Genomic DNA, 57,671 nt, shown 5'->3' with positions numbered 1-57,671 from the left:
GGATTAGAGCTCGAAAATGATGGTAAAATTAATGGGCAACAAGAGGAAAACCCTGAGATTAAACATGAAGGGAGACTATCATTTATCCATGATTCAGATGACCGTCTTCCTTTTGAACTTATGGCAGCAGGTAAAAAATTAAATGATGTAGGCATTCGTGATAATGATAAACCCGAAGGTGTTGCTACATTTGTTATAGTTTCTGAGGGAAAAGACGATTTTAAACAGCCCCTTACTCTAGATGTAAATATAAATAGAATTGGAAAAGTAATTGGATCTTGGAAAGGTGAAATTCAAATTGATACTTCACATCTGAAAAATAATACTAATTAAAATGAAAAAAAGAATAGAACAATATGTATCTAATGCTCAGTTTATATGTTTTCTTGTTTTCGTTACATTTATTTCTTATATAGTTTTTACTCTATCTTTTATTTATGATTTAAGTTTATAACCTTAAATCAATCATTTAAGATCATTACGAGAAAAACCTCCCTAAAAAAGTAGGGAAATAAATAACCGGTCCCTTAACCTATAAGGAATCGGTTATTTTGTATCTAAAATGTGTCTAAACTTACAATTTTCTTTTTTGATATGGTGCCCCTATAGAGAAAGAATTTTTTCGTTTAGGGGGTACTTCAAAACCTTAACTTGATGGCGATGGGGTCCCGCCAACATAACGCGAATTTCGTACGCTAAGGAACTTTTTATTTAAAAAACTTGGATTTCCGTACATTAAGAGTGTTCCATAAACAGTATTTGATGTTTGATATAAAACTTTGTTTTTGGTAATGAGTTTTTGAACTGAATTTTAAACATATTTCAGTCAGTTTTGATAGATATAAATAAAGTTCCTTAAACGACCGTTTTAGGGACTATTTGGACTGGTTAGTCAACATGTGATACCGCCAGCATTTCGAAAAAAAACACGCTAAGCAAATTAAATAAGAAATAAGCAGGTTTTTATCACGTTAAGAGTAAACCTATTTATGAAAAATAAAATTCTTAAAAAATGGAGAGCCGATACCATAAACCTGCATTATTAATGTAGAATTTTGATGTTGGCTCTTTATTTACTAAAATAGCAAGTTAGTGAATAAATTGTTCATATTTTTTCGAGAGGAGGTTAAGCAATGAGAGCGCCGTATCAAGTATTGATATTTCCTTATATAAAAACTGATGATTCCATTCAATATGGCATTTTTAATCGAAGTGATTATGGTTATTGGCAAGGAATAGCTGGTGGTGGAGAAGATGGTGAGACTCCTATTGAATCAGCAAAACGGGAAGCGTTTGAAGAGGCTGGTATTATAAGAGAATGTCCATATATAAAACTAGATTTTGTGTCTTCACTACCAGTAGAGGATGTAGTTGGTGAATTTCTTTGGGGCGAAGATGTTTATGTAATAAAAGAATTTTCTTTTGGAGTTAAAGTTCCTACAAAAAATATTAAATTATCTAAAGAACACTTCAATTATAAATGGCTGTGCTTTGAGGAAGCCGTAACGCTTTTAAAATGGGATAGTAACAAAACAGCTTTGTGGGAATTAAACAAAAGGCTGTTAAAATAATTTAAGTGTTAGTTAACAAAGCCGATAATAGAAATCACACATTAAACATATATTTATACGCGTTGTTACTACACGCTAAGGAATAGTAATGAAAAGATGATGCCGATAAAACTATATAAAAACCAAAAGAATCCTAAGATGGGGAATGTTTTATGAAAATTAAGCATAGTAAACCTCCTTGGATATATAAAGTATTATAATACATCGTTGGTCTATTTAGAATACTAACCATGAATGAATTGGATGACATTAGGCATGGTTAAACTAATAGAAATGATACATTAAACGTATTTAATGAGTCTGCTAGGTATAAAGATAATTGATAATCATACAATGATATGGAAGGGCCTTTTCTAGCGTGTTAGTTACCTCAACGTATATGTATCTCTTGGCGCCTGGGCGAGGGTGCTTTTTTTATTGCACATTATAATATGGACAAGCATAATATTATGTAACAGGACGAGTTCTTCGTGTCCTATTCAATGCTCAGGATAAACCCCAATTCACATTGAGAGCACCAATAGCGAGGGTACTCTCTTTTTATTGAATCTACATTTATTTTTATGCCTAATGAATTCGCTAAGTGGATACTATTTCATGTAAAATGGTGATTTTATTTATATTCTGGGTAGATTTCTTGCGAAATATGTAACTAGAGCCGTATTTAAATTGAAATATGATACGATAGTTGTATATATGCATTTAGATGGTAAGAGGGGATAAAAGTTGATGAAAAACCATATAAAAGTAAATGGAAAACTCCTTCAAACAAATATATAAAATTTTAATTTTTTTGGAGGCGTTCTTCAATAAGTTTTGCTTTTTCATTCACTTTTGTTGTATATGTGAAATCACCGTAACAATATGGATATCTAAAATTTTGTTTATTTCCACCACAAGTGTATGTAGCTGGATTCTGATCAACTTTCAACTTAGAAAACTGTTTAGCTGTATCTTCCGAGTGTTGTTTAGCTTCTTGATTGGCAATAAAATCAATATAGCCTGGCCCCATATTATAGCTTTGAATAATTGTATCCATGCTAACACCTTTTTCTTCTCCATATCTATACATTTGAACAAAGTGCTTTACCCCTTGTTTAATGCTCAAGTTTATCTCTTGGATTTCATTTGGCTTTAATCCAAGTGATTCGGAAGATTGCATAGGGTCGTTGCCCTCACCCCTACTCTCGTGGTACATAATTCCTAGTAAAATTGCTGTTTTTTCTCCCAAATTATATTTTTCTAATTCTTTTTTCATGATGGGCTCATATTGCAATAAACGTTCCTCGGTAGCAAACGCTTTATTTTTTTGAGTATTGGTTTTGTCATTAAAATATAGTATCCCGATTATTGTTCCTAACCCTAAAATACTAATAAAGAATAATATAATAGTTTGTACTTTTCTCTTATTCTTCAAATATTACTCCTCCTTTTACAAGAAACCCTATTTTCAATGGTGGCTGGTTATTAAAAAAATTCAATAATTCTCTATTTCCCAGCTTTTTTAGACTCGAAAATTTTTTTCTAAATGCTAAGTTTAATAGAAAAATTTAAAGATAAGGTAAAGATAAAATAAAGTCCATTTTTTAGGGTATCTATTATGTGTTCTAAAGGCTCCAGATTCAAGAGATATATTATCTACATAACCCATAAGAGAGAAGGAGGTAAGCAAAATATCACTTGAAACAGATATAATTCTTTCTTTATTAGATATAAAACTGTGGATGGCCCATCATTCGGAAATTAGTCGCTTAAAAATAAAAAAAATTAAAATCAGAACCGTACCTCAATAAGTCTTCAAGTGTTAATAAAAGAAAGCTATATAAGGTGAGGGAATAAAGATTCAACACCAATGATTATCAATAATTGAAGTGCTAATGATTATAATAAAAAGAACCTTCAATAGGCTCTTTTTTATAGTTGGTAAATATGTTATCAACAATAGATGGTAATAAAGATAGAAATTTAGACACTTTTTATTAATGGGCTAAGTTTTCTTAGGAAGAAATCTATTTCTCATGACTGATCGCTAGATATAACAGGATATATCATTTATTAATTTGGGTGGGTGATTTAGCTTTTTGAGTTTACCACACTAAAATTTAAATTTTGTTTAGGGACAAAATGTTAAAGTGTTACATTCTGAATTAACAGAAAATTAAAGTGGTAAAAATCCTATTAAATCTTTTATCAGGTAACTCATATTTCTTTGGCCTTATTTTCATGGTATTACCGAACGTTTATATGTCTCTAAGGGAAAGAAATACTTTAAGTTTTATTACCATCTAATGTTTGATTAAGATGGTAACATGAAAATAAAACGTTTACAACTAGAAAATAAAGAAAAAATATAAAAATTCGACTTTTTTCGACATTACGACTATGAGAGGAAGAATCTAAATTAAGTAAATCTTATATTTAGAGGGGATATTTACCTTATACATAACGGTTAAAACATTTGCAAATGTTTCACGAGTAATTAAAAACGTCGAATATAAAATTATATTGTGACAATTTTAAACGAATATACTTTATAATTCATACTTAGACTAATAAATTAATTACTAATAAATTAAATACGCTATATTTAATAGAGTATAATACGGAATATTTAACTTTAACATTCCATATTATATATAATTATGAATCATTTAACATATTTGTTGCGGAAAATTTTGACATAAGATATTTTAAATATTAAGCACAGAAACATTTCAAAGAAAAAGAGCTATTTTAAAATGTACCCTAAAAACGTTTTTCCTAAAAGTAGTAAGATTTTGCAAAATGTTTCTGTGCCTAATTAGATGAAAATAATATGATAAATTGTTTAAAAGAGATAAAAATAAGTTGCTTTTATGGAGAAATATACATCCCACACTATTAGAATTATGTCAAATTGTAGTTTGCAAATTACATTTCAAAGTATAAAAGGGGCATTTATTGCAGCTCGAATATCTATTACTGATTTATTGCATAAAAAGGTAGCTGCACAAAAGTACAGCTACTTTTTTCTTGAAAACATTATTATGCAAATAGCATACTTAACGTAAACTTGCGCTTAACGGTACTTGTGAATAAATTGTGAAATTGCTACTCTATGTTTCTAACTAACATTTTTGCACCAGAACCATATAAAAAGAGGACGAATAGTTACGTCTTCTTTTTATATGGTTCTATTAGCTACAAAATAATATCATTTAAATAAATCTTCTATTATATTAGCAGGGGATAGTGATAGAAAAGTGTGTTCCTTTTCCTAGTTCACTTTCTATCTCTATATCTCCGTTTAATTCTTTAATAATACTGTAAGCAATCATAGTACCAAGCCCAGTGCCTTTTTCTGTTGTTGAATAAAATGGCAAGGCAATACGTTTTATTTGTTGGGAAGACATTCCTATTCCTGTATCAATAATATCAATTACAATATTACCTTTTATTTTTTGTATATTTATTTGTAATACGCCACCATTTTTCATAGCCTCAATTCCATTTTGTATGATGTTGGTTAGACATATTTTTAATTTTTCAGTATTAGCATTTATGTAAAGGGAATCTGTTGTAATATGCTGTTTTATTTCAACATTATATGAAAGAGCGAGTGGTGAAATATTATCTTTCACTTGATTTAATATGTAATTAATATCTAGTTCCTCTTTTATAATGTTTTGTGGTTTGGTTAAAGATAAATAGTTATTAATAGTAGATTGTATTTGCTGCATTTCAAGTAACATAATTTCTAAGTACTTATCTTGAGACATCTTAGCACTCTCATCTTCATTTAGTAATTGAGTGAATCCACGTACCGTGGTCAGTGGATTATGAATTTCATGCGCAATCGATGCAGCTAGTTCGCTAGCTATATAAAATTTTTCTGCTCTTTGCATTCTTTCTTTTATTTTATATTTCTCGATCATTCCTTCTATTAAATAAACTGATAATAATACTGTGAAAATATTTATGATTATATAATTGAATAAAAATTCAATGAGAGTAGAGTCAATTTTACCACCTGTATTTATTTGCGTTACAATACCGCAGATAGAAAGGGAAGTTGTACATATCAAAATAAGTAGAATACTTAATAATATCTTCTTTTCCTTGAAATAAGTAGGTGACAAGTAACGAAACATGATTGTAATAACAGAAATAACAGTAAAGATAATAAATGATGGGAAGACTCCGCTTCCACCTAAGTAAAATCTATAAGAAAGATATAAAACTCCAATACAAAAAATGCTCTTTGTATTTCCATATAGAAAAACTAATATAATGGGAATAAAACGTAAATCATAAATGAACCCAGCGTGTAAATGAAAAGGAAAAGTCATACAAAAAATAATTGCAATGGAGGAAAGTACAGAAATTAATATATTATTACATGCCATTTTTTCTTTATGTTCTAGCCAAAATACTTGGTAACTAAGGATACAAATAATAATAATAAATGTATTTAATAATAGTGTAGGAATTCCCATAGTTTATACCTCTCTGAGAGTTTGTAAGTAGGATTATGTATGTGTTTAATCTAGGTGTTTGATTTTATTAGATTTTCTATCTTTAAAAAAGAAAAGGAAGGGCACTTGAAAAAGTGCTTTTTTACCATTTATATTAAAATCGATGAGGAAGATAGAATAAAAAGTTACTTTTACTTATGAACAAAAAAATTGAAAGTAGCCCTTGTATAGGTAAAAGATGAAGCAAATTACTGAAATAGTTACATTTCTCTGGAGTGAATATTCCGAAAAAACATTGTGTATGGCGAAATCCATTTTATAACCTTCGCCATATTAACATGCAACTTATTAAATTACAAAGAAAAAATTAAAAATTATTATTTTTTTGTTATTTTAATTTATTTAAAAACGTAAAAGTATTCAAGAGGTTACCATTGAGATGCTAGGGTACTTAGACCAATATTCGAACTTTGTAATAACGTTGTTACTTTTTTACTAATATTCTTAATACTAATTTTAGTATAATTAATCGATTGAAAGTTCCGATAATTATCTGCGTACCCCTTTTTTTATATCATTTTATATTAAATACAATGATATTTATTGTCACATAATAATGCAAATTTCCAGTAAACTAATAGAAAAAATCCTATAAAAACATAATTTACTATCTTTTATATAAACATTGCAGGTGTAAATGCAATAAAATTTCATTATTAATACATATATTCAATTTGAAAATATCTTTGTAGTGGTCCTTCATGCGAAGAATCGTTTCCGTACTCCAACTACCGTTATTCTAGTATTTTACCAAGTTTCTTATTTTGTTAAGGTATCCTAATATTGTTACTTTTGTGAAATGGAATGTTTTAATATTATAATTTATAGTGGTTGTTGAGAAAATAAATAATTTGTAAAAATAATATAATATTTGTAACTTTATGTCTTATAATATGAAATATCTTCGTTGTGATTATTTTAAATATTTGAATAATACATCGGGTTCATTTTATCTAGGGAGGTTTTAAAATTGGGGAGAAGAGTTGTTAAAAGAGTTTTTGCATTATTATCAGTACTAGCATTATTCTTTAATGTGTTTCTACCGAAGGCAAATGCGGAGGTTATGACGCATGAAAAGTATTCAATGAACTGGAGTTATAGCGACAGTTTAGGTAAGTACATTCGAACTGAAATTATTAAAAATTCAAGCGGTCAAATTGCTTATTGTTTAACCCTTGGCTTAAAATCACCAAATGGTGAAGATCTTCCTGAAATGGGGAAAACAGATAATGTAGTATATAGGGTTCTATTAAATGGTTTCCCACAAAAAAGTATAGAACAACTGGGAGTAGCTAATAAGAATGAAGCACATTATGCAACTCAGCTTGCGGTTTGGAATGCATTAGGTCAACTTGATGTAAATGAATTAAAGCATGAAAATAAAAATGTTGAAAAAGCGGCTAAGACAATTATTAATGCTGCAAATACAAGTGAAGATACTCAAGATATTTTTATGAATGTGATCCCTGCTGAAAAGCAAAAGGCAGAATTAAAGGGTGAGTTTTTTGAAACAAACCTATACACAGTACAAACAAATGCTAAGAGTGGTTCTTATAAAGTAGTAGCGAAAAATGCACCTAATGGAGTTAAAATTGTTAGTGAAAATGGAGAAGTGAAAGATCAGCTTTCACTTGGGGAAAAATTCCGTATCCAAATTCCTAAAGATACAAAAACGGGTGAATTTAATCTAAGTGTTGCTGCAAATGTAACTAAAGTTCAAGCAATTGCTTATCGCGGTACTGATACTGTTCAGAATGCTACAGTGCTACTAGAAAGAAATGAGGAAAAGCTTAGTAGTGACCTTGCAGTAAATTGGGAAGCTGCTGGTTCTTTAAAAATTAAAAAGGTTGGGGAAAATGGAGAAATATTAGCTGGTGCAGTATTTGAAGTCTTTAATGCAAATAATGAATCAGTTGGAAAAATCACGACGGGTGCTGATGGTACTGCAGAATTAAATAACCTACCAATTGGTACCTACACAGTAAAAGAAATTAAAGCACCAACAGGTTATGTTTCAGGTGATAAACCACAAACTATTGAAGTTAAGACAGGGGAAATAGGAGCTGTTCAAGTAGTAAACAACAAAGTAAAAGGTAACATCGAAATAAAAAAACTTAGTGATTCAGGTAAGATGTTACCTAATGTTGAATTCACGGTCTTTACTGAAGATGGAAAAGAAGTGAAAAAAGTAGTAACAAAAGAAAATGGAATTGCAAATGTTGATGGTCTTACGTATGGTAAATATTATTTCTTAGAGACAAAAACACCTAATGGATATATTGGAAATAACACAAAGTATCCTTTTGAAATTAAAGAGCACAATAAAACACTTACTTTTACAGTGGAAAATACAGAAGTGAAAGGTAGTGTGAAATTACTAAAAATAGATAATGAAGATATCAGTAAAAAATTAGAAGGTGCAGTATTCGAGCTAAAAGATGCAAGCGGGAAAGTAATTGGGGAATATAAGACAGATAAAAATGGTGAAGTTAACGTCAAAGATTTAGCGTATGGTAAATATTCATTTGTAGAAAAGGCTTCTCCAAATGGTTACGTTCTTATTACAGAACCAATTGTGTTCGAAATAAAGGAACACGGAAAAATTATTGAGCTATTAGCAGTTAATCATCTTATCAAAGGTGATCTAGAAATTACAAAAGTTGATGTAGCTGATGGAAACAATAAGCTTCCGAATGCAGAGTTTACTATTTATAATGAAGCAGGAAAAGAAGTAGTTAAAGGGAAAACAGACGATAAAGGTATCGCGAAGTTTGAAAAGTTACCATTTGGAAAATACACATATAAAGAAACTGTTGCACCAAAAGGTTATGTATTGAATGAAGAAATATTCTCTTTTGAGATCAAAGAGAATGGTCAAATAATTAAACATATTGTCAAAGATGAAAAGATTCCATCAGTAAAAACAACAGCTACTGATAAAACCGATGGTACAAAAGAAATGCACACTTCTAAGTCTGTAACAATCCAAGATAAAGTGGAATACAAAGACCTACAAGTAGGTAAAGAGTACACTTTAAAAGGTAAATTAATGGATAAAGAGACTAATAAACTATTAGTTGTAAATGGTAAAGAAGTAACTGCTGAAACTAAGTTTACACCAAAAGAAGCAAATGGTTCTATTACACTAGATTTCACTTTTGATGCAAATGGTTTAGAAGAAAAAGAAGTAGTAGTATTCGAAGAGTTACTGAAAGACGGAAAAGTTGTTACTACACATGCTGATATCAATGATAAAGGTCAAACAGTTAAGTTCGTTAAGCCATCAGTAAAAACAACTGCTACAAACAAAGCTGATGATGGAAAAGAGATTCATTCAAAGGATTCTATCACTATTCAAGATAAAGTAGAGTATACTAACTTAGTTGTAGGTAAAGAGTACACTGTAAAAGGTAAATTAATGAACAAAGCTATTAACAAACCATTATTAATTGATGGTAAAGAAATAACAGCAGAGACTAAGTTCATTGCAAAAGAAAAGAATGGTTTTGTAACATTAGACTTTACTTTCGTTGGTGCTGAACAGCAAGGAAGAGAAGTAGTTGTGTTTGAAGACTTATTGCATGAAGGTCAAGTAATTGCAACTCACGCTGACATTAACGATGTAGGTCAAACAGTTCGATTTGTAGAGCCTTCCATTAAAACGACAGCTACAAACAAAGCTGATGGTTCTAAAGAGTTAGACGCTTCTAAATCTGTAACAATCCAAGATAAAGTGGAATACAAAGACTTAATCGTGGGTAAAGAGTACGTTGTAAAAGGCAAACTAATGGATAAAGCAACAAACAAACCATTATTAGTTGATGGTAAAGAAGTAACAGTAGAATCTAAGTTTACTGCTAAAGAGAAAAATGGTTCTATCACACTAGATTTCACATTTAATGCTTCTGCATTACAAGGTAAAGAAGTGGTAGTATTTGAAGAATTGTATCAAGATAATGTCTTGGTTGCTATTCATGTTGACATCGAAGATAAGGGTCAAACGGTGAAATTTAAAGAGGTAAAACCGGAACAACCAAAACCAGAACAGCCGAATCAAGATAAAAATACTCCAACATCAGAGCAACCTAAAGAGCAAGTAAAAGAGCAACCACAACCTAAGAAAGAAATTCAATCTAAAATTGGATGGTTACCGCAAACAGGCGCTGACCTTACAAGCTGGATCTCTATGGCTGCAGGTGCATTACTGTTAATTGTTGGTGGAGTGATTTTCCTAAAACGTAAAAATGCATAAAAATTAAAAAATAAGCACATCTGTTTTTTTACAAGATGTGCTTATTTTTATGTTAATAATTTAGTCCTAGTTACAGTATTTTAATCTATTTGCTTATTTTTGAGTTGTTGTAATAATTCCCTGTTTTCTTTTCCTTAGCTTCCAAAGTGTCAGCTTCTAAATTCACTGTGAGACAAAATCCCTTAGCTATTTCAAAAGGTCTCATAGAGAACTGGGGGATATAATGCTCTTTTTTTACAAACTGTGTTTTTTCTGCCGTGATAAAGCAACAAATCCTTTCCTGCTATCATTATAGAGATAATTTTATCAAAAAAAGAGAGCGTTATCTCTTCAATTTAGATAAATGGGACACAAAGTAGTATGGTGTGACAGAAGTGGCTTTGGCCTTACTGAAATGTTAAAGGGAATTTTCATTCATATAGATTGTTTTAAAAAAGGTGCGAAGTCAATTCTATGACTTTGCATTTTCATATTTCACTTGAACTTTGTTTAAGTGCGTTTATCTACTCATTGTTACGCGTGAATTGCGTTTAAAATAGATACTTTATTCGTAGTAAATAATACATAATTTTGTTTTACTGTTTTGATTAAAATGCGGTCCGTTGTCCCATATGCTGTTCCAATACGAATTGCACTAGGATCTTCAACACCCGCATAGGTAGCATCTTCGGTAACCTCGATTACATCACGTAATGGAATCGTGACCTCCGCAAATTGCCATGAAATAATTAACTCTTCTTTTGTTTTTTTGACATCAATACCTAGCATTATACCAAGACCTTTCTATAATAGAATGCTACACTTCTTATCTTATTATACAAATTTTTAGGTTGTTTTTCTACATGTATGAATAGAGCTGATATTTTAAGGGTTCCAAAAGAAAGGGAAGATATACTATCAATCTATTAAGGAATACGTTATGAAGAAAAGTTCACAGGGAATTAATATGGATTTGATATGGTTGAAGTATGATGAATGAGTAACAGTAGGAGTTGCAGGAAGGAAATGAATGATGAGACTTAAATTAGTAGGAACCTTAACTTGTATAGTAGTAATGCTAGGTATCTTTATCATTTACACCAATATATCTATTGGTAAAGAACCATATAAGACAAACCATGAAACTAGTGAAAACTCCATAAATAAAGAAAAAAATAGTAAGCAAAATGGGACTTCAAATAAGATAGCAAGTTCCTTTGCTAGTATACAGGCTGTAGTAAATAAGGAATATGGTTTACCCGAAGACTATATGCCAGAGGATTTAGTTGTACCAAATGTACCGTTCTCATTTAGTGGAACGGTAGAAAAGAGTCATCTTCGTAAAGAAGCAGCGGAAGCGTTAGAAAAACTATTCCTTTTAGCTAAGCAAGATGGGATCCAGTTGAATGCTGTTTCAGGATTTCGTTCCTATGAGTATCAAAAAGGTCTGTATGCCAACAATGTTAAAAAGAAAGGGCAAGAGCATACGGATCGCTTCTCTGCAAAGCCAGGGCATAGCGAACATCAAACAGGGTTAACGATGGATGTTTCTTCTAAAAGTGCGAACAATGAACTAGAGCTATCCTTTGCGAATACGAAGGAAGGAAAATGGCTGAAAGAAAACGCGCATCGTGCAGGGTTTATCATTCGTTATCCTAAGGGGAAGGAAAGTATTACGGGTTATGCATATGAACCTTGGCATATTCGCTATGTAGGAGATATTGCTGAAAATATATATAAGGAAAAACTGACTTTAGAAGAATATATGAATCTGTGAAAATAGAATTGAAGAGTTAAATTGTATTCATTGTTTATAAATGCTACTTTTTCTATTAAAAAGCCTAATTTCTCAATGTTTTGTAGAGAAATTAGGTTTTTTTCATCACTTCATTAGAGTTTTTTAGGCTTCGTTCGTTGGTATACTTCACACAATATTATAAAGGAAATAGAACTTACTGAAGATAACATATGAATGTTTTATAAATGTATCAAAAAAGTGAACAAAATCGTTATTTTGCACAACAAGATAGTCAGCGTAATGAAATAACTGCTTGTAAAAAAAGAAGCCCTATAGGAAATATTACAGGGCTTCACCAAGTTGAGTTATGTCGTATTCACAAGGGATTTTAACATGATATTTGTGTTGAATAAACTGGTAAATGTGTCCAAGTAATTTGGAGCTATTTTATAAAAAAAGAGAAGCGCTTAATCAGGACGCTCCTCTTAATGCCAATACACAATAACTATCCCATTATACTGTATAAGCGTAAAATATTTAACAATTACCTTCATGGTAAATATTTCATTTTGTCTTAGTACCTTTAAATCACGAAAAAAGGTTCCGCTGTTTCCAACAGAACCTTTCCTAAAATGGCAAAGAGTAACTCTTACCTTACTGTTTGTTTATATACTACAGGAGTTTTAATGAAAATCCAAGGCTCCTGATACTGAGAAATAAAGAAGAAACATTATAAAAAATTTTATCTTTTTCCATAAATAAAAGAGCAGCTAGCAAAAACTAACTGCTCAATACAAGGAGATACAGAGAAAACTAAATGGATTTTGGCATACAGCCTATCAACATTATGGACATAATATTGATTTTTATTCGAAGGAATTCATGTTTTACAAATCAGATTATGATAGTCGATATTCTCCATATTGACCAGAAAAGAACCAAGAATTCTAGTGAAATTCCAAGTGTTCTTTTCCTAGTTTTTTGAAATTCTTTTACTAAATAGCCAATAGCGCTAATTGCTAGAAGAATGAAAAGAATAAGTTCTAGTGTAACTGGCATTTGATCTACTCCTAATCCATTATTTTAATTTATTATATAACGATTATAAGATATTTTTTTGTGGTTAGTGGTGAGAAATTAAACAAAACCATCTCTTTACGAAAAAAGGTCCTGTTGTCTCCAACAGAACCTCTCCTAAAATGGCAAAGAGTAACTCTTACCTTACTCTTTGTTCATATACTACAGGAGTTTTAATGAAAATCCAAGGCTCCTTATATTGAGAAATAAAGAAGAATCATTCTAAAGAATCTTAGCTTTGTTATAAATATAAGAGCAGTTAGCAAAAACTAACTGCTCATCTCCAAGGGGGAACAAGGAGAAAAATCTAATGTCATCTATATTATTGACGGAATATTGAGTTTTACTCATAAAAAACTACGTTTAACTTAATGCATAACCCACAATCAAAGTTAGTGTTAAAAACACTGATAATAACAATGTTAGTAAGACTGTTGCTACACTCCTAAGCATCGCAATCCAATTATTCATCTTAGAAAATCCTATAATGCCAGCAAAAAAAGTTCCTATTGTTAAAACTAGTAATATAAATAAAGGGTGAATGTGTAATGAATCCGTGAAAAATTTGAATAATTCAAGTGGAATTTCAAAATATAAACGGAATAGTCCAACGCAAATCAAAGAGCATATAAAGGACCATAGATTGAGGTTATGTTTCATAGCTTTCTCCTATGTTATCAAAATAGTTTTACTCAATTTTAATGGGAAATAAAAGAAAAAGATAGAGGTTATAAATTAGAATCAAGTTTTTAACAAAATAATCCTTTGTGCGACACGTTTCCTCATAAGTGTGCAAACACGAAGTAGGAGGGTTATTAATTTGATAACAACAACTGTTTGACTGAAAGTAGGAATGAAAGCCGTCAGGTTGAGCTGAAACTACTTATCTAATACTCCTACATGCAAGGCGTGATAGTAGTCACAAATTGTATGAAGCTAGGTGAAGTCGGCTGAACAAAACCTAAGTGAGAAATCATATGGTAATGGATAGGTCGGGATGCTACAAAATATCTATGGTGAGAATGTCTAAAATAACGGACTGGCGAACTTGCGAATGTACGGGTCTAAATTATTAATACAATAGAAATTTGTATGTCGTCAACGATGACGTTATCTACCGAAAAGTAAGAGTAAAGGATACGAAATTCGGAACATCTAACGATGAGGGTGTAAAGATAACAGGCTTAAAGCAAGCACCTAAGGATATATGTATAGCTAAGTCAATCGGAACGTGGTAAGCAAGAAACTGTCACCAACGCCTACTAGCGGACAGATGCATATAAGGTTCTAACGAACCGAAATTGCTTCATTCTTGTGAAGGTGGGGACAAAGTACCGACGAAGCATGTAACGAATGTGGAGGGATAGTCCCTAGTCTTGTTCTTTGAAAACTAAATTAACTAGATGTAACTCACAGGATCGAGTAAGATGATGGGACTTTTCGTAAGAAAGGGGAAATAATACATCGGTGAGTACAACATTACGACATGCAGAATATTACGATATACAAAAAGTGTTCGATGATTTATACCAACGTAGTGAAAATAACGCTACTAAAGGTGTAAATCTATATAAATACATCATATCAAAAGAAAATATTCTATTGGCATATAGAAGTATAAAGGCTAACAGTGGTTCTAAAACTGAAGGAACAGATGGTATCACAATCGACCATTATAAAATGGAAGATGTAAATTCCTTCGTTGACGATATTAGAAAAACTCTCACAAATTACAAACCAAATACGGTACGTAGGGTAGAAATACCTAAACCTAATGGGAAGAAACGCCCATTAGGAATCCCTACAATGAGAGATAGATTGATTCAACAAATGTTCAAACAGGTTCTAGAACCAATATGCGAGGCAAAATTCCACAAGCATTCATATGGATTCAGACCTAACAGGTCAACACACCATGCAATGGCTAGGTGTCAATATCTGATAAACAGAGGAAGATTTAGTCACGTAGTAGACATTGATATACAAGGTTTCTTTGACAACGTGAACCATTCCAAGTTATTAAAACAACTATACAACATAGGCATAACTGATAAAAGGGTGCTGACAATTATCTCTAAAATGTTAAAAGCACCAATCAAAGGAAAAGGTATTCCTACAAAAGGAACTCCGCAAGGAGGAATCCTAAGCCCATTACTTAGTAATGTTGTATTAAACGATTTGGATTGGTGGATATCTAGGCAATGGGAGAATATTAAAACAAGAAGACCATACACAACAGCAACCAAAAATCCATTGCTGATAAAAACAAAATTGAAGAAAATGCATATCGTTAGATACGCAGATGATTTTAAAATATTTACTAACAATCATCAATCTGCAATCAAAATATTCCATGCAGTAGAAGGTTATCTTAAAAATCAATTAAACCTTAATATATCTAATGAAAAATCGACTATAACTAACCTAAAAAGAAAATCTTCCGATTTTCTGGGGTTCTCTATCAAATCTGTTAAAAAGCGCGAAAGATATGTGGCAAACACACATGTAAGCGAGAAAAAGAAAAAGGATATCCTTGAAAAAGCAAAGACAAGGATTAAAGCAATTCAAAAAAGCCCATCAGGGAAAACAGTACAGGACTATAACTCTTATGTGCTTGGTATAAAAAATTATTACAAAATTGCAACACATGTAACTATAGACTTTGCTGAAATAGCCTTTCGTCTCTCGAAAACTTTGTTTAATCGTCTAAAATCAATAGGGAAATATAAGATTCCTACCAATGCGAATGCATTATACAAAAGAACTCATAGGAACAATTATAGAACCTTTGAAATAGCAGGCAATCATGTATATCCACTAGCGGACATACAAACACGATTCCCTCAAAGTTTTAGTCAAGACATATGCAATTATACTAAGCAAGGAAGACAAAAACTCATCAAAATCCTAAAAGGTAACATTGCCAATGAAATGCAAAAGATGTTGCTATCCTCCAATAAAGGACAAAGCATGGAGTATACAGATAACAGAATATCCAGGTATTCCATGCAAAATGGTAAATGCGCTGTCATCGGAATCTTCTTAATAGCTGAAGATGTGCACTGTCACCATAAAATACCGAAAGGTATGGGAGGAACTGACGAGTTTAATAACCTGATTATTGTACATGAATTTGTCCACAGATTGATTCACGCTACAAATGACGAGACGATTAGAACATATATGAGAATTCTTCAATTGAACGATAAACAATTGAAGAAAATAAACAAACTCCGTAAAGCTTGTAATCTAGTTACTTTAGTATAAAAGGATAAGATGGGGCGCTGTATGCGATGAAAGTCGCACGTACAGTGCTAAGCGGGGGAAAAGATGGAGATAACTTCAAAGTCTTACCTATCGCAACTAATAGAAAGAGAGGAATAACAATGGGACTCGGAAACCGTGGGATGGCATTTGAAATGCTTATCAATCTAGCGAATGAAATGTATCATAGAAACAATTAAAGAAAAAGGCGCTTCTATTAAGTCGTTAAAAGACAATTGGCTTGATACTACAAGCGATAATCCATACAGCACTTTCCGACTCACTGTAATGGCTGGTGTTAATCAGTTAGAACGTGACCTAATTCGAATGCGGCAACGAGAAGGTATTGAACTAGCTAAAGAGCGTGGTGTTTATAAAGGGCGCCCTAAGAAGTACGATGATGATAATCCTAATATGGAACATGCTTTAGATCTGCTTGCAAACCGAAAGGAAAACAAGCTTACAGTAAAGAAGATATGTGAAGTTACAGGTGTAAGCCGCACGGTTCTTTATGAGAGAGCAAAAGAAAAGGGAGTTATGTAGATTTTAAAGCAGCGAATCCGCTGCTTTTTTATTTTATCAAATAAATTGTTTTTGAGTAGAAATGAAAATAGGGGTTTGCCTTAAACATTTATTATTAATCAAGAATATGAGTATAGAAACAGGTTTAAATTTTGTAATGGTGGAGGGGATTGTTGTGGACATAACTCAAAGTGTGGTAAGAATAGTGGTTAATGGGAAAGACCTTCCGTTCACTTCAGTTCAAACCTCTGCATGGAATCATGGACCTGTAAATGATTTAATCGTTTCGACGAATCAGAGAGTGAATGAGCTTTATCAATTCATGTGGTCACAAGTACCAGTTACGATCTCGGTGTATTTTCTTCAAGGGGCGGACTTAATGAGATTCGCTAGGATCGCTGGAATTAATGAACGTGTAACGGGAGAATATATATATCATTTCATTTGGGGATAAGAAGAATTCAAAGTAGCTTAACAGCTGCTTTTTTATTTTGCATAGAAAAAGGAACCATAATAGGCTCCTTAATTTGATTCAGAAGTTGTGTAGTTTTTCTTGATGATATCTTTTATGTTGATAATTAAGGATATAAGGAATCCAGCAGCTAGGATACCGTTTACCCAGTAATATGTATTCCCGGATGTGAATTTATTATAAAAGGAATCGATATTATAATACACTAAGCCTGCTGAAATGACGGTAGAGATTACTAATGTACCAAAACTTTTCATGACGCTGCCCTCCGATTCTGAAATTTTAGACTTTTAATACAATTATACATTTAAATAAAGAGGTTTACAAAGGAATTACCATAAGGAGGAGTTATAACGAGTTTCTTCCAATTGATGGTTTTTATTTTTGAAAAAATAACTATTTTATAAAAAATATTTTTTGACCCCCATAAAATTATTTGTTCCTTCGAATATATATAAGTAGAAGAAAACAGTAGAAGAAAAAGCTAAAATTACCAAAAATATAGCGAAGAGTTATTCAAAGATTGCAGCTAAAATAGAAAAGAGCAAGTGGTATTGCAAAAGAAAACAAGAAAGTAATACAAAATACAGACTTCACTTTAGTACAAGTGGAAAAAATAGTCATATAAAAAAATTGGCCTCGAAAAATATGAGCAATAGCAAGTAGACAAGCCCAAAGAAAAGTACTAAGAAAATGTGGTTAAATGGTCACTTGTTTAGTGGCCATTTTGCTATTTGAAGCAGAAGGAGGCAGGGAGATTACTAGTGTTGAGTTTAGTAATGAAAATCTTAAAAAAAACGAAAATAGAAGATATCGTATTTAACATACAAAACAACGGTGGAGATAAGGAAGCTTTTATCGTACAGTATCAGCCGTTTATTAGAAAATCAATATCGTCTGTCTGCCGCAGGTACATTACAGAGCAGGATGATGAATATAGCATTGGATTATTTGCATTTAACGAAGCAATTGAACAGTATTCATATAAAAAAGGAAAATCTTTTCTAGCGTTTGCTGATCTTCTTATAAAAAGAGATGTAATTGACTATATACGCAAGGAGTCTAAACATAATCTTGTCTTTTTAAAAGAAGATAAGCAAGAGGAAATGTTAGAAATGCAAGTGTCGCTTACGGAGTATATGAAAGAGATGGAAAATAGTAACCGTAAGGAGGAAATTCTTCATTTTCAAAGTGTACTAGCTGAGTTTAAAATCACATTTTCAGAGCTTACTAAGGAATCCCCTAAGCATCGTGATACGCGTGAGCACTTAATAGAAATTGTAAAGATTATTATAAAAGACGAGAAAATGATGGAAGAGCTGTTCCGAAAGAAAAAATTACCCCTTAAACATATTGAACCACGTGTTAGGGTAAGTCGTAAAACGTTGGAGCGACATCGAAAATACATTATTGCGATGTGTATTATCTTTGCAAACAAGTATACATATATTCTGGATTACATAAGAGGGGAAAAGCATGATGAATAAAGGAATTGTGATGGATATAAAAAAGCATAGCGTAGTTGTTTTAACTCCAAATGGAGAGTTTATTACATTTAAAAGAAAAGCGCACCCATACATGATAGGAGAGGAAATCTTGTTTAACAAACAAGAACAAAGAGCGCCTCGTTTTTCAATGCCACCTTTCTTAAAGCCGACAACAGTAATTGTTGCTGGTTTTCTATGCGTATTGCTGTTTTTCTACAATCAACCAGAAGAAAAAGTGTTTGCTTATGTCTCAGTTGATATAAATCCAAGTTTAGAGGCGAGCGTAACGGAAGATCTTCGTGTTATAGATTTGCGGGCTTGTAATGATGACGGAAGGCGTATTTTAAAAGAAATGAAAGGGTGGGAAAATAAGCATCTGCAAGATGTGATACGCACTATTATAAAGCAGAGTCAAGAGGATAAGTACTTAACGAATGATAAGCAAGTTATGCTAACAGCTGTTGCAAAGGACAAGTCGCTAGAACCACAGTTGGAAAAGGTTATGCAGGAATTAAAGAAAGAGTATGAGATAAAACATATTACAGTTGAATATCAAAGCAGTACGATGCAAATGCGAGAGGATGCCAAGAAAGCAGGGGTTGGAACGGGCGTTTATATAAAACAAGAGAATGAGAAGAAAAAATCGCTTACTCCACCTGCACCTCCGTCTAATCAAGAACAACAAAAGTCATCTTCTGATGCATCATCGGACGCATCTCCTGTAAATGAAGAAAGCAACGAGAAGAAAGAGCATATAGAACAAAAGCAATCTAATGAACAACAACCGAAGCAAATAAAAGAAAACAATGGGAATCAGCAAGAGAACAACGGAAGAGGATCACAAGGAAATAATGGAAATGGGCAAGGAAACAACGGAAGAGGGTCACAAGGAAATAATGGAAATGGGCAAGGAAACAACGGAAGAGAGTCACAAGGAAATAATGGAAATGGGCAAGGAAACAACGGAAGAGGGTCACAAGGGAATAATGGAAACCAGCAAGGGAACAACGGAAGAGAATCGCAAGGGAATAATGGAAATGGTCAAGGGAACAACGGAAGAGAATCGCAAGGGAATAATGGAAATGGTCAAGGGAACAAAGGAAGAGAATCGCAAGGGAATAATGGGAATGGTCAAGGGAACAAAGGAAGAGAATCGCAAGGGAATAATGGGAATCAGCAAGAGAACAACGGTAGAGGGTCTCAAGGGAATAATGGAAATCAGCAAGAGAACAACGGTAGAGGATCACAAGGGAATAATGGGAATTAGCAAGGGAACAATGGTAGAGGCTCTCAGTAAGGAAAGCTCCTACCACATAATATCGAGTGAAAGAAAAATCTATAGAATATTGAACAGAGGGATTCCTTCCATCTGAAGGGATTTCTTAATATTTTTTAAAATGACGGACATAAAATCGTATATCCTTTCGAATTATATATATGGATATCATTAATAGTTATATAAAAGGAGAGAAAAAATATGAAAGAAATGTATGAAGAAATCGCTGAAGTATTAAAGGTATTGGCACATCCTGTCCGTTTATCCTTAGTAAAAATAATGCTTGCAAAAGGTCCTATTAACGTAACGACAATGTATGAAACATTACAAATGCCTCAAAGTACAATTAGTCAACATTTATCTAAACTAAAAGCTACTAAAGTCGTTACAGGTACTCGGAAAGGATTAGAAATTTATTATGAAGTAACAGATAATCGTACAAAAGCGATATTATTAAGCTTGGCTTAAAGGGTAACTGTTTAGATTTCAAAATTAAGTAAGCAATTCAGCGACTATAATTTTCTTATTAACAGTAGTCGTATGTGTTGTTGTTTTTAATTTGTTTAATACATTTCTTTATTAGGGTCTTGCCGTATCACTATCAAGCTAAAGTTTAAATGGATTATAAAAATGAAAGTTTTCTTATTAGGGTCTTTTTGTTAGCTTGATAGTGATGTGCCATTCCCACTAGTATGTAAAGAATTTGGTAGTTTTTTTTAGTCATTTAATCTTTTGATCTGATGGTCTTTTCCCCATTCAAATAGTTCATCCATAATTTGCATTAAAGATTTTCCATGTTCGCTTATTGTGTACTCAACCTTTGGTGGTACTTCTTGATATACAGTACGATGGATAATCCCATCAGCCTCAAGTTGCCGAAGTTGCTGTGTGAGAACTTTTTGTGTAATGTTTGGAATTTCTCGTTTTATTTCATTTGTTCGCATTTTTCCATCCGCCAAAACACATAAAATATGAATTTTCCATTTTCCACCGATCACGTCGAGTGTCGTTGCGATTGGGCAATTATCATTTTGATTCATATAACACCTCCAAAGGTACTTTAAGGTTCCTATAGCACTTTAAAGTACGTACTTTTCAATTATATGTGACTCATTCATACTAATACTAAAGCGTTTGAATTATTTATAAGGGGGAAGAAAATATATGAAAACACTTGTAATTGTAGCACATCCTGATATTGAAAAGTCTCGAATTAATAAAAGATGGGTAGAAGAACTTGAGAAATATCCAGATGAAATAACGGTGCATGAATTATATAAAGTGGCACCAAATTGGGAATTTAATATTGAAGAAGAACAAAAGCTGTTAGTAGAGCACGACCGATATATATTCCAATTTCCACTCTACTGGTATAGCTCACCACCATTATTAAAAAAATGGTTCGATGATGTATTAACATATGGATTTGCCTACGGATCAAAAGGGGATAAAGTGAAGGGGAAAGAATTTGGTGTAGCTATTTCTATAGGTGGGTTAGAAAAAGACTATAAAAATAGCGGAATTACAATGGATGAATTAACGAAACCATTCCATGCTACGAGCTTATATACAGGAATGGAATTTATACCATCATTTTATTTATATGGTGCGGAATATGAAATCAGTGATGAAGAGATTGACAAAAGTGCACCTGAGTATGTGAAATATGTGATGAATAAGGAGTATTCTAATATATAAGGAGAAATAGCCATTTACTTGTTAAGTAGATGGCTATTTTTGTTTATCCCGCATTAACCGCCTGTAAGGTGTGGACTAATAATCAGTCGGGATGAACACCTCACATCGACTAAAGATTCACTTCATTTAAATTCACTAAGTTTAATCTTTAGTAAATTAATAGTTAATCTGGTAAAATAAAATCCTAACATATATAAAGGGGAGTTTTACTTGAGAACGATGCGACAATTATTACAAAAAAGAGCAATGCAGTCACCAAATTTGGAAGCGCTTATCGGTGGAGAGAAAAGGTATTCGTTTCAGCAGTATAATGAACGAGTAAATCAGCTTGCACATTATTTGTTACATACCGGTGTGAAAAGAGGGGATCGTATAGGAATTCTATGCGAAAATAATCATCCGTTTCCAAGCGTTATGATGGCAAGCTTAAAAATTGGAGCGATATTTATTCCGCTTAATCATCAGCTTACTGCTTATGAATTAGAATCGATTGTAAAAGAAGCGAGATTAAAAGTATTAGTTATTGATGATGAATTTAGTGAAGTTGTATTAAAGATTAATGGAGTTAAAGAAATTCCTTATGTAATTGAGACGACAAAAGAAGGGTTTGGCTTATTTGAATTAAAATTAAAGGAACAGCCAATAACAGAGCCGAATGTGGAAGTTCATGAAGATGATGATGCTATTTACTTATTTACTTCAGGAACGACTGGACAGGCAAAAGCATGTGTAATTGGTCATAAAAACTTACACCATTATTTTACTGAAATTGCGGGGCAAAGAGAAATTCCAGCAGGTGAACGCTTTTTATCAGTGCACCCATTGTTTCATATGAGTGGTGTGCTTTCTATTTTAAATTGTATTTATCATGGCGTTACGATGGTCTTTTTAGCTGATTCGAATCCTACTCTTATTTGGGATAAGATTGAAGAAGAGAAAATTACTACGATGCTTGCGTTCCCAGCTGTTTATAGTTACATGCTTGATGAATTAGATAAAAAAGAGCGCAACATTTCGGCATTTAAAGTAGCGCAAAGTGGTGGTACAAAAGTGCCAGAAACACTCATTCAAAAATATATGGAAAAAGGCATTTATATGGTGCAAGGTTATGGGAGTACAGAAGGTTGGGTAGTAACTTCTTGGCATCCAAATATGGGAAAAGAAAAAATGTCTTCTGTAGGGAAGACTCTGAAACATGTAGAGTTGAAAATTGTTCATCCAGAAACAGGTGATGAGCTAACAACAAATGAAGTTGGAGAAATTCATGTGAAAAGCCCGTACATGTTTAAAGGATATTGGAATAATGAAGAGGCAACAAAGAAGGTAGTAAAAGATAATTGGTTTAACATGGGTGATGCCGGTATGATAGATGATGATGGGTTTCTACATATTATGGGAAGATATAAAGACGTTATCGTACGCGGTGGTGACAACGTATATCCAGATCAAGTAGAAGATGTAATTCATGAAATAAATGGCGTTTTAGAAGTTGCAGTAGTTGGGATTCCAAATGACTTTTGGGGGGAGGTTCCAACAGCTTACATTGTAAAGGACATTCAAACGTCTTTAACAGAAGAAGAGATTATTCAGCATTGTAAAGAAAAACTAGCAAGCTATAAAATACCAGAAGTTGTATTTATGGACGAATTACCGAAAAACGCTTTAGGGAAAGTGTTGAAGAGGGAATTAAGGGATGTTTTTCTTGTAAAATAAAAGGTTATTAAATAATGAAGAATCCAGTTATGTAAAAAGCATAACTGGATTTTTGTTTATAAAAAACATAATGATTTACTAGATTTTGTATTTTGTGTAAGATAATAAAGAATATTCAATTAACAATTAAAGGAAGAGATATAAATGAAGCTGCCACTATTACAAGTAGAGACAGAGAGACTTATTATTCGTCCATTTCAAAAAGAGGATTATGAAAGTTGGTTAGATGGATTCAATAAGAGGTTACCATCTCAATATAAATACGATGATGGCTATCATGACATGTCGTCTTCAACGAAAGAATGGTTTACGGAATGGATAAGAGGATTTGATGAGGCGGCACGACGGGATGAAATGTATGTGCTAGGTATTTTTCAGAAAGAAGATGGCGCCAATATTGGAAAGCTAGAACTTATAAAAATTTTACGTATGGACTATCAATGGGCAATGATGGGCTACTCTATTCATAACCAACATTGGAAAAATGGATACGGAGTAGAAAGTGTAAAAGCTGCGCTGCCGTTATTTTTTAATGGCCTTCAATTTCATAGAATCGAATTACATATACATATCGATAATGAGCCATCCGTTCGTCTTGCAGAAAGAGCTGGTTTTTCATTTGAATGTATGAGGGAGGCATTTTCTATGGGGAATGGTAAGTGGGCAGATTTTCTTATTTATTATAAAAATAAGGAGACGGATATATGAGGGTACTTATTACAGGTGGAAATCGTGGATTAGGGTTACAGTTAGTGAAAGTGTTTCATGAAAATGGGCATATTGTTTATCCGTTAGCTAGAAGTGAGGTTGCGGTAACGCAATTGAAGAAAATGTTTAGTTCTAGATGTTTTCCTATATTAGCAGACTTATCGATTGATGAGAGTACGGAGCAAATTAAAAACCAGCTGGAGGAATATACAAAGTATATTGATCTAGTTATAAATAACGCTGGAATTACTGGTAAGGAAACCGAGATTTTACGTACAAATTCTGAAGAGTTAATGGAACTATTTAATGTTCATTGCTTAGGGGTTATTCGAGCTGTAAAAGGTACATATGTGGCTTTAACTAAGTCGAATCAACCAAGAATAATAAATGTGTCCTCTCGATTAGGTTCATTGCATAAAATGGCGAACAAAGATTTTCCACAAGGTAAGTTCTCATATTCATATCGAATTGCTAAAGCCGCACAAAATATGTTAACGCTCTGCTTACAACAAGAGTTTGAGAATAAAGGAATTGGTGTAAACGCAATTCACCCTGGAAAATTAAAGACTGACATTGGTGCCTTTGATGCGAATATGACTCCGGCTGAAGGAGCACAAAATATATATGATTGGGTAATGGATTCAAATGAGGATGTTTCGGGTAAGTTTATTGAGCCGGGTGTAGGAGAATTGAAGTGGTAAAGTACAATCTTACAAGTATTAACAATTGGAAAATTAGAAGAAGATTAGGGGACAAAGAAATGAAGACTATAAACGTATTTCATTACGACGCATTTACGAATAAACCAAATATGGGAAATCCAGCAGGTGTTGTACTAGAGGCGGATGGATTAACGGAAGAGGAAATGCAGCGTATTGCTGAAAAGGTTGGATTTAACGAAACAGCATTCGTTCTTTCTTCAGAAGTAGCAGATATAAGAATTCGCTATTTTACACCTGGGCATGAAAATGATTTATGTGGTCATGCGACAGTAGGGACAATATATGCACTTCATAAAAGAGGAATATTGGGAGGGAAACATAATTTAACGATTGAAACGAAGGCGGGGGTTTTACCAATACATATAGATGCGAATGAAAATGGGGAAACTTTTATTAAAATGAGACAAGCAATACCTAAGTTTCAAAGTTTTGCAGGTTCCAAAGAGGCATTAGCTTACAGTATGGGTCTTGAAGTAAATGATTTAGATGAAAAATTACCGATTGTATATGGAAGTACTGGTATTTGGACTTTAATTGTACCTATTAAAAAACTTGAAGCATGTGAAAGGATGAAACCTAATAATAGTGAATTTCCATCTGTATTAAAAGAAATGCCAAAGGTTGCTATTCATCCACTTTGCTTGGAAACATATGATGCAGAAGCAAAAATGCACGGTCGTCATTTCTCATCACCTTATTCTGGAACAATAGAAGATCCTGTGACAGGAACAGCTTCAGGTGTAATGGGAGCGTATTATGCGACGTATTTGGAGAAAGATTTTGACCATGAACTGGAGTTAATCGTTGAGCAAGGACAGGAAATAAATAAAGATGGTCGTGTAACGGTTTATGTAACGAAAGATGTAGAAAATGATAACTTACAAATTGATATTGCTGGAACAGCGGTGTATGTGAAAGAGTTTGAAATTTCAATATAAAAGAATGAAGCCCAGTATATAACCTGGACTTCTTCTTACCTGTTCAACACTTCAATATACGAAGCATTCCCAGCTGTTCTAATAGTAGAACGGAAATTATTGTTTTCTAACGTTTCAGCAACTTGTTTTAATTGCTGTGCATCATCGTGATGAATAATTAAACTATCTGCACCACTTTCTTCTATATGAATATGCTCAACATTTCCAATCGCTTCATGTATAGCTTTTAAAAATTCAGGTTTCATATTGTCCTCCTATATGTATGTAACGTCGTTAAATAGTATTTCCTTATTTTTGAAATATAAAAGTAAATGAAAGGAGAAATGAAAATGAATATAACGCAGTTCAAAGAACATATTACATCACTTTTTGAAGAGCATCTTAATAAATACGGTGATGACGAGCATGGCTTCACTCACATTAGTAAAGAGGAATTTCACAAAATAGGTTACACGACAAATTTGACGCTAGAAACAATTGAAGAAGCGTATAGAAATGGTGTCGATATGATAGTTACACATCATGCACCGTGGAGTTTTCTATTCGGTATGGAAGAGGCTTGTATTGAGAAATTAAAAGAATATGAAATGAATCATTTTTGGATTCATTTGCCGTTAGATTTTGTAAAGTTTGGCACGTGTACGTCGTTATTTAATGAAATTGGGATAGATACAATACTGGAATATTCCACGTATGAGGAAGAAGAGCTACCGGGAATAGGAGAATATAAAGAAGCGATTCCGTTTTCAAATTTAGTTGAAAAACTTGAAGAGAGAATGGAAGAGAAAGTGAAGAGCTGGAAAAATCATGACAGGCCAGTAAAACGGATTGCGATATTAACAGGTGCAGGAAACAATACAAACCTTATTGAGCGTGCGTTAGAAAAAGGTTGTGATACGTACATAACGGGAGAAAAAACATTATATACAGTGCAACATGCGAAATTTAAAGGCATCAATTTGATTGTAGGAAGCCACACATTTACAGAAGTATTTGGTGTAGAAAGTTTGGCTCGTAAGTTAAAAGAAAGAGATCGTACAATAGAGATTATTAGATTAAATGAAGAGCATTTGGAGTGAGGGAAATGGTAACTATATGCGCAAATTATGGGGAATCAAAAGTGAGGTTAACGTGGAAAAAAGATTGTATATTGCCAGAATACGAAAGAATCACGAGTGTTCACGGTTTTTGTTTTCATAATAATAAGGTTTTACTGATAGGCCATGAGCAGCGTGGTTGGGACTTTCCTGGTGGGCATATAGAAGAAGGGGAACTACCAGAAGAATGTTTTAAAAGAGAAGCGTGGGAAGAAGGTTATGTAAAAGGAGAATGTACTTTATTTGGATATATTATCGTTGACCATAGTGATAATCCAAATTGGAATGAAAATAGTCCGTATCCAAAAGTAGGGTATCAGCCGTTCTACCGGATGGAGATTAATGAAGTGCATAAGTTTGACGGTGAGTATGAATCCGATAAAAGGATGTTTGTTAGAGTAGAAGAGAGTGCAGCGTATCATTATAAATGGAATGAATTATATGATGAAATCTTGAAGGAAGCCGTTTTGATAAAATAAAAATTAATTTCTGCAATATTAAGATGCTAGAAGGGATTCTCTTGTGATTGTCAAATAATAGTAAAGTTGTCTTTTGAATTGAAGGAATCTTCAAACGTAAGGGTGAGTGAATGAACATTTCAGTAATCGCTAAACAACTAGTTAATGAGAAGATTATTTCACATTATCCAAATAGCATGAAAGTGTTGAGCGGAGGAACGACAAGTACTGTATATTTGTTGGATGGAAGATATGTTGTGAAATCGAATGAAGCGAAAGTAATACGTGAAGAAGCTAATTTTCTTTCTTTTTATGAGGGGAATGCGTTATTTTCAAAGCTTTTGTATAAAGAACCTTTACATACATATGTTGTGTATTCTTTCCTTGAAGGTAGTACTTCGTGCGAACAAGGACATAAACGAAGTACGCTTATTACACTTGTAAAAGAAGTTATCAATAAGTATAAAATTGTTCCAGGTGCAGATGGCTGGGGATGGAAAGAAAGTCTGGTTCAATCTTGGAATGAATTTTTAACGGCAAATGTGATGGAAGCTTATGAAAATGTAAGACGTTACATAAGTGAGGAAGAGTATAGAATTGTTCTTAAACTAGCGAATAGTCCAAATAGGGGGACTGGAATAAATCAGCCATTTTTATTACATGGTGATTTCGGATTTCATAATTTTATATTCCAAGAGAATGAGCTGTATGGAGTAATTGATCCATTACCAGTACTAGGAGATCCTATATATGATTTAATTTACGCGTTCTGTTCAACTCCAGAAGATGTAACAAAAGAAACGATTGATTATGTGATAAAACAATGTGTATTTCATAAAAAAGAACGAAATTTATATGAGGAAATAGTCATAGGCTTATATTTACGTATAGATACGTGTATAAGACACCACCCAAAAGATTTAGAAGATTACTTAGTAGTTTGGCGTTATTGGATGAATGAGATTATGTTCGATAGCGAAAATAAGACGACATTATAGCACTTATATTTTGGGGGAGATATAGAAATGAACATTTCAGAAGCAAAAAGAGATTTAGCACAAAAAACGAAGAAGGGATTTCCTGTTATAATAGCTGGTCTTTTATTTTGGATTGTAGCGAGCATAACTGGTGTTCTTCTTTCAGAAAAGCAAGTTGTGTGGGTATATTTAATTGGTATGGGCTGTGTATTTCCTTTCGGCTTAATGATAGCTGCTATATTAAAAATTGACATGTTTGCGAAAGGAAACCCGCTAGGGACTTTAGCTGGAGTAATTGGTGGGATAAATGTATTGAATATTCCGTTTGTATTACTTGCATATTTTCAATTTCCGGAGTGGTTACCTTTTGTAGTAGCGATGTTAATAGGTGTTCATTTTGTACCGTACGTATGGATTTATGAAAGTAAAAGTTATGGGTTATTATCAGTAGGAACTGTATTAGTAACGTCAGTATGTGGGATTCTTTTTGCGGAAAAAGGATTTATTGTAATTCCTATGGCGGTTACAGTTGTCTACTTTATTACTCTTATAAGCGTATCACTTGAAAATAAAAAAGCAGAAAACGATCAACAAATATCAGCTTAATAAAAAATTAAAGGGATAGGGGAATAACTATGAATAATTTCGTTTGTACAACGTGTGGAGTACAGTATGCAGCGAGTGTGGAAGAACCGGTAAGTTGTGTTATTTGTGATGAGGAGAGACAATATGTTAATCCGAAAGGGCAGTCATGGACAACTTTAGAAAACTTGCAAACGAGTGATACATATAAAAATGAAATTATAGAAGAAGAAAATGGGCTTTATAGTATTACGACAAAACCAGAATTTGCGATCGGTCAGACGGCATTTGTAGTAAAAACAGAGTCATATCGTTTGCTGTGGGATTGTATTACTTATATAGATGAAACAACGATTGAGAAGATAAAAGAGTGGGGCGGATTAGATGCGATTGTACTGTCGCATCCGCATTATTATTCAACGCAAGTAGAATGGGCAGAAATATTAGATGTACCAATTTATATACATGAAGACGATAAAGAGTGGGTTATGCGTCCAAGTAGTCGTATTATTTATTGGTCTGGTGAGTCTTTACAATTAGCGGATGGAATTACTGTTCATCGTCTCGGAGGGCATTTTAGCGGCGGTTCTGTATTACACTGGGAAGAAGGAAATGATGGGAAAGGTATTTTATTAACAGGTGATATTATTCAAGTTGTAGCGGACCAACAGTGGGTGAGTTTCATGTATAGTTATCCGAACTTAATTCCACTACCGGCGAGAAAAGTTGAGGAAATGGCGAATCGAGTGAAGCCGTTACAATTTAATCGTCTATATAACGCCTTTCACCGAGTAGTAAAAGAAAATGCAAATGAGGCAGTTGAACGTTCTGCGGAAAGATATGTGAAAGCGATAGAAGGAAAGTTGTTTCATACTTAAAAGGAGAGTTAGATTTATGAAAACGTTAGTATGCTTCGGAGATAGTATTACAGCTGATGAAACATTTTTTGGTGGAACGCCGAGGTTAACACCACGTTTGCAAGAGATGTTTCCAAATTGGAAAGTGGTTAATGCGGGTGTTCCAGGTGATAATACGTTCGATGCGTTAAATAGGATTGAAGACGATGTAGTATCATATAAACCAGACTTTGTAACAGTTTTTATCGGTACGAATGATTCGGTGTTATTTGATCCAGTTCCATTACAGTCGTACAAAGAAAATTTAGAGGGAATTGTAAATACGATCTCACCAGAAAAAGTATTACTTATTAGTCCTGCACCAGTTGATGAAGCAAGGCAACATAATAGAACGAATGAAGTACTCGGCCAATATGCAGACGTGGTTGAGGAAGTGGCGAAAGAAACAGGAAGTCATTTTCTCAATTTGTACGCTGAAATGATTCAAGAAAAGGATTATAAGAGATTTGTAGAAGATGATGAAAAAGACGGGTTACACTTCGGACCACAAGGTTATGAATATTTAGCGAAGTTAATTTGTGAAAAGTTAAAAGAGATTCTGTAAGAAGCAAAGCGTGAGCGCTTTGCTTTTTTTGTATTCACATAAGTAAAATATAGTATCTTTTCGCAAGGACATTGTAGCACTGCAAAAATGCAACCAACTTAATATATTTTAATTAATCACAGAAGTAGACGGTTCCTGTACTAAATGTTTAGTACCTGTAGCACTTTAAAGTACATACATTTTTAAAGTGTTAAATATAATTCATAATAGCACCATTAAGAAGCAAACAAGCGTTACAGTACTATAGAGTCTGGTAATTCTAAAAAGTGCCAATGTGGTATAAGACAATTAGGGAGGTTAAAGATATGAGTACTTCAAATTTGAGTGAAATAAGTAAACAAATATTAATAGAGGAGGAAACACTTCAATTTTCCTCTTTTACAAATGAAGACGCCTTGCAATTAGGTTTATTTATCGTTGAAACAGCGAAGCGAGAGGGGAAATTGATTGCTGTTGATATAGCAAAAAATGGTGTGCAATTATTTCATTTCAAGATGACAGGGACAACTGAGGAAAATACGAAATGGATTGAGCGTAAAAAACGGGTCGTTTCCCTGCATAATCATAGCTCGTATTATATGCAGATAGAAAGTGAGATAAGCGGAGTTCCATATCATGAAAAATACCGTTTAGATGGCTCGGAATATGCTGCGTTTGGTGGATGCTTTCCTATCCAAATAAAAAACGTAGGGGTTATTGGGATGATAACAGTCTCAGGATTACCACCAGAAGTAGATCATGAATTGGTTATAAGAGCAGTTAAAAATCATTTAAATCAATAATAGAAGTAATTTTAAAGGTTAAATAAAAAGGCAAAAATGAACATATTCCTGTTCGTTTTTGCCTTTTTATTATTTATTTAAGGAAATGGACAGGGAGATGATATCCCTAAAAAGTACAAAGAGAATGTAGCGTGGATTCTAAGGGTCAACGTTTTCCTAGTAAACAACCATTTAAAGATATTATGAAATAAAAAATCTTCAATTCGAAACACTTTGCTTGACGATTATAATCTATGTAGTTAATATGATACACATAAAATAACTTAATTACTTTTAATAATTAAGTTATTTTATATAAGTTACGGTAGGTAAGTAGAATGTGGTAAAAATGCTTTGAATTGCCACTATTAATATTGGGGACAATTAGAAAGCGACAACTATAAAAAATTAGAAGTTAAGAAATAAGATTGGATCAACAATAATAGTAGCTTCTGTGCAATGCATTTTTACTATAGTGACAATGACTATACATCACGAGGGGGGACTGAAATTGGAATCAATGACCTTTGTTTTATTTGGAGCAACAGGGGATTTAGCTAAAAGAAAAATTTACCCCGCGCTATATAACTTATATAGAGATCAAAAGCTTCCAAAGCGAATATCCGTTATTGGGCTTGGAAGGCGTGAAGTATCTCATTTAGATTTTCAAAAAAGAATAAAAGAATCCATAGAAACTTTTTCTCGTCGCAGAGAAGAAGGTACTCCGAAAATAGAAGATTTTTTAGAGTATTTTCGTTATTGTCCGTTAGATGTGAATAAGCCAGAAGATTATAAAAGGTTATTACAAGTAGTTCGTGAAAGGGAAGAAGAACAAAATATACAAGGGAATAGAATGTTCTACCTTTCAGTTACTCCGGACTTCTTTGAGACAATTGCTTTAAATATTAAAGAAAGTGGACTTGATAAAACGGATGGATGGAAGCGCCTGATGATTGAAAAACCGTTTGGTCATGACCTTAAATCTGCCCGAGAGCTGAATGATAAGCTTAGCCGAACGTTTGAAGAAGACGAAATATACCGTATTGATCATTATTTAGGTAAACCGATGATTCAAAATATTGAAGCACTTGAATTTGCAAATCCTGTTCTCCAATCGATTTGGAATAAAGAACATATTGCGAATGTACAAATAACAGCTAGTGAAACGGTTGGGGTAGAAGAAAGGGCAGGATATTATGATCATGCAGGAGCCATTCGCGATATGGTTCAAAATCATATGTTGCAAATATTAATGATGACTGCTATGAATTTGCCGGAAAAAATTAATGCATGTGAAATTCGTGAGGAAAAACGAAAAGTGATGGAGACTCTTCGTAAAGTGAAAAAAGAAGACGTTCAGAACCATATCGTTCGCGGGCAATATGCTTCAGGGGAGATAAAAGGACAACAAGTTGTAGCGTATAGGGAGGAGCCAGGAGTAAATCCTTCTTCTCAAACAGATACATTTGTTGCGGCTCGCCTATGGATCGATAACCCATTTTGGACTGACGTTCCCTTTTATATACGAACAGGAAAAAGAATGAAAGAAAAGTCTACTCGTATTGTAATTGAGTTTAAAAATACATTAAAACAGCAATATCAAGATAGTAATCCAAATGCAGAGCCTAATTTGTTAATCATTGAAATTAGCCCAAATGAAAATGTTTCACTCCAATTAAATAGTAAAAATCCATTGAACAATGGAGAGCTTGAACCGATCCGTATTCATTTTACTTGTGAGCAAACAGGAGTGGGAATACCTGAAGCCTACGAAAGGCTTATCTATGATGCTGTATGCGGAGATTCTACATTCTTTGCACATTGGAGAGAAGTTGAGTTGTCGTGGGAGTGGGTGCAGCCAATACTTGAAGCATTCGAAGAAAATTTGTTACCTCTTCATGAATATGAGTCTGGCTCGTATGGTCCGGATGCTGCTCATGCTCTATTACAAGAAAGTGAATTTAAATGGTGGTTAGATGAAGGATTGAAAAAATAAGTACATTCTTATAAGTAAAGCAATATGAAAAAAGATATTCATCATTTTATTAACATGTATTTATGATGAAAGGTAATTCAAGGAGGAATTATATTATGAGAGTAGGATTAATTGGTTTAGGTAAAATGGGATTAAATTTAGGGAAGAATTTAATGGATCATAAACATGAAGTAGCTGCATTCGATTTAAATACGAGTGCGGTGGAAGAAATGAAAGAGTATGGTGCTACAGGTGTATCTAGTTTAAGCGAACTCGTTCAATCATTAGAATCACCAAGAATTCTTTGGGTAATGGTTCCGCACGCTGTTGTTGATTCTGTTATTAATGAGGTTACACCGTTGTTATCAAAAGGAGATATTTTAATTGAAGCTGGGAATTCACATTATAAAGAGTCTATTCGCCGATATGAGCAACTAAAGACAGATGGCATTCACTTTATGGATGCAGGAACTTCTGGCGGAATGGAAGGTGCTCGAAATGGTGCTTGTTACATGATCGGAGGAGACCAAGAAGCTTGGGACATCGTTGAACCTATCTTCCGAGATACAGCTGTAGAAAATGGATACTTATATGCTGGCAAAGCTGGTAGTGGTCACTTTTTAAAAATGATTCACAACGGAATTGAATACGGAATGATGGCTGCTATTGGTGAAGGATTTGAGGTTTTAGAGAAGAGTGAATTTGACTACGATTATGAAAAAGTATCAAAAGTATGGAACAACGGTTCAGTCATTCGCTCTTGGTTAATGGAATTAACTGAAAATGCATTTTCTAAAGATGCAAAACTGGATGAAATTAAGGGCGTTATGCATTCTTCTGGTGAAGGGAAATGGACAGTAGAAACAGCATTAGACCTTCAAACAGCAACTCCTGTTATCGCGATGTCTTTATTAATGCGCTACCGCTCATTAGACAATGATACGTTTACAGGAAAAGTTGTAGCAGCTCTGCGCAATGAATTTGGCGGACATGCAGTAGAAAAGAAATAAACATTTTAAAATTATAACTCGTTAGCGTTTAAAAAATGGAGGGAATGAATCATGAAGTTTTTTATCGATACTGCAAATCTTGAGGACATAAAAAAGGCATATAAACTAGGGGTTTTAGCTGGCGTTACAACGAATCCTTCTTTAGTAGCGAAAGAGGGCATTAAGTTTGAAGACCGTATTGCAGAAATTTGTCAGGCAGTACCTAACGTTGAATCTGTTTCGGCAGAAGTAACTCCAGATGTTGTTGCAGCTGAAGAAATGATCTCCCAAGCAGAAGAACTAATTAAAATTAACGGTGGCGATAAAAACATCACGATAAAACTTCCGATGACATTAGCAGGATTAGAAGCTTGTCGCTATCTTACAGAAAAAGGTGTGAAAACGAACGTTACACTTATTTTCACTGTGAACCAAGCTCTTTTAGCTGCCCGAGCAGGTGCAACGTACGTTTCTCCATTTTTAGGTCGCTTAGATGATATTTCTGAAGATGGCGTATTATTAGTTGCTAAAATTGCTGAATTATTCGATGTTCATCAATTAGATACACAAATTATTGCGGCTTCTGTCAGACACCCAGACCATGTCACTCGTGTAGCGATGGCAGGTGCTCACATTGCAACAATTCCTTATAAAGTCATTGAACAACTTGCTATGCATCCACTAACAGATCAAGGTATTGAAAAGTTTGCTGCGGATTGGGCGAAAGCGCCTAAGTTATAATGAAATGAAGATTTCACTTTTCAAAATAGCACTATAGTTATGAAAAGGACCTCCTTATGAGAGAGAAGCTTATTAAAAGGTAGCTCTCATAAGGGAGCGTCTTTTTTGTATACATCATGGTGCTCTTTTGTTATAGGAATAATTTGAAAGGGGTTACATAGTGAGCTCGAAATATATGATTGGTGTAGATATTGGGACAACTAGTACAAAATCAGTTTTGTTTTCGATTGATGGATCAGTTATTGCAAGTCATGGGATTGAATATCCTTTATATTCTCCCGCACCAGAAACAGCAGAACAAGATCCAGAAGAGATTTTTCAAGCGGTCATACATACGATTAAAGAAACTATACAATCAAGTAATGTGCAGCCAGTTGATATTCTTTGTGTTTCTTTTAGTTCGGCAATGCATAGTGTCATTGCTGTAGACGAAGCAGGGAAGCCGTTAACGAGATGTATCACTTGGGTAGATAATAGAAGCGCCAGCTGGGCAGAAAAAATAAAGAATGATATGAATGGTCATGAAATTTACCTTCGTACTGGAACACCAATCCATCCTATGTCACCACTTTCGAAATTAGTTTGGCTTAAGAATGAACATGATGAGTTGTTTGCAAAAAGCTATAAATTCATCTCTATTAAAGAGTATGTTTTCTATAAGTTATTTAAGGAATATGTAATTGATTATTCTATTGCATCAGCAACAGGAATGTTCAATTTGAAATCTTTAAAATGGGATGAGGAAGCTCTTCGTGTTGCAGGAATTACCGATGAAAAGTTATCTACAGTTGTTCCAACGACGCACAGTTTAATAGGGATAAATGAAGAACTTGCAAGAGAGATGAATGTACTTGTTGCTACTCCTTTTATAATCGGTGCGAGTGATGGGGTACTATCGAATTTAGGTGTAAATGCAATAGAACCTGGAGTAGTTGCTATTACAATTGGTACGAGCGGTGCAGTGCGAGTTGTCACAAATCATCCTGTAACGGATCCGAAAGGTAGGACTTTTTGTTATGCGTTAACTGAGGACCTTTGGGTAATTGGTGGACCGGTTAATAATGGTGGTATGATTTTTAGGTGGGTTCGCGACCAATTATGTACGTTAGAAGTTGAGCATGGGAAGCGTTTAGGAAAAGATCCATATGAAGTGCTTACGGAAATAGCGGCAAAAGTGAATCCTGGATCTGACGGTTTATTATTTCATCCATATTTAGCAGGCGAAAGAGCTCCTTTATGGAATGCGAATGCGCGGGGATCTTTCTTTGGGCTTGGACTACATCATAAGAAAGAGCATCTTATACGTGCTGTTTTAGAGGGGATCATTTATAACTTGTATACAGTTCTTCTTGCGTTAAAAGAACTAATTGGCGAACCGAAAAAAATTCAAGCGACAGGTGGTTTTGCAAGGTCAGAACTTTGGAGACAGATGATGGCGGATATTTTTCATCAAGACGTATACGTTCCTGAAAGTTTCGAAAGTTCTTGCCTAGGAGCGGCAATCCTCGGTTTATATAGCTTAGGTGAAGTAGATACATTACATGTAGTTTCTAATATGGTAGGTGCCAATTTTTATCATGAGCCAAACATGGAAAGTGTGGAGAAATATAAAGATTTAACACCGATCTATATTCGTTTGGCCCGTCACTTGGAAGAAGAATATGAAAGTATAGCAGCTTTTCAGAAAAAGTGGGTTTAGAGGCTATTTGGCAGAAAAATATGGTAGCGTATAAAGAGGTACTCTGATTTTTTAGGATACTCTTTCAATGAATAATAGTTTTAGGTTGCTTAGTAAGAAGTGTGATGAACAAAAACTATAGGGAGAGGGTTATGAAAATGACGGATAACAAAGAGTTTATTGGATATGTTGGAACTTACACGAAAGAAAATAGTGAAGGAATATATACTTTTACTTTAAATACGGAAGCGCAAAAAGTTAGTAATGTAACACTTGCGGCTAAGCTGGATAACCCTACATATGTAACGATTAGCAAAAGTAATCAATATCTCTATTCTGTTGTAAAGGAAGGAGAAGCTGGTGGTGTAGCTGCTTATTCGATTAATAGTCATACTGGAGAGCTAGAGGAACAAAATAGACAAGTAGTAGTAGGGGCTTCTCCTTGTCATATTAGTGTGGATAGTGGAAACCATACGGTAGTTACAGCAAATTACCATAAAGGAACGATTGAGTCTTTTGAAGTAGATGAAGAAAATGGAACTGTAAATCCTACTTCATCTATTATGGCACATGAAGGTTCAGGTCCAAATAAAGAAAGACAAGAAAAACCACATGCACATTACGCGGGGTATACTCCTGATGAAAAATATGTGGTAGGTGTTGATTTAGGGATTGATAAAATAATTACGTATGGAATAAAAGATAGTACATTAAAAGAAGTGAATAGCTTGTCTGTGAACCCAGGAAGCGGTCCAAGGCATATTACTTTTCACCCGGACGGAAAGTACGCTTATGTGATGACTGAACTTAGTTCGGAAGTCATTGTGTTAACATATCATCCGGAAGAAGGGTCTTTTACAGAGTTGCAGTATATTTCTACTGTTCCAGAAGAGATTGATGGAAATAGTCAAGGAAGTGCTATTCATATTTCTTCTGATGGCCGTTTTGTATATGTAGCGAATCGTGGTCATAATAGTATTGCTGTTTTCAGTGTGGATCAAAATTCAGGTCAGCTTACATTTGTGGAACATACATCTACAGAAGGAAATTGGCCGAGGGACTTTGTGTTAGATCCTACTGGAAAATTTCTTATTGCTACAAATGAAAAGTCACATAATCTTGTGCTATTTTCAAGAAATGAAACGACAGGGAAGTTAACACTGTTACAATCTGATGTTGTTGTACCAGAGCCTGTTTGTGTTAAGTTTTTAAACGTTTAATTTATGATTGGTAGAATTTCTATATACCCCAAAAACAGAAAAAAGCAAAGCGATATCGCTTTGCTTTTTTCTATTTCTTCTTCGGCCTACGTACTAGTTCGCCGCCACAATTCGGGCAAACGTTTTGTCTTTCCTCTGTACATGGTGCACAAAATGTACATTCATACACGCATATGTATGCTTCAGAATCGGGCTGAAGGGAATGATCGCAAATTTGACAGTTTGTTTTCATTTCTAATGCCATCGTAATCCTCCTTATTATTTGAAAGTTAGTAATTTAATTATAATTACTATTGTAGTGGGTGTCCTTTTTAAATGAAAAGAAATAGATGGATTATGTTGTTGTTTGAAATGAAATAGGTCCATTTGTTTTTAAATTGATTATTTAGTGCAGTTGGAATATTATGAAATAGTCAAAAGACGACAGGGGGTATATATTTTGACTAATAATAACGACTATTTTCGTGTAGAAGAGGATGTAAATTACAATAGTTTAAAAGCGGATTGTGAAAAATGTTTTGGATTATGTTGTGTGGCATTACCGTTTGCAGCATCAGTAGATTTCGCGGTGAATAAAGATGGTGGTAAACCTTGTACAAATTTACAATCAGATTATAAATGTAGTATACATAGAGATCTTAGAGGAAAAGGCTATAAAGGTTGTACAGTATTTGAATGTTTCGGTGCTGGACAAAAGATTTCTCAAGTTACGTTTAAAGGAATTGATTGGCGGACAGATGCCGAGCATGCGAGAGAAATGTATAATGCTTTTCCGGTTATGCATCAGCTTCATGAAATGCTTTGGTATTTGAATGAGGCTATTCTATTAAAGGCGACGCAGACAATTCATAAAGAGCTGAAGGAAGCAATTGAAGAGACAGAGCGTCTTTCTAATTTAAGTTCAGATGAGTTAATGGAAGTAAATGTGCCATTACACCGTGCAGAAGTGAACATTCTCCTTTTAGAGACGAGTGAATTAGTATGGAAGGAAATGAATGCTGCACGTAAAAAACGAATTAGTCACCGAGGGGCAGATCTTATGGGAGCTAACCTTAAAAAGAGGGATTTACAAGGAGCAAATTTAAGAGCAGCTTATCTTATTGCGGCTAATTTACGAGATGCAAATTTAAGGGGGGCGGATCTCATCGGAGCAGATTTGCGAGATGCAGATATTCGCGGGACGGATTTTACAAATAGTATTTTTCTTACGCAAGTTCAAATTAACGCGGCGAAAGGGGACAAACATACGAAATTGCCGAAATTGTTGTCTCGTCCAGCGCATTGGCCTGCGTAAAGAGTATGGAGTGAAATAGTTTGGATATGTTTCAGTATTTAGAGGAAATGCAGGAAGACGTATTTTCGTTATCAGTATCTCAAATAGAATCGAAGTATTATGATATTTGTAGCACACTAGCGTCAAGTGAGGATGCGGAGCGCGTTAAATTGATTCCATTAGATTCATACAAGGAAAGTATGAGGATAGGTTTGAAAGAAGCATTAAAAGTCGCTGAAAGTGAAGAAGCGAAGGCAATTTATTTTGAATATGACCTTGATAATGAGTGGGATAGTCAGTTATATGTTTGTGACGATTACATGTTTCTTGAAGTAGAGGATGATGATTGGGCCAGTGATTGGACGGATGAAATAGAAGGACCATCTTTAGGAGAGTTAGCTGATATTTATGGTGAAAATGGCTTTGATTCAAATAAAAAGGCTGTAGGTATTACTTTATATTTAATCGCAAGAACAGTGTGTAGTTTTATCAATGCACGTAGTGGTTTGCAAAGTAATATACCAATTTGCATTGGTTTTCACGACCAAGACCCAATTATGCGAACAGGCAGAGACTAAGTCTCTGCCTGTTTTTTATACTACGTTCTCTTTTCAAAAGTAGTAATTATAACGCTACATATAATAAGGATACCACCAATGAAAAAGTTACTACTTAACGTCTCATTTAATAGGAGCCAGCCAAGTATTGATCCAACGATAGGTTGAAAGAAGAAAAATAATGATCCGATGCTCGCGTCCATTAATTCTAATCCTTTATTCCAAAGGAAAAAGGCACCTGCTGTTGAGACGACTCCTAAATATACTACGCCTAATATTACGTACGTATTTACCGTTTCGATAGAGGTTGATTGGAATTCCCATACCATAAAAGGTGTAATGAAAAAGAGTGAAAAAAATATTGCGTACGTTGTAATAATTAAAGATGAAAATCGAGCTGAAGCGATTTTTACATAAATGGACAGTAAAGCCCACGTAATAGCAGCTCCAACTAAAATGATTGTACCGATAAAATAGGAGCCGATTTCAATATCCCATCCGATAACGATAATGACACCGATTGTCGCTATTATAGTTGATAAAAGTCTACGAGTAGTTAGTTTCTCTTTTAAAATGAGCGCTGCAAATATAACCATAAATGCAGGTGTAGCTGATGTCACTAAGGAGCCTGTATGAGCATCGGATAATTTCGTTCCGATAAATTGACATGTGATTGAAATGAAATACCCGATGAATCCAATCCAAGCAAATAATAGCCAATCTTTTTTGTGGATGGGTACTTTTTTCTTTTGCTTTTTTTCAGTTATTTTCAAAATCACATATAAAACAACAAAAGCGATAATAAAACGTAGCCAAACGAGTGTAAGTGGCGGGATAAAGTCGAGTACGTATTTACTAACGACGTACATACCGCCCCATATACTTGCTGCTAGAGATAAACATATAGCTCCTAAAATTGTTTGTTTCATTTGAATTACCTCCGTCTATTTTTAGGGTTATGATTTATTCCCTAAGACGAGGCATAGTGCACTTGTTATATGAATGCCCGTCTTAGTTTATAGACGGCCTACAGGTTGATCGTTTTCGAATGAAGTGTTGTAGTACATGAGCGGATTCCTCCTCCATAATTTTATAATGATATTATAACTTAATTTTCAGTTTATTGGGGTGTTAATTGTACGGAGTTGATTCTTTAGAAAATGGTGGTTGTCGAAGAAAGCATAGTATATGGTAGAAAAACATATTTTAAAAATAAAAGAAACCAATTACATAACTGATAAGTATATTAAGAGTAGGATGAAAAAGTAGATTAATAGAGAAAGAGGAGGAGATTATTATAACTACAACCGTTATTTCTCATTTTTACAATGAAGAGTATTTATTACCGTGGTGGCTTATGCATCATACGAAACTGTTTGATCATGGTATTTTAATTAATAAAGGCTCTACAGATCGTTCAGTCGAAATTTGCAAAAAATTCGCACCGCATTGGGAAGTGCGAGATTCTACAAATCCAGAGTTTGATGCATTAGCGACAGACCATGAAGTGATGAGGGTGGAACAAGAAGTAGAAGGTTGGAAAATGATTTTAAATACGACTGAGTTTCTTTGTGTGCAAGATAAAAATCAGTTTTGGAAATCACTAAATGAATTGGGAGAGAGGATGTATTGGCTGGAAGGGCTTATTATGGTCGATGATCTTAACTATAATTATCCGGAACTTAACTTTGGAATACCTTTAATGAAACAGCGATTTCACGGTTACTTACCGGAAGATTGGAGATTATGGAGAAGAGGTAGATTCATTCATAATAATGAACATGGAAGCTACACTGTTGGAAGGCATTTAACTGCACATGAATTTATGAATTACCCACCTCTTGCTTGTATTGCATGGTTTGGATTTAGTCCGTGGAACGATGCGATGAGGAAGAGGAAATTACAAATTGGTCCGACTCTTTCTGAAGGTAGTAAGCATGCAGGAATGGGGACACATCACATTATTACACCTGAAAGATTAGAAGAATGGTATAAGGAATTAGCGAGAGGGACGAAGGATTTACGTTTTAGTGCTGCGTATCGTTATGCTTTTTTATAAATGATTCCCACCATAAAATTGTTTCTTCGATTCCAGTATTTAGATTGTACGTCGGTTTCCAGTTTACTTCAGTTTTTAAACGTTCTACATTAACACCGACGAATAAAGGTTCATCTTTAGAGAAAGGAATCGCACCTAGTTTAATTAAATTTTCTTTTCCTATCTTTTTAGCAATGATAGAAGCTAATTCTTTAATTTGTACAGATTGACCAGAAGCGATATTGATTGTGCCTGTAACATTGCGTTCTAATACTGTTACGAGAGCATCAGCGACGTCACTCACATGGAGGAAATCTCTTAATTGTTTTCCATGTGTACATAGTGCTTCCTCATTTTTTAATAAGGACGTGATAATGTTAGAAACGAGTCGATTCCCTTGTTCGTGAGGGCCATACATATGAAAAATGCGGCTCCAACACATGCTGAGGCCGGTTTTCCCAGCGTATGATTGTAGCCAGGAATGTAGTGCGTTTTTACATAATGAATACGGGGTTTTATAGGAAAGAAGCGGTGAATCTTCAAATAATACGCCGTTAAACCATTCATATTCTGCGCCAGTACCGGCAACGATGACTCGCTTTCCGCCGCATGTTGTGAAGTGTTGAATTAATGAGATACTGGATGTAAGCCAATAGTAATTATTAATAGATACATAACACGCTGGCGGCACTGCTTCCCAAGCTAAATGAATGAGATGACTAGGCTTCATGTCGTAAATGAGTTTTTTTACTTCTTCATCGCAAAGTAAGTTTACTTTATGCCAATGGCAAGAAAGGTGAGAAGGCTTATTTGTATTGTAGGTGGCGTGCACTTCATAGCCCTTTTGTATAAGGGAATTTACAACATATTTACCAATCCATCCACTACCGCCTGTTACAAGGATTTTTTTCATGGCTCAATCACCTCAACTTCTGGAATCGTTACTAAAAATTTGCCGCCCCATTCACGAATGAAAGAGCATTCTTTCATAATTTCGTCTTTCAAATTCCAAGGAAGTATGAGAATGTAATCAGGTTTTGTACGTTTTATTTCTTCAGGAGATTGTATTGGAATGCGGGTTCCTGGTAGAAGGAGATTTTGTTTGTGAGGGTTTTTATCTACTGTATAATTTAGAAACTCTTTTCCTATCCCGCAATAATTTAAAAGGGTGTTTCCTTTAGCAGGAGCGCCGTAACCGATAATTTGTTTGTTTAAAGCCTTTGCTTCGATAAAAAACTTTAAAATACTTATTTTCAATTGTTCTATGCGTTCAGAAAAAAGGAGATAGCAATCTAATGTATCTAGCCCGTGATCTACTTCTTTTTGGATTATATTTGTAACACTGGAATGGATAGTGGATGAGTCACTGTGATGGTTTACAAAAATACGCAATGAACCACCGTGCGTTGCAAGTTCTTCTACATCGACAATTTGTAAATGATGATGAGCTAAAACTTTTTGAAGACTTATAAGTGAGAAGTAGGAGAAATGCTCATGATAGATTGTGTCAAACTGTTTAAAGGATATGAGGTTTAATAAGTGCGGGAATTCAATTGTTATCGTGCCATCGTGTTTTAATAATGTTTTTAAACCGGCAACAAAATCATGCAAGTTCGGAACATGTGCTAATACGTTATTTGCGACGATTAAATCAGCTTGTGGTAACTTTTTTGCTAAGTCATTGCTGAAAAAATTCACTTCAGTAGGAATTCCTTTTTGGATAGCGATTTCTGCTACATTTTTTGCTGGTTCAATTCCTAACGTTTTGATATTTTCTTTTTGAAAGTATTGTAATAAGTACCCGTCGTTACTTGCGATTTCAATCACTTTCGAATGGTTTGTTAAGTTGAAACGCTTAATCGCCATTTCTACATATTGCTTAGCGTGTAGTAGCCAACTGGAGGAATAAGAGCTAAAGTATAAATAGTCATGAAAAATATTGTGCGGAGATTCAAATTCATCTAATTGTACAAGTAAACAAGAGTTACAAACAAACGTGTGCAGCGGATAAAATGGCTCCATTTTATATGAGTGTTCTGGAGCTACAAATGAGTTAGCGAGAGGAGAAACGCCTAAATCTAAAAAAGTATTTGTGAGTAATGAGTGGCAAAAACGGCATTTTTTCTGTTCCATTTTATAGCCCCCTTATAAATTTTTGAATGCATCGATTTGTTGTCGCGTGAAAGATTCCATATTTTGACCAGATGCATATTTTTTGTACCAATCAACAGTCCAAGCGATAGAATGATCTGTTGATAATTTAGGAGTCCAACCGAGTTTATTTACTGCTTTTGTACTATCAAGTGTTAAAATAGGTGATTCATAAAGAGTATTTGTATGAGGGGAAAGGATTGTTAGTGGTTGATTCCATAATTTTATTATAGATTGAATGACATCATGAACGGTTCTGTTAAGTTCATTCATCGGGCCGAAATTCCAAGCTGCTGCATATTCGGCGTCTTTCGAAAGGTTTTCAGCTAATAGAATATAGCCATGTAAAGGATCTAATACGTGTTGCCATGGGCGAATAGCGTTTTTGTTTCTAATATTTAATGTATTATCTTGTAAATATGCACGAATGATATCTGGGAATAATCGGTCTTCTGCCCAATCACCGCCGCCGATGACGTTACCTGCTCTTACTGAGGCAAGTTTAGGAGTGTTAGTGTGGAAGAATGATTTTTGATATGATGTTGCAACTAGTTCAGCACAAGCTTTACTAGCACTATAAGGGTCGAAACCTCCTAGTCGGTCAGTTTCCACGAATGCCCGGTTACCGCTCCCGTCATTTTCATAGCATTTGTCACTTGTAACATTAATGATGCCACGTATACTTTCTATATGCTTTGCCGCTTCTAATACGTGAACAGTACCTAAAACATTCGTTTTAAATGTTTCGATAGGATTTTTGTATGAAGTGGTGACGATTGGCTGAGCTGCTAAATGAAATAGTATGTCAGGGTTATGTTGTTTCAGGGCATGGGATAAAGAATCGTAATCTGTAATATCGCCTTTAATTGTTATGCACTCTTTTGATACGTTACATTGTTCAAAAAGGTTAGGGATGGATGGGGGGTGAGAAGAATAGCCAACTACTTCTGCACCTAATGAAGTTAAAAAAAGGGTAAGCCATGAGCCTTTAAAGCCAGTATGTCCTGTAATAAATACTTTTTTCTTATTCCAAAAAGATGATGAAGTCATATTACCAAACCTTCCACGGAGCGTTATTACTTTCCCATAGCTCGACTAATTTATTTTTATCGCGCACTGTATCCATTGGATGCCAAAAACCAGTATGTTGATATGCGGCCAATTCGTTTTTGTTTACTAACTGAACTAAAGTGTCTGTTTCAAAAACAGACTTATCTCCACTAATGTAATTGAAAATATCAGGATTTAAAACGAAAAATCCACCGTTAACCCATCCGCCATCACCTAATGGTTTCTCTTGAAAGGATGTTACAGACTGTTTATCTAATACGAGAGAACCAAATCTGCCTGGAGGTTGTACGGCAGTAACAGTAGCTATTTTGCTGTGTTTTTTATGAAATGCCATGAGTTCTTTTATATTTATATTACTTAATCCATCGCCATAAGTGAGGCAGAAAGGTTCGTCCCTGACGAAATTTTGTATTTTCTTAACTCGTCCACCTGTTTCGGTATTTAGACCGGTATCAATCAGTGTAATTGTCCATGGTTCTATACGATGAGAATGGTTAGTAATTGTATTGTCGCTTAAATGTATCGTGAAATCGGACATGTGTAAGTTGTAATTTAGAAAGAATTCTTTAATTGCATATCCTTTATAGCCTAAGCAAATAATAAACTCAGTAATGCCGTAATGACTATACAAACTCATAATGTGCCATAGAATAGGCTTTGTTCCAATTTCAATCATAGGTTTTGGTTTTAAATGAGTTTCTTCCCCAATCCTTGTTCCGTATCCACCTGCAAGAATAACAGCTTTCATTTTTTCCTCCTAATTATAAAAAGAATTTGATATCGATGTTATTATGATATGTACTTAAATTAGAAAGGAACGGGAAATTTCATAGTTATATTTCGTTCGTTTTGGTTTTTTGAATTTAAGTATTTTATTATATAATTAAATTAATAGATTGGATTGTATAAGATGAGACGATAAATTTTGTATAAATTATGAATGATAAACCATCACGTTTGACTGTACAGTTTATGTATTGTATGATGTTAGTAATATAAACAAGGGGGGAAGATCGTTGGGAAGGTGTATCGAATCGGACAGTTGGCTCTCATGGCTCACGTGTCGAAACGAACGATTGATTATTATACGAATCTAGGAATCTTAAAAGCGGAGCGATCTCAATCTAATTATCGCTATTACGACGAAACAGCATTTGAGACATTACAATTTATTGAGAAGTGCAAAGAAATGCATATGCCGCTTTGTGAGATTAAAGAGAAGATCGAGGAGAAGAAGCTGCTCGGTATCAATGAACACGTTTCGAAACAAGTGAATGAAGTGACAGACCATATTCATAGATTAGAAGCAGAGCTAACGGAGTTAAAGCCTCTTTTAGATGAATTGACTGATTCACAACGTGAAAAAATATCGAAATCTTTATCAGGTCAAACGACAGCTTTAATACAGACACTTGCTCTATTATTATAGAATAAGTGAAATCCGACCTCTTTAATTTTTGTATCGGGCTATGTTTTCTAACGAACAAATAAGAAAACATTATAGTATACAGGAGGTGGACACCTTAGTTTTTTAACTAAGGGGATTCATTGGAAATATTTAATTTAGTCATGGTTGCGATTTTAATCGCATTTACTGGATTTTTCGTAGCAGCAGAGTTTGCGATTGTTAAGATACGTTCAAGTCGCATTGATCAGCTTGTTGCGGAAGGGAAACGCGGTGCGTTAGCAGCGAAAAAGGTAACAACAAATTTAGATGAATATTTATCTGCTTGTCAATTAGGTATTACAGTTACAGCGATGGGATTAGGTTGGTTAGGTGAACCGACAATCGAAAAGTTATTACACCCGTTATTTGAGAAATGGAACGTAAATCCTTCTATCTCATCAGTATTAACTTTTGGTCTTGCTTTTATGCTAATGACATATTTACACGTTGTAGTAGGGGAATTAGCTCCGAAAACGCTGGCAATTCAAAAGGCTGAAAAAGTAACGTTGTTATTGGCAACTCCGTTAATGATGTTCTATAAAATCATGTATCCATTTATTTGGGTATTGAACGGTTCAGCTCGTGTTATAACTGGTTTATTCGGTTTGAAACCAGCTTCTGAACATGAAGTAGCTCATACAGAAGAAGAATTACGTCTTATTCTTTCAGATAGCTATGAAAGTGGCGAAATTAATCAAGCTGAATACAAGTATGTAAATAATATCTTTGAATTTGATAATCGCATCGCGAAAGAGATAATGGTACCGCGTACAGAAATCGTTGGTTTCTATCTTGAAGATTCAGTAGAAGAACACATGAAAGTAATCCAAAATGAACGATACACACGTTATCCGATTTTTGGAGAAGATAAAGATGATATTATCGGTATGGTCAACGTAAAAGATTTCTTTATTCGATATATGAACAACGATCAAGAAGATTTATCATCGATTCGCACGTATATGCGTCCGATTATTGAAGTTATGGAAACGACTCCAATTCATGATTTATTACTGCAAATGCAGAAGAAGCGAATTCCAATGGCTGTTTTATATGATGAGTACGGAGGAACAGCTGGAATTGTAACGCTTGAAGATATATTGGAGGAAATCGTCGGCGAAATTCGTGATGAATATGATGAAGATGAAGCACCACCAATTCAACATGTGAACGAGTATCATAAAATTGTTGATGGAAAAGTGCTTATCTCAGAAGTAAAAGATTTGTTTGGATTACACATTGAAGAAGACGATGTGGATACAATCGGTGGATGGATTATGATGCAAAATCATGAAATCGAAGAAGGACAATACGTTGAAGCAGAAGGCTATGAATTTAAAGTGTTAGAAAAAGATGCTTATCAAATTAAACGTGTTGAAATTCAAAAAATGGATCATGAACAAGAACAAGAGAAAGCAGCAACTGTGTAAGTTGCTGCTTTTCTTCTGACACATAATAAAATGTGAAATTAGGAGCGGATATTTTGATTCAAGTAGCCTTACGTGTATATCGATTACAATTGTATACGATCTTTAGTGGTTTACTACTAATGTGGGCGGTTACTCCGTTTGGGAAACAAGTGACAGGGTTCGGTATCGGTTTAGCAGTTAGCGCATATTGTCTTTGGCTATTAGCTCGCAGAGTGGAGAAATTAGGAAGAAGTATCGTGATGAAAGAAAAGGCTCCTGGATTAGGAGTTCTAAACCGATTTGCGGCCGCAATATTAGGGGCTATCATTATGTTTGAAATTGAGCATGAAATGGAAATGTGGGCATTTGGTACTGGAATATTGGGTGGACACTTTTTAATGATTGCGAATTTAGCCTATGCAAATATGCAGCTAGTAAAAGAAGAAGAGAAGCAAAAGGAAAATGCTTCGAAAAACATAGAACTCTGATGAAAGGGACCTAATGGGGTTCCTTTTTTGCGTTTAAAAATAAATGATATAATACGAATGATTTACTGGTACTTATCGAATTTATGCCAAACATAATACGCTTATTTTTGGGGCATTTCAATAGTATGAAAAAAAATTAAAAAAAATTAAAAAAAATTAAAAAACCCATCGATTTCTAAAGCTTATGTATGTTATCATGACAAAAGAATTTGCGAAAGAGGTGGATACCAATGTTACAAGCTTTACTTATTTTTGTGCTTCAAATTATTTACGTTCCAACTTTAACAATCCGTACGATTTTGCTTGTAAAGAATCAAACAAGATCCGCTGCAGGTGTAGGATTGTTAGAAGGAGCAATTTATATTGTCAGTTTAGGTATTGTGTTTCAAGATTTATCAAATTGGATGAACATTGTTGCCTATGTCATCGGCTTTAGTGCGGGACTATTATTAGGCGGTTATATAGAAAATAAATTAGCAATTGGATATATTACGTATCAAGTTAGTTTACTAGACCGTTGTAATGAATTAGTAAATGAATTACGCCATTTTGGATTTGGCGTTACAGTATTTGAAGGTGAAGGAATAAATTCTATACGTTATCGCTTAGATATCGTTGCAAAGCGTTCTAGAGAAAAAGAACTGTTAGAAATTATTAATGAAATTGCACCGAAAGCGTTTATGTCTTCTTATGAAATCCGTTCGTTTAAAGGTGGATATTTAACGAAGGCGATGAAAAAGAGAGCATTGTTGAAGAAGAAGAAAGATGAACATGCATCGTAAAGAAAAGGGAGTAGTGCAGCTTTAAAAGCACGGCATAATCCCCATAGAAAAAAGAGAGGAATCTATATTGAAAAAGATTCCTCTCTTTTTTTCTGCGTTATTTTTTTCTGCTTTTTCTCAGATTAACAATTAACCATACAACTTGAATAATTAGTGGTAATATAAATGCAATTAATAAAACGATAAATGCTATTAATTTCAGCTCAGGTGTTTGAGTAACGCCGGTCCCATCAACCTCTCTTAGCCAAATGATAGCTGCCAATGTCCCGAAAGTTATAATCCAAAATATGTTACCAATCCACCAAAAAATCCATCGTCTTTTCATATTAGCACCTCTTATATTTACCCTCTGTTAAAAGTATATTTTCGGTTGTTATATTTAAATGAAATAACTATAAAACTACTTTTTTTCAACTGTATATCTAACTTGTTTAAAGGTTGCCATGTCTCCATCTTCGTTATCATCTTTCGTTTGCAAAAGTTGAACTCTTGGCTTGTAGTCCGTCCTATGAGCGTGCTCGATATCTTTAATGTTAAGTTTGTAGGATTCACCATTATTTATTTTTTGTTCCAATACTTTTTTATTGGCAACATAAATAAAAGTTACTTTATTTTCATCAATACCTTCAGTCTTAATTTCTAATTCATTATCTTTTGTTGTAATCGTTGGTGTTAATAATTCAATACTGCCGTTTGCAGTTTCTAAAGAATTTCCTTCTATAGTGTAACATCCAGATAATGTGATTCCGATGAATAGAAGAACAATTAATTTCTTTTTCATAAGCTCCTCCGATTTCAAAAAATTTTGATTTGTTCATTTCTAGAAAATTAGTGTGGAACATAGATGAATAGCTATTAATCTCTTTAAATTATACCATAATATGTAAAATGAATGTAGGTATATATGTTTTAGAAGGTAGCATCAAAATTTTTTCTTTTACATCGTTAGGGGATAAGAAGTCTTGTATATAAATCATTCACATAATGTACTAAATGTGCATAAAATACGTGGAATAGTTATGTCTTTATTAGCAAGGTATCAATAAGAATTAGGACAGCTTTTTATAATACATTTGGCCTAATGAAATATTTTTTGATTGAGATATATAAGATGGTAAGTGAGACGGGAGTGATAATGTTTGGCAGCAACAATATCGGGAATTGTATTTAATGATTTAAATCACAATGGTCAATTTGATCCTGGAGAGCCAGGAATACCTAATGTTTTTGTTGTTTTATTTAGCAGTACGGCAGCAACATGTATAACTACCCAAACAGATATAAATGGAAATTATAGTTTTACTGTCACTGCGGCAGGAACTTATACTGTATATGAACCTGTCGCTAATCCAGGTGATACTTGCCCACCTACAAATTTCACTCAACCTGATGGATTTACTATGTCAAATGGACCGAGAAAACTAACAATTACAGTTACCGCAGCTCAAATTAATAATGGTGCAACAATTGCGAATCAAAATTTTAGCCACGATACTGTTAATAATCCTTTAGATTGTACGACAACTATGATTCAGTTTGCAGGTACCCCATCTATTTGGTATAACATCAATGTTGTCACTGGTGCAACATTGATTCAAGGAACGGTAAATCCCCCTGTAAATATAAATGCTATTGCATATAATACTTTGGATAATTATATTTATGGATATGATCAATTAAATAATAACATTGTACGTGTAGATAACAATGGAAATGTAACAGCTCTATTTCCTCTACCGACAGGATTACCTGTGGATAATTATAACGTTGGAGCTTTTGATCTTAATGGATTTCTATATATTTCTGTAAATGATATTGCAAGATTCTATGTAATTGATTTGCGTCCAAATTCTGCAACATTTATGAAACTAGTTAATCCAGCGACTGGATATACAGAACAAACTAGTAATTTTGGCGTTGGTTTAAGTACAACACTAAACGTAAGTGATTGGGTATATAATCCGTCAGATAATTTTTTATACGGCATAACACCTACCGGTATCGCTATAAGGGTAAGCCCCACGACAGGACAAATTACAAATTTAACGACAACACCTCATAATACGGGGCCTTTTGGGGCAATTGCGTTGGACTCGAATGGTATAATCTATGCGATTGCTAATCCAACCGGTAATATATACCGATATATTATCGCTGGTAATACCGCAACCGCCGCATTATTTTCTAGCACCGTTACAACCTCATTTAATGATGCAACTATGTGTCTACTAGCTGAAATTAACGTAGATTTTGGTGACGCTCCAAATACTGCTCCGGGTAACGGACCAGATAATTATTCTACGTTACTAGCTAATAATGGACCACGTCACGGAATTGTAAATGAACTAGTATTAGGGACAAAAGTTACAGCGGAAACAGATGCTTATCAAAATCCCACAGCAACAGGTGACGATATTTCAAAAGGTATTCAAGATGACGGCTTAACGGTTCCTCTTGCTACACTTTCTGTTAGTGCTACTAGTTATTCGCTAAATGTAACCGTAACGAATGAAACAGGAAGTGATGCTAATTTATATGGATGGATTGATTTTAATGAGGATGGAATATTTCAAGGGAATGAGGGAGCGATTGTTCAAGTAGTGCCTTCAGTTGCAGGGACTCAAACCGTTATCTTGAACTTCACGGTACCACCGGGTGTAACATTAACTCCTGGTCACACTTTTGTAAGACTTAGATTAACAACAGATAATCTTATTAATCAGAATGCTGGAACTCCAACATCAGTGGATACAAGGAGTGTAGGTCCTGCCTCTGACGGAGAAGTAGAAGATTATATTTTACAAGTGAATAATGTTGCTGATTTAATGGTGGTGAAAACGAATAGCCCAGTACCAGTACAGCCGGGACAGGAACTCACCTACACGATACAAGTAACGAATAATGGTCCTGATGCTGCTCAAGATGTTACGTTAACGGATGATATTCCATCTGAGATTTTAAATCCTGAGTATAGTTTAGATGGAGGAATTACTTTTCAGAGTTGGACAGGAAGTTTAAGTCTAGGAACGTTACCGACAGGTAGTTCCGTACAAATTATAATTCGAGGAACAGTTAGTCCTTCTGCTACGGGAATTATAGCGAATACTGCAACTGTTAGCAGTACAACATTCGATCCAGATTTGAGCAATAACACTGATACCTCTTTTGCTCCTATTAGTTTCTCGGCGGATATTTCTGTTGTTAAAACAGCAAGTCCGACACCTGTTGTAGCTGGTGAGCTACTCACTTATACAATAGTAGTTTCGAATGCAGGACCAAATGCAGCACAGAATGTAACGTTAACGGACGTTATACCAAGTGAAATTTTGAGTCCGGAATATTCAATAGACGGAGGGGTAACGTTTAATCCATGGCCTGGTACTCTTTCTCTAGGAACTTTGGCAAATGGTGCAACAGAAACGGTATTGATCCGAGGAACAGTAAGTACCTCTGCTACTGATTCTATCACAAACACAGCGACTGTAGATTCGACTACCCCAGACCCAGATCCAACGAATAACACCTCAACAGTTATTACTCCCGTTAATGCTTCAGCAGATGTTGCTATTATTAAAACGGCAAATCCAAACCCAGTAAGCGGTGGAAACGTACTAACTTACACGCTTTTCATATCTAATTTGGGTCCGTCAGATGCGCAGAATGTAATAGTAACAGACGCAGTGCCGAGTGTTGTTTTAAATCCGGAATATTCAACAGACGGAGGAGTAACGTTTAATCCGTGGCCTGGTACTCTTTCTTTAGGAACTTTAGTAAATGGTGCAACAGAAACGATCTTGATTCAAGGAACGGTAAGTATTTCTGCTACTGGAACTATAACAAACACAGCAACGGTAGAATCAACAACACCGGACCCAGATCCAACGAATAATACTTCAACAGTTGTTACAACAGTAAGTGAATCGGCGGATATTTCAGTGGTGAAATTGGGGAATCCAAATCCGGTGATTGCGGGGCAGGTAATCACGTATACAATTGTAGTATCAAATGCAGGTCCATCAGATGCGGAAAATGTAACGTTAACAGATGCTATACCAAGTGTTGTTTTAAATCCAGAATTTTCGATAGATGGGGGAGTAACGTTTAATCCGTGGCCAGGTTCAATCAATTTAGGTACATTGGTAAATGGCACAGCAGAAACAGTGTTGATACGAGGAACGGTAAGTGCTAATGTAACTGGATCGATAATAAACACAGCAACGGTAGAATCAACAACACCAGACCCTGACTTAACGAATAACACCTCAACTTTCGAAACACCAGTTGAAGCTTTAGCAGATATTTCAGTGGTGAAAACAGGAAGTCCAAATCCAGTACTTGCAGGAAATGTGCTGACCTACACAATTGTAGTATCGAATGCGGGACCATCAGATGCAGAAAATGTAATGCTCATAGATAAGGTGCCGAATAAGATTTTGAATCCGGAATATTCGACAGACGGAGGAGTAACGTTTAATCCATGGCCAGGTTCAATCAATTTAGGTACACTAGCAAATGGGGCTTCACAAACAATTATACTAAGGGGAACGGTAAATCCTTCAGCAACGGGATTAATTACGAACACAGCCGTAGTTAATAGTACGACGCCGGATCCAGATCCAACAAACAATATCTCTACGGAGTTTAGCGCGATAAATACGTCAGCAGATATTTCAGTAGTAAAGACAGCGAATCCGAGTCCAGTACTTGCAGGGGGGATACTCACTTATACTGTAGTAGTGTCAAATGCGGGACCAAATGATGCATTGAATGTTACGGTGATGGATGCTATACCAAGTGAACTTTTAAATCCGGAATATTCAACAGACGGAGGAATAACGTTTAATCCGTGGCCGGGTTCTATTAATATAGGTACGCTAGCAAATGGGGCTTCACAAACAATTATACTAAGGGGAACGGTAAATCCTTTGGCTACGGGGTTAATTACGAACACAGTAACTGTAGATTCAACGACCCCAGACCCAGATCCGGACAATAACACCTCAACGATCGTTACGCCGGTGAATACTGAAGCGGATATTTCTGTGACGAAGTTAGCTAATCCATCACCTGCGATTGCTGGTGAATTACTGGCTTATAGTGTAGTAGTATCAAATGCAGGCCCAAATGATGCGTTGAATGTAACGTTAACGGATGCTATACCAAGTGTGGTATTAAATCCGGAATATTCAATAGACGGAGGAGTAACGTTTAATCCATGGCCGGGTTCTATTAATATAGGTACGCTAGCAAATGGGGCTTCAATTACTTTCTTAATTCGAGGAACGGTAAGTGCCTCTGCTACGGAAACAATTAGAAACACCGCAACCGTAGATTCAACGACCCCGGATCCAGATCAAACGAATAACACAACAACGATTGATACGCCTGTGAATGCATTAGCAGATATTTCAGTGGTGAAAACAGGAAACCCGAACCCAGTAAACGCAGGTGAGATACTCACTTATACTTTAGTTGTCTCGAATTTAGGGCCGTCAGATGCAGAAGCTGTTACAGTGATAGATGCTGTATCAAGAAAAATTTCAAATCCAGAATTTTCAACAGATGGAGGGGTAACGTTTAGTCCATGGCCTGGTACTACGAATATAGGTACATTGCCAAATGGCTCTTCCGTAACGATCTTAATTCGGGGAACAGTAAAATCATCAGTTACTGGTTTCATTAGGAATACGGCAGTAGTCAGCTCGCCGACACCAGATCCAAATTTAGCAAATAACAGATCAACTATTGTTACACCAGTAACTGAGTCAGCGGATATTTCAGTAGTGAAAATAGGTCGTCCGAATCCAGTGAATGCGGGAGAGATACTCACTTATAGGTTGGTTGTAGCAAATGCAGGACCATCCGATGCTCAAAATGTTACACTCACAGATACAGTACCGAGCGAGATTTTGAATCCGGAATATTCAGTAGATGGAGGGAATACGTTCAATCCATGGCTTGGTTCTATTGTATTAGGAACATTAGCTAGCGGGTCATCAGTGACTGTCTTTATTCGAGGAATGGTAAGTTCCTCTGCTAGGGGAATCATTAGAAACACCGCAACCGTAAGTTCAACAACACCAGATCCAGATCCAACGAATAACACCTCAACTACTATGACATTAGTGACTACTTCTGCTGATATTTCTGTTGTAAAAGTGGCAAGCACAGTGCCAGTGTCGGTAGGTCAGGTACTCACATATACGATATTAGTATCGAATGCTGGCCCGTCAGATGCGGCGGCTGTAACGGTAACTGATGCAGTACCGAGAGAACTTTCGAATGTAGAATTTTCAGTAGATGGAGGAATCACGTTTAATCCATGGCTTGGTACTACGAATATAGGTGACTTACCAAAAGGTGAAACATCAATCATTTTAATAAGAGGGATATTGACTTCTGCTGCTAACGGATTTATTACGAATACTGTAACCGTAAGCTCAACGACCCCAGATCCAAATCCTGACAACAATACATCTACCGTTGTTACGCCTGTAGGTGAATCAGCAGACGTTTCAATAATAAAAACAGTGAATGCAAACACAATACCTCCAGGTGGATTCCTAACTTACACATTATTTGTATCGAATGCCGGACCATCAAGTGCGCAGAATGTCGTTGTAACAGATACGATACCGACTCAGCTCAACAATGCGGAGTTTTCAGTAGATGGAGGAATAACGTTTAGTCCGTGGACGGGGACACTAAATTTAGGAACATTGGCTAGTGGTGCCTTTGTTACTATAATTATTAGAGGATTTGTAAGTCCGAATGCAATCGGGTTTATAATAAATACGGCTACTGTAAGTAGTGACACACCTGATCCAAATCCTTCTAATAATACGTCAACGGTTATAACACCAATAGTCCCTGAGGTTATACCAGTTCGACCGTGTTTCCCGCGACATGATTGTATGAAGCACGAGCATAGAAAATGTAAATAATAATGTTAATGTGGATTAGTTTCACAAAATGGCGCATTTGCAAAGCCCCAAAAGCGGAGTCTCTTCTGAGGCTTCGCTTTTGTTTATGTGACTTATACTCGTTTTTTCGTCCTGGCAAACAACTTGTAATTTGATGACAATGTGATTCTACCAAACTTGAAAATTTTTAAAGAGATTTCGTATCTTTACATAGGTATATATTTTCTTTAGAAAGCGGTGTTGATAAAATCATTACGAATTGGATATCCAAATATATGATGAAATGTAGACAGGAGAAAGAGCTTAATACGAAGCAATCTTATTTTTATAGAAATTACAATTTTTACATATTAAAATGATGATAGGGAATAGATGAATTCATTCACTTCGGAGGTAGTTACTTGAACATTAACGAGAAGGCAATTGAAATGTTTGAACAAAATGAATATGAGGAAGCGATGGAACTGTTTCAACAAGCAGTACATGAATCTAGAGGTGTACAATCTCTCAATAATCTTGCTTGGATGTACTTTTATGAGGAAGAGAATGATGGTAAAGCTCTTGAATTAATAAAAGAAGCTGTTAAGTTGAATCCTTCCTCATACTTTCCTTATAACATCTTAGGGGAAATTTACATGAAACAAGAAAAGTGGGAAGAAGCGAAAGATGCATTACAAAAATCTATTTCGATTCAACCATCCGATGAAGCATATCACAATGTAGCTGTAGCTCATTATAATCTTGGAGAGTTGGAAAAAGCTTCGGAATTTTTCTTGCGAGTTGCAGGGGATTCAGACATTATAATGTATAACTATGTAAAATGTTTAATTGATTTAGGGCGAAAAACAGAAGCGAAAGAGAAGTTGGATGCTTTTAACAGGAAATCTGATGATTTTGTAGGAGAAATTAATGTAGCAGATTTATATGTTGAGCTGAATTGCTATAAAGAAGCAATTGAATGGTTCGAAAAGGGATACAAAGAATACTGGAAAAGTCCCAATTGGATTGGTAGATTTGTTTATGCTCTATATAAAGCTAATAATTTCTCCCGTATAAATGAAGTTATACGGGAATCTATCGAAGCGAAGACAGTAGAAATAGAAGATGTTCAGAATGAAGAAGTAGAAGGAAATTGGACAGAAAACGATAAGAAAGAGTTAATTGAGGAATATATAGAAGAGAATAATTGTTATAAAAAAATGATAGAACATATCAAATCTGGATATGTTCCAGGGTTAGAATTTGAAACGGACTATATAGGGGCTTGCTATTTATTTGGTTGTAAAAGACATAATCATTTTGAATATGAAAAATAAAAAGATTCGACTGTCAAACATGATGGTCGAATTTTTTTATTATAGGCTGCTTGTCTAAAGGTACCATCACAATTGTAATGTGTTAAAGATGTTTCGTCTCATTACATAGGTATATATCCTCTTTAGAGATCCCTTTTTTAATATTTAAAATATGTAGTGAAATAAAACCAATAAGTCCTATTCCGCCGAAAATAAGCCATGGTGTATACATTCCGTTTAAGTTGGATGTAAAAGATGTACCGGTATAATTACCGATGATAAAACCAAATGCGAGTGATAGTTGATAGAATCCGAAGTAAGTAGCTGTATATGATTCGTTACTGTAATTTGCAATAGCGATATCAGC

The 57,671-nt window shown here is 34.6% G+C and carries 52 protein-coding genes and 2 pseudogenes (2 of these 54 cut by a window edge); 38 read left to right on the top strand and 16 right to left on the bottom strand.

All coding sequences use genetic code 11. The annotated features are described in order from the left end of the window. Nucleotides 1-333: the 3' end of a DUF4179 domain-containing protein gene (locus MR155_RS21110; RefSeq protein ID WP_242311004.1), read on the top strand. The gene continues 645 nt to the left of window position 1, outside the view; the window shows 333 of its 978 coding nt (coding positions 646-978); its start codon lies off the left edge, out of view; its stop codon occupies nucleotides 331-333. A gap of 800 nt (nucleotides 334-1,133) precedes the next feature. Beyond that, entirely contained in the window at nucleotides 1,134-1,571 is a 438-nt protein-coding gene (locus MR155_RS21105) for an NUDIX hydrolase (protein ID WP_242311003.1), read from the top strand. Between the two features lie 784 nt (nucleotides 1,572-2,355). Here the strand turns inward: MR155_RS21105 and MR155_RS21100 are convergent. Next, nucleotides 2,356-2,988 (bottom strand): lysozyme family protein, encoded by a 633-nt coding sequence (locus MR155_RS21100; RefSeq protein WP_002035240.1) that lies wholly within the window; start codon nucleotides 2,986-2,988, stop codon nucleotides 2,356-2,358. Nucleotides 2,989-4,459: 1,471 nt separating this feature from the next. Here MR155_RS21100 and MR155_RS21095 point away from each other — a divergent pair. Then, a complete protein-coding gene (locus tag MR155_RS21095; RefSeq protein ID WP_162181135.1) occupies nucleotides 4,460-4,621 on the top strand; it encodes a hypothetical protein in 162 nt (53 codons plus the stop codon). Nucleotides 4,622-4,789: 168 nt separating this feature from the next. Here the strand turns inward: MR155_RS21095 and MR155_RS21090 are convergent, their stop codons facing one another. After that, entirely contained in the window at nucleotides 4,790-6,046 is a 1,257-nt protein-coding gene (locus tag MR155_RS21090; protein ID WP_061675657.1) for an ATP-binding protein, read from the bottom strand. 1,009 nt (nucleotides 6,047-7,055) lie between these two features. Between MR155_RS21090 and MR155_RS21085 the strand changes: the two genes are divergently transcribed. Further along, nucleotides 7,056-10,337: a VaFE repeat-containing surface-anchored protein gene (locus tag MR155_RS21085; RefSeq protein ID WP_242311002.1), complete on the top strand. Its 3,282-nt coding sequence runs from the start codon at nucleotides 7,056-7,058 to the stop codon at nucleotides 10,335-10,337. Nucleotides 10,338-10,850: 513 nt separating this feature from the next. Here MR155_RS21085 and MR155_RS21080 read toward each other — a convergent pair. After that, nucleotides 10,851-11,105, bottom strand: a complete 255-nt coding sequence (locus MR155_RS21080; protein WP_242311001.1) for a SunI/YnzG family protein — start codon at nucleotides 11,103-11,105, stop codon at nucleotides 10,851-10,853. A 244-nt stretch (nucleotides 11,106-11,349) separates the two neighbouring features. On the opposite strand from MR155_RS21080, the gene MR155_RS21075 reads away from it, so the two are divergent. Beyond that, the gene (locus tag MR155_RS21075; RefSeq protein ID WP_033709884.1) at nucleotides 11,350-12,093 is read left to right on the top strand and encodes a M15 family metallopeptidase; all 744 of its coding nucleotides are present in this window, start codon (nucleotides 11,350-11,352) and stop codon (nucleotides 12,091-12,093) included. A 1,401-nt stretch (nucleotides 12,094-13,494) separates the two neighbouring features. Here the strand turns inward: MR155_RS21075 and MR155_RS21070 are convergent. Continuing rightward, complete coding sequence (locus MR155_RS21070) at nucleotides 13,495-13,791, bottom strand: hypothetical protein (RefSeq protein WP_002142559.1); 297 nt, start codon at nucleotides 13,789-13,791, stop codon at nucleotides 13,495-13,497. An 807-nt stretch (nucleotides 13,792-14,598) separates the two neighbouring features. Here MR155_RS21070 and ltrA point away from each other — a divergent pair. The 4 genes and pseudogenes from ltrA to MR155_RS21050 all read left to right on the top strand — a co-directional run bounded on the left by ltrA (nucleotide 14,599) and on the right by MR155_RS21050 (nucleotide 17,371). Then, nucleotides 14,599-16,398: a group II intron reverse transcriptase/maturase gene (gene ltrA / locus MR155_RS21065; protein ID WP_201052093.1), complete on the top strand. Its 1,800-nt coding sequence runs from the start codon at nucleotides 14,599-14,601 to the stop codon at nucleotides 16,396-16,398. 119 nt (nucleotides 16,399-16,517) lie between these two features. Continuing rightward, nucleotides 16,518-16,586, top strand: a pseudogene (locus tag MR155_RS21060) (Holliday junction resolvase RecU); the annotation flags it as partial. Further along, nucleotides 16,579-16,938, top strand: a pseudogene (locus tag MR155_RS21055) (recombinase family protein); the annotation flags it as partial. The pseudogenes MR155_RS21060 and MR155_RS21055, both read left to right, overlap by 8 nt. Nucleotides 16,939-16,999: 61 nt before the next feature. After that, nucleotides 17,000-17,371 carry a hypothetical protein gene (locus tag MR155_RS21050; protein ID WP_002084333.1) on the top strand — a complete coding sequence of 124 codons (372 nt, stop codon included), beginning with the start codon at nucleotides 17,000-17,002 and terminating at the stop codon, nucleotides 17,369-17,371. 68 nt (nucleotides 17,372-17,439) lie between these two features. Here MR155_RS21050 and MR155_RS21045 read toward each other — a convergent pair whose 3' ends face one another. Further along, nucleotides 17,440-17,646, bottom strand: coding sequence for a hypothetical protein (locus tag MR155_RS21045; RefSeq protein ID WP_000834521.1), 207 nt, complete (start codon nucleotides 17,644-17,646; stop codon nucleotides 17,440-17,442). Between the two features lie 507 nt (nucleotides 17,647-18,153). On the opposite strand from MR155_RS21045, the gene sigI reads away from it, so the two are divergent. The 3 genes from sigI (at nucleotide 18,154) to MR155_RS21030 (ending at nucleotide 20,620) form a co-directional block, all read left to right on the top strand. Further along, entirely contained in the window at nucleotides 18,154-18,876 is a 723-nt protein-coding gene (sigI, locus tag MR155_RS21040; RefSeq protein ID WP_219303193.1) for an RNA polymerase sigma factor SigI, read from the top strand. Next, entirely contained in the window at nucleotides 18,869-20,143 is a 1,275-nt protein-coding gene (locus MR155_RS21035; RefSeq protein WP_277958730.1) for an anti-sigma factor domain-containing protein, read from the top strand. The genes sigI and MR155_RS21035 overlap by 8 nt, the downstream gene beginning before the upstream one ends. A gap of 210 nt (nucleotides 20,144-20,353) precedes the next feature. Continuing rightward, nucleotides 20,354-20,620, top strand: coding sequence for an ArsR/SmtB family transcription factor (locus MR155_RS21030; RefSeq protein WP_242310999.1), 267 nt, complete (start codon nucleotides 20,354-20,356; stop codon nucleotides 20,618-20,620). 248 nt (nucleotides 20,621-20,868) lie between these two features. Here the strand turns inward: MR155_RS21030 and MR155_RS21025 are convergent, their stop codons facing one another. Further along, entirely contained in the window at nucleotides 20,869-21,192 is a 324-nt protein-coding gene (locus MR155_RS21025; RefSeq protein ID WP_012261317.1) for a winged helix-turn-helix transcriptional regulator, read from the bottom strand. A 124-nt stretch (nucleotides 21,193-21,316) separates the two neighbouring features. Between MR155_RS21025 and MR155_RS21020 the strand changes: the two genes are divergently transcribed. The 5 genes from MR155_RS21020 to MR155_RS21000 all read left to right on the top strand — a co-directional run bounded on the left by MR155_RS21020 (nucleotide 21,317) and on the right by MR155_RS21000 (nucleotide 25,931). After that, nucleotides 21,317-21,850: an NAD(P)H-dependent oxidoreductase gene (locus MR155_RS21020; protein WP_242310998.1), complete on the top strand. Its 534-nt coding sequence runs from the start codon at nucleotides 21,317-21,319 to the stop codon at nucleotides 21,848-21,850. A 210-nt stretch (nucleotides 21,851-22,060) separates the two neighbouring features. Then, the gene (locus MR155_RS21015; protein WP_242310997.1) at nucleotides 22,061-23,563 is read left to right on the top strand and encodes a class I adenylate-forming enzyme family protein; all 1,503 of its coding nucleotides are present in this window, start codon (nucleotides 22,061-22,063) and stop codon (nucleotides 23,561-23,563) included. A gap of 144 nt (nucleotides 23,564-23,707) precedes the next feature. Then, nucleotides 23,708-24,271 carry a GNAT family N-acetyltransferase gene (locus tag MR155_RS21010; RefSeq protein ID WP_219303190.1) on the top strand — a complete coding sequence of 188 codons (564 nt, stop codon included), beginning with the start codon at nucleotides 23,708-23,710 and terminating at the stop codon, nucleotides 24,269-24,271. Then, on the top strand, nucleotides 24,268-24,972 hold the full coding sequence (locus tag MR155_RS21005; protein WP_242310996.1) for an SDR family NAD(P)-dependent oxidoreductase: 705 nt from the start codon (nucleotides 24,268-24,270) through the stop codon (nucleotides 24,970-24,972). Before MR155_RS21010 ends, MR155_RS21005 begins: the two co-directional genes overlap by 4 nt. A gap of 59 nt (nucleotides 24,973-25,031) precedes the next feature. Next, nucleotides 25,032-25,931 carry a PhzF family phenazine biosynthesis isomerase gene (locus MR155_RS21000; protein WP_242310995.1) on the top strand — a complete coding sequence of 300 codons (900 nt, stop codon included), beginning with the start codon at nucleotides 25,032-25,034 and terminating at the stop codon, nucleotides 25,929-25,931. A 35-nt stretch (nucleotides 25,932-25,966) separates the two neighbouring features. On the opposite strand, the gene MR155_RS20995 is transcribed toward MR155_RS21000, so the two are convergent. Next, nucleotides 25,967-26,176, bottom strand: coding sequence for a hypothetical protein (locus MR155_RS20995; RefSeq protein WP_242310994.1), 210 nt, complete (start codon nucleotides 26,174-26,176; stop codon nucleotides 25,967-25,969). An 84-nt stretch (nucleotides 26,177-26,260) separates the two neighbouring features. Here MR155_RS20995 and MR155_RS20990 point away from each other — a divergent pair, with 84 nt between their 5' ends. The 12 genes from MR155_RS20990 to MR155_RS20935 all read left to right on the top strand — a co-directional run bounded on the left by MR155_RS20990 (nucleotide 26,261) and on the right by MR155_RS20935 (nucleotide 37,870). Further along, nucleotides 26,261-27,010, top strand: coding sequence for a Nif3-like dinuclear metal center hexameric protein (locus tag MR155_RS20990; RefSeq protein ID WP_242310993.1), 750 nt, complete (start codon nucleotides 26,261-26,263; stop codon nucleotides 27,008-27,010). A gap of 5 nt (nucleotides 27,011-27,015) precedes the next feature. After that, nucleotides 27,016-27,507, top strand: coding sequence for an NUDIX hydrolase (locus tag MR155_RS20985; protein ID WP_242310992.1), 492 nt, complete (start codon nucleotides 27,016-27,018; stop codon nucleotides 27,505-27,507). Between the two features lie 110 nt (nucleotides 27,508-27,617). After that, the gene (locus MR155_RS20980) at nucleotides 27,618-28,484 is read left to right on the top strand and encodes a phosphotransferase (RefSeq protein ID WP_002137365.1); all 867 of its coding nucleotides are present in this window, start codon (nucleotides 27,618-27,620) and stop codon (nucleotides 28,482-28,484) included. 27 nt (nucleotides 28,485-28,511) lie between these two features. Continuing rightward, complete coding sequence (locus MR155_RS20975) at nucleotides 28,512-29,069, top strand: DUF7010 family protein (RefSeq protein ID WP_219303185.1); 558 nt, start codon at nucleotides 28,512-28,514, stop codon at nucleotides 29,067-29,069. 29 nt (nucleotides 29,070-29,098) lie between these two features. Then, entirely contained in the window at nucleotides 29,099-29,923 is an 825-nt protein-coding gene (locus tag MR155_RS20970) for an MBL fold metallo-hydrolase (protein ID WP_242310991.1), read from the top strand. Between the two features lie 16 nt (nucleotides 29,924-29,939). Continuing rightward, nucleotides 29,940-30,506, top strand: coding sequence for an SGNH/GDSL hydrolase family protein (locus MR155_RS20965; RefSeq protein WP_242310990.1), 567 nt, complete (start codon nucleotides 29,940-29,942; stop codon nucleotides 30,504-30,506). A gap of 305 nt (nucleotides 30,507-30,811) precedes the next feature. After that, complete coding sequence (locus tag MR155_RS20960) at nucleotides 30,812-31,288, top strand: heme-degrading domain-containing protein (protein ID WP_002199830.1); 477 nt, start codon at nucleotides 30,812-30,814, stop codon at nucleotides 31,286-31,288. A 490-nt stretch (nucleotides 31,289-31,778) separates the two neighbouring features. After that, nucleotides 31,779-33,263, top strand: coding sequence for a glucose-6-phosphate dehydrogenase (gene zwf / locus MR155_RS20955; protein WP_242246064.1), 1,485 nt, complete (start codon nucleotides 31,779-31,781; stop codon nucleotides 33,261-33,263). A gap of 95 nt (nucleotides 33,264-33,358) precedes the next feature. Continuing rightward, the gene (gene gnd, locus MR155_RS20950) at nucleotides 33,359-34,252 is read left to right on the top strand and encodes a phosphogluconate dehydrogenase (NAD(+)-dependent, decarboxylating) (RefSeq protein WP_002033317.1); all 894 of its coding nucleotides are present in this window, start codon (nucleotides 33,359-33,361) and stop codon (nucleotides 34,250-34,252) included. 51 nt (nucleotides 34,253-34,303) lie between these two features. Beyond that, nucleotides 34,304-34,972, top strand: a complete 669-nt coding sequence (fsa, locus tag MR155_RS20945; RefSeq protein WP_000667685.1) for a fructose-6-phosphate aldolase — start codon at nucleotides 34,304-34,306, stop codon at nucleotides 34,970-34,972. A 157-nt stretch (nucleotides 34,973-35,129) separates the two neighbouring features. Continuing rightward, entirely contained in the window at nucleotides 35,130-36,671 is a 1,542-nt protein-coding gene (gntK, locus tag MR155_RS20940; RefSeq protein WP_033716381.1) for a gluconokinase, read from the top strand. Nucleotides 36,672-36,808: 137 nt separating this feature from the next. After that, complete coding sequence (locus tag MR155_RS20935; RefSeq protein ID WP_242311005.1) at nucleotides 36,809-37,870, top strand: lactonase family protein; 1,062 nt, start codon at nucleotides 36,809-36,811, stop codon at nucleotides 37,868-37,870. A gap of 70 nt (nucleotides 37,871-37,940) precedes the next feature. On the opposite strand, the gene MR155_RS20930 is transcribed toward MR155_RS20935, so the two are convergent. Beyond that, entirely contained in the window at nucleotides 37,941-38,114 is a 174-nt protein-coding gene (locus MR155_RS20930; protein WP_001162783.1) for a DUF1272 domain-containing protein, read from the bottom strand. A gap of 195 nt (nucleotides 38,115-38,309) precedes the next feature. Between MR155_RS20930 and MR155_RS20925 the strand changes: the two genes are divergently transcribed. Then, entirely contained in the window at nucleotides 38,310-39,164 is an 855-nt protein-coding gene (locus tag MR155_RS20925; protein ID WP_242310989.1) for a pentapeptide repeat-containing protein, read from the top strand. Between the two features lie 20 nt (nucleotides 39,165-39,184). Continuing rightward, nucleotides 39,185-39,721, top strand: coding sequence for a hypothetical protein (locus MR155_RS20920; protein WP_113935956.1), 537 nt, complete (start codon nucleotides 39,185-39,187; stop codon nucleotides 39,719-39,721). Nucleotides 39,722-39,741: 20 nt separating this feature from the next. On the opposite strand, the gene MR155_RS20915 is transcribed toward MR155_RS20920, so the two are convergent. Further along, on the bottom strand, nucleotides 39,742-40,629 hold the full coding sequence (locus tag MR155_RS20915) for a DMT family transporter (protein WP_242310988.1): 888 nt from the start codon (nucleotides 40,627-40,629) through the stop codon (nucleotides 39,742-39,744). Nucleotides 40,630-40,973: 344 nt separating this feature from the next. Here MR155_RS20915 and MR155_RS20910 point away from each other — a divergent pair, with 344 nt between their 5' ends. After that, entirely contained in the window at nucleotides 40,974-41,759 is a 786-nt protein-coding gene (locus tag MR155_RS20910) for a glycosyltransferase family 2 protein (RefSeq protein WP_219303740.1), read from the top strand. Here MR155_RS20910 and MR155_RS20905 read toward each other — a convergent pair. Genes MR155_RS20905 through rfbF form a run of 4 tightly spaced genes read right to left on the bottom strand, consistent with a single transcriptional unit; the run spans nucleotide 41,728 to nucleotide 45,708 of the window. Continuing rightward, entirely contained in the window at nucleotides 41,728-42,651 is a 924-nt protein-coding gene (locus tag MR155_RS20905) for an NAD-dependent epimerase/dehydratase family protein (RefSeq protein ID WP_242310987.1), read from the bottom strand. The two genes, MR155_RS20910 and MR155_RS20905, sit on opposite strands and share 32 nt — an antisense overlap. Further along, entirely contained in the window at nucleotides 42,648-43,871 is a 1,224-nt protein-coding gene (locus MR155_RS20900; protein ID WP_219303177.1) for a class I SAM-dependent methyltransferase, read from the bottom strand. The genes MR155_RS20905 and MR155_RS20900 overlap by 4 nt, the downstream gene beginning before the upstream one ends. A gap of 12 nt (nucleotides 43,872-43,883) precedes the next feature. Next, nucleotides 43,884-44,939: a CDP-glucose 4,6-dehydratase gene (rfbG, locus tag MR155_RS20895; protein WP_242310986.1), complete on the bottom strand. Its 1,056-nt coding sequence runs from the start codon at nucleotides 44,937-44,939 to the stop codon at nucleotides 43,884-43,886. 1 nt (nucleotide 44,940) lies between these two features. Continuing rightward, nucleotides 44,941-45,708 (bottom strand): glucose-1-phosphate cytidylyltransferase, encoded by a 768-nt coding sequence (rfbF, locus tag MR155_RS20890; protein WP_242310985.1) that lies wholly within the window; start codon nucleotides 45,706-45,708, stop codon nucleotides 44,941-44,943. 276 nt (nucleotides 45,709-45,984) lie between these two features. Between rfbF and MR155_RS20885 the strand changes: the two genes are divergently transcribed. The 4 genes from MR155_RS20885 to MR155_RS20870 all read left to right on the top strand — a co-directional run bounded on the left by MR155_RS20885 (nucleotide 45,985) and on the right by MR155_RS20870 (nucleotide 49,086). Then, nucleotides 45,985-46,389, top strand: coding sequence for a MerR family transcriptional regulator (locus MR155_RS20885; protein WP_012261301.1), 405 nt, complete (start codon nucleotides 45,985-45,987; stop codon nucleotides 46,387-46,389). 119 nt (nucleotides 46,390-46,508) lie between these two features. Continuing rightward, a complete protein-coding gene (locus MR155_RS20880; RefSeq protein WP_044443291.1) occupies nucleotides 46,509-47,837 on the top strand; it encodes a hemolysin family protein in 1,329 nt (442 codons plus the stop codon). Between the two features lie 53 nt (nucleotides 47,838-47,890). Further along, nucleotides 47,891-48,304, top strand: coding sequence for an ATP synthase subunit I (locus tag MR155_RS20875; protein ID WP_002084378.1), 414 nt, complete (start codon nucleotides 47,891-47,893; stop codon nucleotides 48,302-48,304). Between the two features lie 230 nt (nucleotides 48,305-48,534). After that, complete coding sequence (locus tag MR155_RS20870) at nucleotides 48,535-49,086, top strand: DUF2179 domain-containing protein (RefSeq protein WP_002014015.1); 552 nt, start codon at nucleotides 48,535-48,537, stop codon at nucleotides 49,084-49,086. Nucleotides 49,087-49,183: 97 nt separating this feature from the next. Here the strand turns inward: MR155_RS20870 and MR155_RS20865 are convergent, their stop codons facing one another. Together MR155_RS20865 and MR155_RS20860 are read right to left on the bottom strand one after the other, a co-directional pair. Continuing rightward, nucleotides 49,184-49,411 (bottom strand): DUF3923 family protein, encoded by a 228-nt coding sequence (locus MR155_RS20865; RefSeq protein WP_242310984.1) that lies wholly within the window; start codon nucleotides 49,409-49,411, stop codon nucleotides 49,184-49,186. A 75-nt stretch (nucleotides 49,412-49,486) separates the two neighbouring features. Further along, nucleotides 49,487-49,867 carry a hypothetical protein gene (locus MR155_RS20860; RefSeq protein ID WP_242310983.1) on the bottom strand — a complete coding sequence of 127 codons (381 nt, stop codon included), beginning with the start codon at nucleotides 49,865-49,867 and terminating at the stop codon, nucleotides 49,487-49,489. 358 nt (nucleotides 49,868-50,225) lie between these two features. On the opposite strand from MR155_RS20860, the gene MR155_RS20855 reads away from it, so the two are divergent. Next, nucleotides 50,226-56,030 carry a DUF7507 domain-containing protein gene (locus MR155_RS20855; RefSeq protein WP_242310982.1) on the top strand — a complete coding sequence of 1,935 codons (5,805 nt, stop codon included), beginning with the start codon at nucleotides 50,226-50,228 and terminating at the stop codon, nucleotides 56,028-56,030. A 380-nt stretch (nucleotides 56,031-56,410) separates the two neighbouring features. Then, on the top strand, nucleotides 56,411-57,325 hold the full coding sequence (locus MR155_RS20850; RefSeq protein WP_242310981.1) for a tetratricopeptide repeat protein: 915 nt from the start codon (nucleotides 56,411-56,413) through the stop codon (nucleotides 57,323-57,325). A gap of 82 nt (nucleotides 57,326-57,407) precedes the next feature. On the opposite strand, the gene MR155_RS20845 is transcribed toward MR155_RS20850, so the two are convergent. Continuing rightward, nucleotides 57,408-57,671 carry the 3' end of an MDR family MFS transporter gene (locus MR155_RS20845; protein ID WP_242310980.1) on the bottom strand. The gene runs 933 nt beyond the window's last position, so 264 of the gene's 1,197 nt are visible here — the last part of the coding sequence; its start codon lies beyond the right edge, outside the window — the gene reads right to left on this strand; it ends in the stop codon at nucleotides 57,408-57,410.

This window comes from Bacillus cereus group sp. BfR-BA-01331 (assembly GCF_022663915.1).
GTDB classification, from domain to species: domain Bacteria; phylum Bacillota; class Bacilli; order Bacillales; family Bacillaceae_G; genus Bacillus_A; species Bacillus_A mycoides.
This window is presented reverse-complemented; position numbering and strand designations above follow the sequence as displayed.

Excerpts from the sequence above, each read along its gene's own strand:
- MR155_RS21105 (WP_242311003.1), top strand. The coding sequence starts at position 1,134 with ATGAGAGCGCCGTATCAAGTATTGATATTTCCTTATATAAAAACTGAT.
- MR155_RS21095 (WP_162181135.1), top strand. The coding sequence starts at position 4,460 with ATGTCAAATTGTAGTTTGCAAATTACATTTCAAAGTATAAAAGGGGCA.
- MR155_RS21090 (WP_061675657.1), bottom strand. The coding sequence starts at position 6,046 with ATGGGAATTCCTACACTATTATTAAATACATTTATTATTATTATTTGT.
- MR155_RS21080 (WP_242311001.1), bottom strand. The coding sequence starts at position 11,105 with ATGCTAGGTATTGATGTCAAAAAAACAAAAGAAGAGTTAATTATTTCA.
- MR155_RS21075 (WP_033709884.1), top strand. The coding sequence starts at position 11,350 with ATGAGACTTAAATTAGTAGGAACCTTAACTTGTATAGTAGTAATGCTA.
- MR155_RS21070 (WP_002142559.1), bottom strand. The coding sequence starts at position 13,791 with ATGAAACATAACCTCAATCTATGGTCCTTTATATGCTCTTTGATTTGC.
- MR155_RS21050 (WP_002084333.1), top strand. The coding sequence starts at position 17,000 with ATGAAAATAGGGGTTTGCCTTAAACATTTATTATTAATCAAGAATATG.
- MR155_RS21045 (WP_000834521.1), bottom strand. The coding sequence starts at position 17,646 with ATGAAAAGTTTTGGTACATTAGTAATCTCTACCGTCATTTCAGCAGGC.
- MR155_RS21035 (WP_277958730.1), top strand. The coding sequence starts at position 18,869 with ATGAATAAAGGAATTGTGATGGATATAAAAAAGCATAGCGTAGTTGTT.
- MR155_RS21030 (WP_242310999.1), top strand. The coding sequence starts at position 20,354 with ATGAAAGAAATGTATGAAGAAATCGCTGAAGTATTAAAGGTATTGGCA.
- MR155_RS21025 (WP_012261317.1), bottom strand. The coding sequence starts at position 21,192 with ATGAATCAAAATGATAATTGCCCAATCGCAACGACACTCGACGTGATC.
- MR155_RS21020 (WP_242310998.1), top strand. The coding sequence starts at position 21,317 with ATGAAAACACTTGTAATTGTAGCACATCCTGATATTGAAAAGTCTCGA.
- MR155_RS21010 (WP_219303190.1), top strand. The coding sequence starts at position 23,708 with ATGAAGCTGCCACTATTACAAGTAGAGACAGAGAGACTTATTATTCGT.
- MR155_RS21005 (WP_242310996.1), top strand. The coding sequence starts at position 24,268 with ATGAGGGTACTTATTACAGGTGGAAATCGTGGATTAGGGTTACAGTTA.
- MR155_RS21000 (WP_242310995.1), top strand. The coding sequence starts at position 25,032 with ATGAAGACTATAAACGTATTTCATTACGACGCATTTACGAATAAACCA.
- MR155_RS20995 (WP_242310994.1), bottom strand. The coding sequence starts at position 26,176 with ATGAAACCTGAATTTTTAAAAGCTATACATGAAGCGATTGGAAATGTT.
- MR155_RS20990 (WP_242310993.1), top strand. The coding sequence starts at position 26,261 with ATGAATATAACGCAGTTCAAAGAACATATTACATCACTTTTTGAAGAG.
- MR155_RS20985 (WP_242310992.1), top strand. The coding sequence starts at position 27,016 with ATGGTAACTATATGCGCAAATTATGGGGAATCAAAAGTGAGGTTAACG.
- MR155_RS20980 (WP_002137365.1), top strand. The coding sequence starts at position 27,618 with ATGAACATTTCAGTAATCGCTAAACAACTAGTTAATGAGAAGATTATT.
- MR155_RS20975 (WP_219303185.1), top strand. The coding sequence starts at position 28,512 with ATGAACATTTCAGAAGCAAAAAGAGATTTAGCACAAAAAACGAAGAAG.
- MR155_RS20970 (WP_242310991.1), top strand. The coding sequence starts at position 29,099 with ATGAATAATTTCGTTTGTACAACGTGTGGAGTACAGTATGCAGCGAGT.
- MR155_RS20965 (WP_242310990.1), top strand. The coding sequence starts at position 29,940 with ATGAAAACGTTAGTATGCTTCGGAGATAGTATTACAGCTGATGAAACA.
- MR155_RS20960 (WP_002199830.1), top strand. The coding sequence starts at position 30,812 with ATGAGTACTTCAAATTTGAGTGAAATAAGTAAACAAATATTAATAGAG.
- gnd (WP_002033317.1), top strand. The coding sequence starts at position 33,359 with ATGAGAGTAGGATTAATTGGTTTAGGTAAAATGGGATTAAATTTAGGG.
- fsa (WP_000667685.1), top strand. The coding sequence starts at position 34,304 with ATGAAGTTTTTTATCGATACTGCAAATCTTGAGGACATAAAAAAGGCA.
- MR155_RS20935 (WP_242311005.1), top strand. The coding sequence starts at position 36,809 with ATGACGGATAACAAAGAGTTTATTGGATATGTTGGAACTTACACGAAA.
- MR155_RS20930 (WP_001162783.1), bottom strand. The coding sequence starts at position 38,114 with ATGGCATTAGAAATGAAAACAAACTGTCAAATTTGCGATCATTCCCTT.
- MR155_RS20915 (WP_242310988.1), bottom strand. The coding sequence starts at position 40,629 with ATGAAACAAACAATTTTAGGAGCTATATGTTTATCTCTAGCAGCAAGT.
- MR155_RS20905 (WP_242310987.1), bottom strand. The coding sequence starts at position 42,651 with ATGAAAAAAATCCTTGTAACAGGCGGTAGTGGATGGATTGGTAAATAT.
- MR155_RS20900 (WP_219303177.1), bottom strand. The coding sequence starts at position 43,871 with ATGGAACAGAAAAAATGCCGTTTTTGCCACTCATTACTCACAAATACT.
- rfbG (WP_242310986.1), bottom strand. The coding sequence starts at position 44,939 with ATGACTTCATCATCTTTTTGGAATAAGAAAAAAGTATTTATTACAGGA.
- rfbF (WP_242310985.1), bottom strand. The coding sequence starts at position 45,708 with ATGAAAGCTGTTATTCTTGCAGGTGGATACGGAACAAGGATTGGGGAA.
- MR155_RS20870 (WP_002014015.1), top strand. The coding sequence starts at position 48,535 with ATGTTACAAGCTTTACTTATTTTTGTGCTTCAAATTATTTACGTTCCA.
- MR155_RS20865 (WP_242310984.1), bottom strand. The coding sequence starts at position 49,411 with ATGAAAAGACGATGGATTTTTTGGTGGATTGGTAACATATTTTGGATT.
- MR155_RS20860 (WP_242310983.1), bottom strand. The coding sequence starts at position 49,867 with ATGAAAAAGAAATTAATTGTTCTTCTATTCATCGGAATCACATTATCT.